Consider the following 57485-nt stretch of genomic DNA (forward strand, 5'->3'; position numbering starts at 1 on the left):
ACGCCCACATCCGCACCGCCAACTGCCGCGCCACCAGCACTCACAGCCTCACTGTCCGGACGGACAACACCGGCGACGCCCACATCCGCACCGCCAACTGCCGCGCCACCAGCACTCACAGCCTCACTGTCCGGACGGACAACACCGGCGACGCCCACATCCGCACCGCCAGCTGCCGTATCTGCGTGAACAGCACCCGAAGTCGCGCTGTCAACGAGGCCACCGTTGATGTCCACACTCGCGCTGTCCACACTCGCGCTGTCCGCGCTGTCCGCCTCGCCATCAGCACCCGCAGCTTCAGCGCTCGGATCGGTCAACGCGGTCTCGGAGCTCGAACCCGGCTCCCACACAGCAGCTTCAACGCTCGGCTCTGCAGAAGTGGGGACGATGGTCGAGTCCGCGGTCGGTGCAGCCTCGAAGGCGGCGTTCTCACCAGCCTCGCTGTTCGGCTCGGCCACGCGAGTGGCAGAAGGATCCGTGGTCGAGTCAGCCGGGACTTGGACCGCATCCGACTCGGACACCACGCCGCTGATCGACTCGGCGTCCACATCCGAGGTGTCAGCGGCGGGCTCGATCACCGCGCTCGGCTCGGCGACCACGTCAGCAGCGGGGCTGAATGTGGCTGCGGCGCTGGACATGTCGGGCACACTCTGGACGACGATTTCGGGCTCACCCGAAGTGCCCGGCTCTGCTGCGGAATCGCCCGGCAGGTCAGCAGTGTCGGACTCGACCGCGCTGAGCGCACCAACGCCGGGCTCGACCGAGGTCGACTCAGCGACAGCATCTGTCAGATCTTCGACCGGCGCGGTATTGGCCTCGCTACCCGCGCCGGGCACCGAGACATCATGCGCAACCAGCGCATCCGGCTCAGCAACGTCACCCGCCACGCCAGCAGTCGACTCCACGGAGCCAGTCGCAACACCAGTCGCCCCAGAGACTGCGCGATCACGCGGCTCGTCCGTGGTCGGCTCGGCGGCAGCCGCATCGCTGGTGTCCGCACCACGCACCGAGATATCATGCGCAACCGGCGCATCCGGCTCAGCAACGTCACCCGCCACGCCAGCAGTCGACTCCATGGAGCCAGTCGCAACAACCCCCGACGCCGCACCAGTCGCCTCAGAGACGCCGCGATCCTCCGGCTCGCCCGTAGTCGGCTCAGCGGCATCGCTAATGTCCGGGGCAGTCTCGGTCACCGCATCGGGTGCGGCTTGCGCGGACTTGCGCGGCTCCATCGAGATCACATCGAAAGCGGCGTCGTCGAATGCCTCGTACAGCGGCGAGCCTCCGCCGGTCGGCACTTCTACGTCCGAATGCGCGCCGCAGCCGTATTCGGCGTGGACTACGTGGCCGTCGGCACCCATGGCGTTTCCGCAGACACCGAAGGCGGCGCGGAGGGCGCCGGCGAGGGGGAGGTAGAAGCCGCAGCTGCCGCAGGTGGCGGGGGCGGCCTTGGCCATATCGGTTTCGGGGCCGTATTCGGAGTACCAGCGTTCGGCGGCTTCTTCGCGGCCCTCGCGGCTGAGCACCTTGGTGCGGCCGAGGCCGATTTCCAGGGCGACCTCGTCGACGGCCGGATCGCCGCTCGCGACGTAGCCGGGCACCAGCCGCGGATCATCAGCGGGCGGGGCGAGCAGGTCACCCGGTGCCAGATCTCCGGGGCGAATGCGCTGCTCCCACGGCACGAAATCGGGTGCGACCAGCGCGTCCGGACCTGGCAGCAGAGCCGATTCACTGACCGTCGCGTACTGCGCGTCCGGCGGGGCCGCCACCACGACCGCCCACTGCCAGCCGCGGTAACCGGCCAGCGTGGCTTCGAATCGGTGGGTCGCCGCGGTCTCGTCCTCGGCGGTGACGCCGAGATGCGCGCCGACGCCAGTCGGTTCCAGCTCCAGGAGCGCACGTCGGGCCACGTCGACGGCATCGGCAAGGATCGGCCGCACGCCGGACTGCGAAACAGATACTGCGCTCACGGCCTACATTTTGCCGTATGGAGCGCAATCGGCGTTCGTTGGCCGTCGTTGTCCTGGTCAGCCTGCTCGGAATCACCGGGTGTGGCGGCTCCGACAACGATGTGCCGCGACTGCACATCGAGGTGGTCGGCACCCGTCCGCACGATCCGCGGGCGTTTACCGAGGGTTTGGAAGTCGACGGCAACGTGCTCTACGAAGGCACCGGCATGCCGGGCGCGTCGGACGTGCGAGCCACCGATCTGACAACCGGCAACGAACTGGCCCGCACCGGACTGCCCGCGGCCTACTTCGGCGAGGGCGTCACCAAATCCGGTACCACCCTCTGGCAGCTCACCTGGCAGAACCACGTGGCGATCGCCCGCGATCCGGCGACGCTGGCCGAACGCACCAGGGCGTCCTACGACGGCGAGGGCTGGGGTCTGTGCACTCGCGGGGACAGATTGGTGATGAGCAACGGCACCGACACCCTTACCTTCCGCGATCCGGTGACCTTCGCCCCGACCGGCACCGTCACCCTTACCAGCCGACATCGCGCCGAACTCAACGAACTCGATTGCGCCGCCGACGGTTCCGTCTATGCCAATTCCTATCCCACCGATGACATCCTGCGCATCGATCCCGAATCCGGCGATGTCCTCGCGGTCATCGACGCGCGCGGCCTGCTGCCCGCGACCGTCCGCGCGGGCACCGATGTGCTCAACGGCATCGCCCAACTACCCGGCACGGACCACTTCCTGATCACCGGCAAATACTGGCCGACCATCTTCGAGGTCAGATTCGTACCGAACTGAGCGAGTCAGGTCACCTTTCTGGACGGCTTGGAGCGGCAATTGAACCCAACTCGCCGATGTACGACAGAATTGAGGTTGTGACTACTCCCCGCGATCCCTCCGGTTCCGACCGTGGTCCGTGGGATGGCGAGGAGTCTCCACCGATTCAGCGTCACCCTGGCTACGACCGCTACCCGCCACCCCACACCCCACACCATCGGTCCTCACTACCTCCGCTACCACCCGAAGCGCCACAACGCCGCGAACCACCGCCGACCCGGCCGCTGCCCGGCGGATCCGCGGAACCGGCAGATCCGCGGCCGGAACCCGAGACTCCGGCCGAGCCCCAGCGCATTCCGCGCAAGCTGACCGTCACCCGCGTCGCCGCCATGCGCGGCCGCGAACTCACCTCCCGCGGCGTCGCCACCTTCCAGCGCGCCGCAAAGGCCGATGGCGCCGACAAATCCGGCCTCACCGCGCTGACCTACGCCACCATGGCGAATTTCGCCCTGGACGCCGCGATCGCGGTGGCACTTGCCAACACACTGTTCTTCGCCAGCGCGACCGCCGAGAGCAAAACCAAAGTCGCGCTGTACCTATTGATCACGATCGCACCGTTCGCGGTGATCGCCCCCCTCATCGGACCGATGCTCGACCGCCTGCAGCGCGGCCGCCGCCTGGCACTGGCCACTTCCTTCGCGCTGCGGGCGGTGGTCGCGGTGGTGCTGATCATCGCCTTCGACAGCTGGGCGCTGTATCCGCTCGCTCTGTGCATGATGATCGGCAGTAAATCCTTCTCGGTGCTCAAGAGCGCGGTGACGCCGCGCGTGCTGCCACCGGAAATCGATTTGGTGCGCACCAACTCTCGGCTCACCGTGTTCGGTCTGGTCGGTGGCACCATCGGCGCGGGCGCGGTCGCCGCACTCGCCGCCGCGATCGCCGGTTCCAATGGCGCACTCGTGCTGGCCGCAGCGATCGCGATCGCGGGCACCTTCCTGAGTCTGCGCATCCCGCGTTGGGTCGAGGTCACCGAGGGCGAGGTCCCGGCGACGCTCAGCTATCACGCGAAAACCGAAGTATTCAGTCCGGCAACCGAGGCCACGGTTCCGCCGCGCAAACGCAGGCAGCCGCTCGGCCGCGCGGTCGTGACCGGGCTGTGGGGCAATAGCGCCATCCGTGTCCTTACCGGCTTCCTGACGTTCTATGTGGCCTTCGTCGCCAAAGCGACCGAGCACGGTGGCTGGCAGCAGGCCGCGATGCTCGGTGTGGTCGGTGTGGCCGCGGCGGTCGGCAATTTCATCGGCAATGCGACCGGCGCCCGGATCCAACTCGGCAAGCCGTCACTGATCGTGTTGGGCTGCACCGCCGCCTGCTGCGCGGTCGCCCTGCTCGCGGTCTTCCTGAATAATCTGCTCGGCGCCGCGTTGGCCACCCTGGTCGCGTCGGGCGCGAGCGCACTGGCGAAGGTATCGCTCGATGCCTCCATCCAGGATGATCTGCCGCCGGAATCGATCGCCTCCGGCTTCGGCAGATCCGAGACCGTACTGCAGCTCAGCTGGGTCCTCGGCGGTGCGGCGGGCGTACTGATGCCGACCACCTACTGGCAGGGTTTCGCGTTCATCTCCGCGGTCCTGCTGTTCGGGCTGCTGCAGACCTTCATCAGCGATCGCGGCCACTCCCTGCTGCCCGGTCTGGGTGGGCACCGCCCGGAACATGCGGAGCAGGCAGTCGCCACCTCTCGACACGCCGACGCCGACCGAGCCGCGCAACGCGGCAAGGAGCGCGGCGGTAGCGACACTAAGCACATGCAACGAGGCACAGGAGACCCGATCTGGTGAGCAAACCAAGTATCCGCACCGTCGTCGCGCTATGCGTGGCGACCCTACTGGTGTTCACCGTCGCCTTCGTCGGCGTGTTGACGGTGTTGGTCCGCAAAGCGGACCACCCCGACCCGACCGTTACCGCATACGCGCACGGCAAGACCGTCACGGTGTCCCCATTCCTGTACTGCACAGTGAAGATGGAGGACTGCAAGTACGGCGAGACCGTCACCATGGACGTCCCCGCCGGATATCCGGTACAGCTGTCCCTGCCGAAGAAGATCGCCGACGCGCCCTGGCTGGCGCAGCTGGTCTACGTCATGCCCAGCGGCGAGAAGGTGGACCGGGTGGTGAGCCGCAACGACTTCCCCGAGGGCGCGCTCGCCGTCACCATCGATTCGAAGCCGGAGCCCGAATTGCGGCTCGTCGGTATCGAATTGCAGCTGCCGATCCTCGCGCGCGACGAGACCGGCCGCGAGTTCTACGTACCGCATGCGGCCTGGTCGATCAGCACCGCGAGCTGAGTAGATCAGCACCCTCCGTAGCGACTGTTCTCAGGTCGCTCGAAAGGGCAAGGCGAAAACGCTTCGCGCGCTACCCGGTAGGCCGGGTGGCGCGCGAAATTCGTTATCCGCGAATGTCAGTGATCGAGTTCGCGCGCGACCGCCCGCACGACTTCCGAAATGCGCTGCGCGGTCTTGCGATCCGGGTACTTACCCTTGCGCAGATCCGGCTGCACCTTGGCCTCGAGCAGGGTGATCATGTCCTCGACCATCCCGTGCAGCTCGTCCGGAGTGTGCTTGCGCGCGGCCGGTTCCTTGTGCGCCCCACGATCGCGGTGCTGGTCCTGACGGACCGAAGGCGGCGACTCGAGCACCTTCAGGCTCAGCGCCTGCGGCCCACGGCGACCGGCGGCCATTCCGAATTCGACGCGCTGACCGGGCTTGAGCCCATCGACGCCAGCGGGCAATGCGGACGAACGGACATAGACATCCTCACCCTCGTCCTGGGAAAGGAAGCCGAAGCCCTTTTCGACGTCGTACCACTTCACCCTGCCGGTCGGCACTGCACTCACCCGTTCGTCATCGAAACTCGAACCCCAGCGGCCCGAGCACATCCGTCTGCCCAGGTGCTGGTCCGGCGTAGCGCCTCGGACAGCTCCTGTCAGTTTGCGAAAAGAACGCGCCCCACAGCTGTGCAGGACGCGATTGACACCGAGTCTACCCCGGTGCGAATAACGCAAGCACATCAGTTTTACGGTCGAGCGGTGACGAATCCATCCGCGCCACCGCCCCCACGCCGCGCCGGCGACCGATTGCTGTACGTGGCACTCGGTCTGTTCGCGATCGGCTTGCTTGCGATCGTCGCCATATTTCTGACGCCGGTGCTCAGTGATTCCGACCCGGGCCTATGGCTGTATGTGCTGGCGATGTTGGCGCCGCTCGGCTTCCTCTGCGCGATCGTTTTCGCACTGTGGTCCGGCCGGCGATCGCGATAAACCGGTTACCCCTGCTAATCGTTACCCAACCTTCGATGTGATCCTCGTCACATAACAGCGCGGTAACGGAGCGGTATCGGCTCACGACCGGCCCGTCGGCACCGTGTCTCAGCTGCGCGGAAGCGACTCCGCCGCAACCGATACCGGTCCGAGACCCGCGGGGACCCGCCGGTTACCAAATAGTGATTTTTCGCGCGGATCGTCGTACGGTCTTACCCAGCCGGGACAACCGGCAACCACCGGCCCGCCGCATCCAACCTCGCCCCGCGGGTACCGGACCCCAACGGAAATCAGGGGTGAGGGCGGGACGGACGACCTCTCAGTCCGGACCACTTGCAGATGCGTACGAGAGGCAGAAGAACCCGATATGAGTGGACGCCATCGCAAGCCAACCTCCACCGGGCGCACCGTAGCCAAGGTCGCCGTCACCGGCGCGATCATCGGCACCGCTGGTGTGGCTCTCGCTGGAAACGCCAGCGCGGCACCCGACCAGGATTGGGATCGCCTCGCACAGTGCGAGGCCGGAGGCAACTGGGGCATCAACACCGGCAACGGTTTCCAGGGCGGACTGCAGTTCTCCCCCTCTACCTGGAAGGCTCACGGCGGCGGCGAATACGCCGCGACCGCCAACCAGGCCACCCGCGAACAGCAGATCGCGGTCGCCGAGAAGGTGCTCGCCAGCCAGGGCTGGGGCGCTTGGCCCTCCTGCTCGTCCTCGCTCGGCCTGAGCAGCGGATCCACCCCGCGCACCGCGCCCTCCTCCACCGAGACCCCGCGCTGGAACCCGGCCCCGGCCGCTCCCGAGCAGGCCGTCGCCGATCAAAGCCAGCAGGTGTTCGACGCGATCGACCGCGCCGTCGCCGTGGTCCAGGGCCAGGGTGTGCAGATTCCGCAGGAAGCCCTCGATTTCTTCAATGCCGCCAAGGGCACTCAGCTCGACCCGGCAGTCGTGAACTTCTACGAGGCGAACAAGAGCCTGCTGCCCTCCTGAGGCGTCACGCCGCAGTCTTGACTTGCGGGCCCTAGCGCGTCCCTCCGCGGTCGCGCTCCGGGCCCGTAGCTATGCCGCCGCGTGCGATTCGCCGGTCTCGTGGGTCCCCTCCGGGGTCGTGCTCCGGGCCCGTCGCCACGCTACAGCGTTCAGTTCGCGGGCCTCGCGCGTGCCCTCCAGGGTTACGCTCCGCTACCACCTCCGGGCCCGTCGCTACGCCGCCGCGTGCGACTCGAGGACCTCTTCGCGGGTCTCGCGGGTCCCTCCGGGCGTACGCTCCGGGCTACCACCTGACGCCCGTCGCTCACGCCACAGCGTTCGAGTCGCGGGCCCACAGGCCCCTCCGGGATTACGCTCCGCTACCACCTGAGCCCTGTCACTCACGCCACAGCGTTCGAGTCGCGGGCCCGCGGGTCTCTCCGGGGCTACCCTCCGCTACCGCCTCGGGCCCGTCGCTCACGCCACAGGTCATACGAAGAAGGTCCCCACATCCAATGCGATGCGGGGACCTTCTTCGTATCCGCGGGTTTTCCGTCCGGTCGCCGAGCGATTCGCCGCTCAGCGGTTGATCACCGTATTCGGGTGCATGTAGGGCAGCTGGTCGGCCGGGACCGGAAACTCGGTGTCCTCACCGAACGGCGAGAGCCCACCGGAACGAGTCGACGACAGTTCGGTGACCGCGTGGCCGCCGTCGTCGAGCGAGGGCCAGCCATTGTCGACATAGGGTTTCTTCGATTTGTTCACCACGACCACATTGTGGCATGCGAGCGACCCGCCAGCACCCCGCCCTCCGCTGCTGGCCACGCCCGGCGGCAGATAAACGACATCCACTAGGCTGGCAGAATCGACAATATTCGGATTGCGACGCAACGACTGATCTCGAGAGCACATGGGTAACTCGTCGGGGACGCCCAAAACCGGACCGGGCACACGACAGCCAGCCCGCGACGGCAGTCACGCGGCACTCACGACCGGCAAAAGGCCCGCAAAGACGCCCGCGACCGAATCCCTGGCCGGGTGGCTCGCGGCCCGCAGCGATGCGCAGCTGGTGGCCCTGCTCGAACTCCGGCCCGATCTGGCCGTGCCACTGCCCTCCTCCATGGCGGTGCTCGCGGCCCGCGCCGAGCAGCGCGCGTCGGTCCTGCGTGCCACCGATGACCTGGACACACTCGAGTTCGCGATCGTGGAAACCCTTGCGGTGCATCGGGCGACGGGCTCCGGCGGCACGCCGATGAGTCGCAAGGCGTTGCGCGTGCAGTTGAAAGATCGGGTGAAGGTCGCGGCCATCGATGCCGCGCTGGCCCGCCTGTCCGATCGGGCGCTGGTCTGGAGCGACGGCGACGACCTCCATCTGATTCCAGCCACCGCCGAGGCGCTGCCCTGGCCGATCGGCAGCACCACCGAAATTCCTGATGCGTTGACCGAGCCCGAGGTGGTCGCGGCCCTCGCGGCCGTATCCCCCGCCGAACGCGCGCTGCTGGACAAGCTGGCCACCACCGGACCGCGCGGACGCACCAGGGACGCCGCACCGGGCACACCGGCCGACCGCCCCATTCAGCAACTGCTCGGCCGACGATTACTGCACTGGATCGACGAGGAGACGGTCGAACTGCCGGTCACCGTCGGTCAGGTGCTGCGCCGGGAGCCGGTGACCCATCCGCACGCGCTGAAACCACCGGAGCCGACGCCGACCGAGCACGCCCCCACCGAAGTGAATGCGGTCGCGGCGGGTGAAGTGGGCGAGCTCCTACGGCACTGTGCCGACATTCTGGAGGCGCTCGGCCAGGCGCCCGCGCCCGCATTGCGCGCGGGTGGGCTCGGGGTGCGGGAGTTGCGCCGCGTCGCCAAGCAGACCGGTATCGACGAACCTCGCGCTGGACTGCTCGTCGAACTGCTCGCCGCGGCCAAACTCATCGAGAAGGGTATGCCGGACCCGCCACCGGAATTCGACTCCACCGACGACTTCTGGGCGCCAACACCGGCCGCCGACGGCTGGCGGGACGCGCCGCCCGCGCGCCGCTGGGTGGCGCTGGCACAGGCCTGGCTCGACCTGGATCGCATGCCATGGATGATCGGCATGCGCGATGCCAATGACAAACCGCTGGCGGCGCTGTCGATCGAACTGCGCACCCCACACGCACCGCGCGACCGGCGCGCCATCTTGAATCTGCTCGCCGAATATCCGACCGGCACCGCCTTGGACCCCACCGATATCGGCCGACTACTCGCCTGGCGGCAACCACGATGGCGCAGACACTTTCGGGTCGATGCGGTCGAGCACACACTGGGCGAGGCCGCGACGCTCGGTTTCATCGGCCGCGGTGCGCTCGCCTCACCGGGGCGAGCACTGCTGCACGATTTACCGACCAGCGCCGCCGATGCCGAGTCCGAGATGGAATCGGCGCTGCCCGAACCGATCGATCATGTGCTGGTCCAGGCGGATCTGACGGTCATCGCACCGGGTCCGCTCACCCCGGAGCTACAGAGCCGGGTGGCACTCATGGCCGATATCGAATCCGCCGGTGCGGCAACGGTTTACCGGATCAGCGACACATCGGTGCGGCGCGCGTTGGATGCCGGGATGACCGCGGCCGAACTGCATACGCTGTTCACCACACATTCCCGCACGCCGATCCCACAGTCGCTCACCTATCTGATCGATGATGTGGCGCGCAGACACGGCCAACTGCGGGCCGGTATGGCGCAGTCGTTCGTCCGCAGTGATGATCCGGCACTGCTCGCACAGGTGCTGAGCTCGCCGGTGGCGAGCGAACTCGCGCTGCGAGCCATCGCACCCACCGTCGCCATCGCCCAGGCTCCGCTCGGCGAATTACTGGAACGGTTGCGCGCGGCCGGATTCGCCCCGGCCGGTGAGGATTCCGCGGGCACTATTGTCGATCTGCGCCCGCGCGGCGCCCGGATCGCGGTGCGCCCGCATGCCAGACAGCCGTACCGCCCGACGCCGCCGAGTACCGAACAGCTGACACTGCTTGTCGCGGAACTGCGCGCGGGTGAGCGGGCCGCCAGCGCCCGCAATGGCCAGGCGGTGCGCCCCGACGGCACCAGAACCAGTACCGCCGCAACCCTGGCGCTGCTGCAATTGGCGGCGCGGGTGCGGCGGTCGGTCAATATCGGTTATGTCGACGCCCAGGGCGTCGCGTCACAGCGCGTGGTCGAGCCGCTCAAGGTCGGCAACGGCCAGCTCGACGCACTGGACCCGGTGACCGGCACGATCCGGCATTTCACCTTGCACCGGATCGCGTCGGTCGCCCTACTCGAGTAATCAGCCCTTGGCCGGGCCGAGGCAGTAGGTGACCTTGGGGTCCGGGACGGTCACGAAGCTGGTCGCATCGGTGCCACACTGCAATTCGTCGGCTTGGCCGTCGATGCGCTGCATCACCTTGAATGTGGCTTCGGAGGAGGAGCAGTCCACGTACTTGTACGGGTTGGTGCCGACATCGGCGTAGCAGCTGCCCTGCTTGAAGTTCGGCGCGAGGCACATGTAGGCCTGGCCGCCACTGACCAGGTCCTCGGTGTAGGTGGTGTATTCGGCCGCGCAGTCGATCTTCTTGTCCGCGGTCTGGAATACCTTGTAAACCGCCTTCGGCGACGAGCAGTCGACCGGCTCGGACTTGGTGGCCGATGACGAACTGTCGGTGACGTTGATGCAATCACCGACCTTCGCCTTGGCGGTGTCGGACTTGCTTGCATTGTCGAGCGCCGAACAACCGGTCACCACGGCCACCAATGCGCCCACCGCCAGGAGGGCGAGCACGATGCGTGCCAGCAGCCTCATTCCTGGGAACTTCAACGTGAAACCCTCTCTCACCGAACGTGTTCACAGCAGTTGTGAACGCGGTGAGAATACCGTTCCGGTCGCCCGAACCGCATCAGCAGTTCGGACGACCGACCAACAGCAGGCGCCGACTCAGTACTGCCCGTACAGCCCGGTCAGCCCCAGCAGCGCGAGGCCGACTAATTTCGGGAGCAGGGTAGTGATGACCGTGAGTCCTAAACTGTTCACTAGCAATGCCTTTCGCATTTCGAACACATGGACTTTTGTCCAGTATGTGCACTCTGTCGCTTCCGGGGACTCGGTCGTTACGCTTGGCAAGTATGAAGCTCGAAGAGGTCGCCGTCGACTTGTACGGACTAGACCCTGGTGAGTTCATCGCCGCCAGGGCGGCACGCGCGGCCGAGGCCAAAGACGCGGGCGACAAAGAACTAGCGGCCGCCATCAGCAAACTGCGCAAGCCGACGGTCGCCGCCTGGACGGTGAACCTGCTGGCCCGCGCGGTGCCCGATGATGTCGATGCGCTACTACAACTCGGCTCCGCGCTCCGGACGGCGCAGCGCGAATTGTCCGGCGAACAGTTGCGCACACTGACTGCCCAGCGGCAGCAGATCGTCAATGCCCTTGCCAAGCGAGCGGGCGCATTGGCCGCCGATCGCGGACATCCGGTCACCGAGGGGGTGCTGCGCGAGGTGGGGCAGACGCTTACGGCGGCCTTGGCCGACGACGCGGTCGCCGAGCAGGTTCGCGGCGGCACACTTGTGACGTCGGCGAGTTATGAAGGCTTCGGTCCGAGCGGTGCCACGCTCACATCGGTAAGCGGAACTGGCACAACCGAATCCGCCGAACCCACCGCGGAGAACAATGCGCGGCAGGAACTCAATGACGCACTCGAGTCCCTCGAATCTGCTCGTGCGGCACGGGATTCAGCACAAACCGAAGCCGAGGACGCGGCAAATCGGTTGGCCGAGAGTGAATCCCGCATCGAGGAACTGCGCGAAAAGCTTGCCCACGCCGAACAGCAGAAGCAGTTCGCCCGCACCGCCGAGCGCGGTGCGCAGGAACAATTACGCGCGGCCCAGAAACAACTGGACCGGGCCGAGCGCCGGGTGGAACGGGCCCGCGAACGCGTCGACTGAACGTCAGCCGCGCAGGGCACCGGGATAGAGGTACTCGTCCGAGGGAATTGTGGTGCGGTTCAACCAGGCGTCGAAGAAGGCGGTCAGATCGGTCAGGGATTTCGACTGCATGAAGGTGCGAAACTCCGGCATCGAGGCGTTGCCGTGGGCGTGTGCCGCATTGAATTCCAGGACGGCCGCGAAGAAGACGTCGTCGCCGAGTTGTTTGCGCAGTGCGTGCAGGAACAGTGGGCCGCGATAGTAGACGGAGGTGAATTCATTTCCGACGCCCGGGTTTTCCAGCGAAATATCCCAGAACTTCGGGTCGGCACGGTATTTCCGAATGGTCTCTCGGTAGGCCGCGTCGACGTCCTTGCCCTCTTTTCGCTCCGGCCACAAATAGTCGGCGGTGTAGCTGGCGAAGCATTCGTTGAGGCAGATATCGGACCATTGCCGCACCGATACCGAATCGCCCCACCATTGGTGCGCGATTTCGTGTACCGCGGTCGGCAGGTCGGTCCACGGTGCGTAGATCGGACGGGTCTGGGTCTCCAGCGAGAACTCCAAATCCGCATCGACGTAGATACCACCCGCGGTGTCGAACGGATAGGGACCGTACAGCGCCTCCTCGAAGTCGATGATTTCGGGCAGACGCTGCTCGGTTTCCCGATTGCGCTCCGCATTCGGGGCGAAGGCGCTGATCAGCGGTGTGCCGTTGGCGCGGCGCTGGTCGAGGTAGCTGTAGTGATCGATCGCGACGGTGGTCAGATAGCCGAGCACCGGTTGGTACGTCTCCCACGTGACATTGCGCTTTGCACCGGTGACGGCATTCTCGGTCCGCACACCGTTGGAAACCACCTCCCATTCCGCGGGAACCGACGCGTGCAGGGTAAAGGTGGCCTTGTCCAGCGGGGTGTCGTTGAGCGGGTACCAGGTGGTGGCCGAATGCGGTTCACCTGCGACGAAGGCACCGCCGCTCGGCGCATAGGTCCAGCCCCCGCCTTCGGTGTTCCTGGCCTGCCCGGCGTAGTCGACGGTCACGGTGAACGGCAGGCCGGGCAGCAGCGGCAGCAGCGGGGTCACGGTCAATTCGTGCTCGCCGTTGCGATCGAAGGCGGCGGGCAGGTGGTTCACCGACACCATGCGTACATCCGGGCCGTCGAAGTCCAGATTGAACATCCGCAGCGGCTGGGTGGCGGTCGCGTCGACCCTGGTCGTACCGGTGAGCTGATGGCTCGGCGGGTCGTAGTCGATGCTGACCTCGTAGTGGCCGACGTCGTAGCCGCCATTGCCGTCCAGCGGGTAGTACGGATCGCCGAGACCCGGCGCGCCGACGAGTGGATCGGCGTTCGCCGGAACCGGTGCGGCGACCAGCGCCGCGACCACCGCCGCGCACAACCAGCCGGACCACCTCATATGACCACCACCCCTTTCGCGGCCCCACCCGACCTCGGTGGATGGTAGTCGCTTCAGTCGGCGCTACCGCTGAGCGCCACCGACGCGCCGAGACCGAAGATCATCGCACCGCCCGCACCGCCGACCGCCTCCAGTCGTTGCGGCGAGCGCGCGAACCAAGCGCGTGCCGATGCCGCGAGCAGGCCCCATGCGCTATCGGAGATCAAGGCGATCCCCAGGAAGATGGTGCCGAGGATCAGGAATTGCAGCTGCAGCGAACCCGCCGACGGTTCGGCGAAATGCGGCAGCACCGCCGAGAAGAAGACGATCGCCTTGGGGTTTGTCAGCCCGACGAAGACGCTCTGCCGAAAAACCTTGGCATCGGCGGGGTCGATCTGCGCGTTCAGCGCCGACCTCAACGCCTTGCGCTCGCGAATCGCCTGGATCCCCAGATACATCAGATACAGCGCACCGGCGAACTTCACCACGGTGAGCGCGAGCGCCGAGGCCGCGAGCAGGGTACCGAGGCCCACCGAGACCAGCAGTAGCGCGATGAAAACACCCGCGGAGTGACCGAATACCGAGACCAGAGCGGCGCGGCGGCCGAGTGCGAGGGCCCGGCCGATGGTGAACAGCACCCCCGGTCCGGGGATGACGATGATGACAATCGATGCGGCGATGAAAGCCAGCAGGTTGGACGCCGGAACCATTTACCGAGTCTATTCGGTGGCGCAAGGGAATTCGGCTGATCAGGTACCCAGGTCACCAGGGAGCTGGTGCGGATCGAGCAGCAGCCGTTTGGCGGAGGTGCGCCGCACCTTGTCGGCGAGGTCCAGATTGTCGGTGAGCAACCGCCATTCGACCTCGCTGATGGCCGCGCGTGCCCGATCGATGACGGTGCCGTCACGGGTGCCCCAGGCGATCGGCATGGCGCTGACCGACTGCCAGCGCTCGCCGACCTGACGCGGCGCCCGATCGGTGCGCACCGCGACCGACGGCACCCGCTCACCCGTGCGCTTCTCATGTCCGGGCAGATCCCTGACCTTCCTGATCACCAGGGCATAGCGCGGATCATGGGTCTCCGGTTTCGAGACATCGACCAGCGCGAGCAGCACCACCCCGCTCGGATGCGTTTCGGAGACCACCGCGGGCACCAGCTCACCGTCGGCATAGAGCTTGTCGATGCTGGAGCGGTGCGGCGTCCAGAATGCCACCCACAGCGCGACCACCGCTCCGAGTGCGAAGGCGATCGCCAGCAGATAAGCCCACGGATGGTTGAGCCAGATCAGATATGCGGTGCCGGTCGCGGCGATGACGGCGGCCGCGATCGCCATGATGCGCAGTCGGCGTAGGTCGGCGAAGACTTCGTTGACCGCATGGGCGTGCTGCCGGTCCACCGCGAATTCGAAGCGTCGCACGTCCTTATTCCTAGCACACGTATCGGAGGAAATTCCTCCGCTTATCCGATGGCCGGTCCCAGCAAGTCATCGGCATCCGTAATGCGATACGCGTAACCCTGTTCGGCCAGGAAACGCTGCCGGTGCGCGGCATATTCGGCGTCCAGGGTGTCACGTGCGACGACCGAATAGAAGTGAGCTTGGCCACCATCGTGTTTCGGCCGCAACAGCCGACCGAGCCGTTGCGCTTCTTCTTGCCGCGAACCGAATGTTCCCGAAACCTGTACAGCGACAGATGCTTCGGGCAAATCGATGGAAAAGTTCGCGACCTTGCTCACCACCAGCACTGGAATCTCACCACGCCGAAAGGCGTCGAAAAGCTCCTCGCGCTCTTTGGTTTTCGTCGAACCTTGAATTACCGGAGCATTGAGATCGGCGCCGAGTTCATCGAGTTGATCCAGATACGCGCCGATCACCAACGTCTGCGCATCCTTGTGCTGAGCCAGAATCGATTCCACCACAGGGATCTTCGTGCGCGCGGTCGAGCAGAGCTTGTAGCGCTCTTCCGGCTCGGCGGTGGCATAGGCCATCCGCTCGGCATCGGTGAGGGTGACCCGGACCTCGATGCACTCGGCCGGGGCGATCCAGCCCTGCGCCTCGATATCCTTCCACGGCGCGTCATAGCGCTTGGGTCCGATCAGTGAGAACACATCGCCCTCGCGGCCGTCTTCGCGCACCAGCGTCGCGGTGAGACCGAGCCTGCGCCGCGATTGCAGATCAGCGGTCATTCGGAAGACCGGTGCGGGCAGCAGGTGCACCTCGTCATAGATGACCAGGCCCCAGTCGCGGCTGTCGAAGAGTTCGAGATGTTTGTACTCGCCCTTGGTGCGGCGGGTGATCACCTGATAGGTGGCGATGGTGACCGGACGGATCTCCTTGCGCTCACCGGAGTACTCACCGATTTCGTCCTCGGTCAACGAGGTTCGCGCGAGCAGCTCACGCCGCCACTGCCGTCCAGCCACCGTATTGGTGACCAGGATCAAGGTCGTGGCCTGCGCCTTGGCCATCGCGGCCGCACCGACCATGGTCTTACCAGCACCACACGGCAGCACCACGACACCCGAACCACCGGCCCAGAACGAATCGGCGGCCATCTCCTGGTAATCGCGCAGATGCCACCGGCCGCCGGTGAAATCCAACTCGATCGCATGCGCTTCGCCGTCGACGTAGCCCGCCAGATCCTCGGCGGGCCAGCCGATCTTCAGCAGCATCTGTTTGATCCGTCCGCGCTCGGACGGATGCACGACGACAGTGTCCTCATCCACCCGGGCGCCGAGCATCGGGGCGATCTTCTTGTGCCGCAGCACTTCCTCGAGCACCGCGCGATCCAGACTCACCAGCGTCAAGCCGTGCGCCGGATTCTTGACCAACTGCAACCGGCCGTAGCGGGCCATGGTGTCCACAATGTCGACCAGCAGCGGTTGCGGCACCGCATACCGCGAGTAGCTGACCAAGGCATCCACCACCTGCTCGGCGTCATGCCCCGCCGCTCGTGCATTCCACAGCGCCAATGGCGTCACCCGATAGGTGTGCACATGCTCCGGTGCCCGCTCCAATTCCGCGAACGGCGCGATGGCCTGCCGCGCCACCCCGGCCAACTCGTGGTCGACCTCCAACAGCAGCGTCTTATCACTCTGAACGATCAGCGGACCTTCGGTCACAGCTTTGCCTCGCTAGCGCTCGACTCCGCTGCGACCGAAGGTGCTGTGCCTATGGTTCCCACGCTGCGCTCGGTCACGATCTCTCCTCGTATACGGCGTCCGGCTGCATCCGATCGCTCGTGCGACTCCGGCCTATTCTCCCCGACACCACCGACAACCCACCGGATGCGGCATCGATCCTCCCCCGCCGACGGACATAACTCCCATCGGCCTCGCACATACAGCGTCCGAGCAGTCTGTTTTGTTCCGGGACGGCACGCGGCGACCGCCCATGTCGTCCGAATCGCGCTCGAGCGAGACCAGCGGTGGCGCCAGTCCACCGGCGCTCAACTGGCCCGAGACGAACGCGCAGCGTATGCCCGAGTATCGAGAGCATGATCGAAACTGCGGCGATTCTGGGAGTGGCGGCGGCCGCGTTGGGGATGGTGCTCACGCCGGGACCGAACATGATGTATCTGGTATCACGCAGCGTTTCGCAGGGGCGGCGAGCCGGATTGGTATCGCTCGGCGGCGTCGCGGCCGGATTCGGAGTCTATTTGGCGGCGGCCACGGCGGGGATTACCGCGGTGTTCGCCATCGTGCCCGGCCTGTATCTGGCGGTGAAGTTGGCGGGTGCCGGATACCTGCTGTGGCTGGCCTGGCAGGCGGTGCGGCCCGGTGGGACCTCGGTATTCGCACCAGCCGAGCTTTCTGCGGATCCGACGCGGCGACTGTTCACTATGGGGTTGGTCACCAATCTGCTGAATCCGAAGATCGCGATCATGTACATGGCGTTGATTCCGCAGTTCGTGGCGCCTGAGCACGGCCGGGTGTGGTTGCAGAGCCTGTGCCTCGGGACGGTGCAGATCGCGGTGGCATTGACGGTGAACGGGCTGATCGTGCTCGGGGCGGGCGGGATCGCCGCCTTCCTGACCGGTCGGCCGCTGTGGTTGCGGATCCAGCGCTATTTCATGGGCACGATACTCGGCGGGATCGCGGTACTGGTCGCGACCGACCGTGCGCGGCCGATGCCTGCCTGAACGCGGGCGCGACGCGGCATATGTGATCGTGTGCGCATGGCGCATTTCGATTCCGCGGTGAATACCGCCCAGCACGTCGGGGAGCTGTTCGGCGTTTTCGCCTTCGCGACCTCGGGTGCGCTGCTCGCGGTGCGGCGCGGATTCGACATCTTCGGGATCGTGGTGCTGGCCTGCAGTACGGCGCTGGGCGGCGGTGTCATTCGGGACCTGGTGATCGGGCGGACGCCACCCGCGTCGTTCGTCGATCTCAGTTACCTGTGGACCGCACTGCTCGCGGCCGCGGTCATCTTCTTCTGGCATCCGACGCCGCGCGTGACCGGCGGTCCGCTCGGCGTGGCCGATGCGTTCGGGCTCGGGCTGTTCTGTGTCACCGGCACGGTGATCGCCTACAACCACGGTCTCGGCGCGCCATCGGCCACACTGCTCGGATTGGTCACCGCGATCGGCGGCGGAGTGATCCGCGATCTGCTCGGCGGGCAGACCCCGAGCGTGCTGATACCCGAGCAGATCTACGCGGTACCAGCACTTTTCGGTGCGGCAACAACCGCAACGCTATTGCATTTCAATGCCTACAACCCGATCACCGGCGCCTGCGCCGCGCTCGGCGCCATCGCATTTCGCCTGCTTGCGATGCGCTACGACTGGCATGCCCCACAGGCGCGACGTCGCCCGCAGGACCGGGCCTAGCCCACGCGGACACCGGCCCGGAGTCGGCGCACGCCCTCGTCGAGGGTTTCGTCGCGTTTGCAGAATGTGAAGCGCACCAGGTGATTCCACTGCGCGACATGGTCGGCGAAGGCGATGAGCGGCACCGCCGCGACACCTAGCCGAGCCGGTAGTTCCCGGCAGAAGGCCAACCCGTCGGTTGCGCCGAGCGGTGTGATATCCGCGCAGATGAAATAGCCACCCGCGCTCTGTTTGACTCCGAAGCCGGTGTCCTTCAGGGCAGCCGCGAGACGAAGCCGCTTGTCCGACAGCGTATCTCGCAGTGCGGCGACCCAGTCGAGTTCATTGTTCAGCGCGTGCGCCACGGCGGGTTGGAACGGCCCGCCCGCGACGAAGGTCAGGAACTGTTTGGCCGCGAGTACGCCATCGATGAGTTCGGCAGGTCCGAGGGCCCAGCCGGTCTTCCAGCCGGTGACGCTGAAAGTCTTTGCCGCGCTGGACACCACGACGGTGCGCTCGGCCATACCCGGCAGGGTGGCGAGGCTGATGTGCTCGTTTCCGTCGTAGACGAGGTGCTCGTATACCTCGTCGGTGAGCACCAATAGATCATGCTCGCAAGCGATTTCGGCGATCGCGGTCAGATCGGCGCGATCGAGTACGGTGCCGGTCGGGTTGTGCGGTGAATTGATGATCAGCATCCTGGTCTCGGATGTGATGGCGGAGCGCAGACTGTCCAGATCGAGTACGAAGCGGTCACCGTCGGCGACGAGGTTGGCGGTGCGCCGTCGCGCTCCGGCCAAGGCCACCGCGGCCGCATAGGAGTCGTAATACGGCTCGATCAGCACGACCTCTCGACCGGGCTCGACCAGACCGAGCACAGCAGCGCTGATCGCCTCGGTCGCGCCTACGGTGACCAGCACCTGGGTGTCCGGGTCGTACTGGGTGCCATAGCGGCGAGCCCGGTCGGCGGCGATGGCCCGCCGCAGGATCGGCATACCGCGGCCGGGCGGGTACTGGTTCAGCCCGTCGGCAATGGCCTGACGCGCGATCTCGAGCATGCCCGCGGGGCCGTCGGTATCCGGAAAGCCCTGGCCCAGGTTGATCGCCTCGTGACGCACGGCCAATTCGGTCATCTCCGCGAAGATGGTGGAGGCGAAGGGACGCAGGCGGGCGACGGTCGCGGGTTGCGAGGACATATCCGGAGAGTAACCCAGCGATCGCCATTGTTGCCATCCGATAGCGAAAGGCTATATTTCACTCTTGAATTGGGCGTTCTACCTGCATATTTGTGCGTTTCCCGAACGGCGGCTAGCCTCGCCGTGTTCTACCTCACAAACCGCCGACCTGCGACGGTATCTCGAAAGGGGTGCTTTATGGCCTCGTATCTGGACCTGGTATTGCAACCGGCCGCGTCGGAGGTCGCCGGAACGGTACTGGGTTTCCTGCGAAATGTCGCACACGATCTGATCGTCGGCTTCGGTTCCTCCACCGGCGATTGGTTCAACGGCTCATCGACCGGCAATAGCGGCACCGGATCGTCGACCGGGGACTGGTTCCTCGGCTCGTCCACGCCGTGATCCGATGGCGGTGTCAGGCCAAGCGATGAGGGCTCGGCCCGACACCGCCTCAACCCAGACGGACGTGGGACAGTTTTTCCGGATTCGCGAGATCGTAGGTACCACAGACCAATCCGTCGCGAACCGCGAATCCGATCACCCTGGGCGGCCCCTCGAGCCGCCCGTAACCCGGGCCGACCCGATAGACGACCAAACCCAATTGCCCATTGACCGTGGCGAATTCGAATTCCAGTGTCGGCTCCGAAGAGCCGTCCATACCGTACTTGCGGATCAGGCCGAGGAAGAAACGAGCGACCTTGTCCGCGCCGGCGATGACATTGATCGCGGTGGATGTGGTGCCGTTCGCATCCCCGATCATCACCGAATCCGGGTGCAGCGCTGCGGTTATCGCGGCGATATCACCGGCGGACAGCGCGTCGACGAACTTGCGCACCGCTGCCGCGTGCTCCACATCCGGGACCGGCGGCGGGGCCTGTGCGACCGATTTCCGAGCGCGCACGGCAAGTTGACGCGCTGCCTCCACCGAAATGCCCAGGATTTCGGCGATCTCGTCGAATGGCACCGAAAGCCCGTCGTGCAGCACGAATGCCACCCGCTGCGGCGGGGTCAGGCTCTCCAACACCACCATGGCCGCAAGACTGCATTCCTGTTTGCGGACCACCGCCTCGAGCGGATCCGGCATGGTCGACGGCGTGATAGCTGTCACGACCGGCTCCGGAAGCCACTGCCCCACATAGGTTTCCCGGCGCACCGCGGCACTACGCAAGCGGTCCAGGCAGATTCGGCTGACCACGGTGGTCAGCCAGCCGCGCATATCCTCGATCTCGGATTGATGCGTACCGGCCAGCCGCAGCCAACTCTCCTGCACCGCGTCCTCGGCGTCGCCCGCACTGCCCGTCAGCCGGTAGGCGACCGAGAGCAGATGCGCCCGATGCGATTCGAACAAGTCGGCGAGAAGAGCGGCAACCATTGAGCTGATTCTACGTTCCGCGCTGATGGGCCCGACGAGCCGGTCATGACACGATGCTCATATGGAGGATCATCCGCTATCGGACACAACCATCTGGTTGTCGCGGCCGACCGAGGCCGATATCGACGATATCGTCGCATGCTGCCAGGAACCCAGCATTGCCGAGTGGGTGACGATTCCGGTGCCGTATCACCGGAAAAATGCCGAATCCTTCCTCGACGATATGGTCGCGCCGGGCTGGGCCACCCGCAGTCCGATCTGGGCGCTGCGCACACGCGCCGACGGTCCGGTCGTCGGCATGATCGATCTCAACGCGCGCGACCAATCGGCATCGGAGATCGGGTTCTGGTTGGCCTCCGCGGCACGCGGACGCGGGCTGATGTCGCGTGCGGTCGCTCTGGTGTGCGAATTCGGTTTCCAGCCAGCAGGATTGGGGCTGAGCCGGATCAGCTGGCGCGCCTTCGTCGGCAATTATTCCTCGGCCGCGGTAGTCCGCCGCAACGGTTTTCGCTACGAGGGCATGGCCCGGCTCGGCTTCATGCAGCGCGGCAGCCGCCGCGATACCTGGCTGGCCGGACGACTGGCGACGGACCCGCCCGGCCCATCCTCGGATTGGCCGCCCGAGATATTCGGCGTCGCGTAGCTGATGCGACGACGGGTGGCGGTCGGGCAGGTGGGCCGAACCGCCGACCGGCGCGGCGAAACAGTCGTAGATTGCGTATATGGCGGCCGATGCCCGATTCGACTGGATCGCCGAAACCATGCGCCTGCGGCCCGACGACCGAATCCTGGAGATCGGTCCCGGCTCCAGCGACTCGATCGCGTACTTGGCCGCACGGCTGAACGGCGGTCGAATCGTCGGCGTGGACCGTTCCCCGACGGCCATCGCCCGCGCGCGGAAACGCCACGCCGCACTGATCAAATGCGGCAAGGTCCAGCTGTTGCAGGCTGGGCTGGAACAGCTCGACCTGGCCCGGGTGCTGGCGGAAATCGGACCGGCCCGCGGCTTCGACAAGGTTGTCGCCGTCAACGTGAATCTGTTCTGGACTAAACGCCCCACGGCCGAACTGGCCCTGATCCGGCAGGTCCTCGCGCCCGACGGCACGCTGTATCTGTTCTACGGATACGGACAACCGGACGGGCCTGCCAGCGCCGGTCCCAAACCCGCACCCGGACATCTCATCGATTATCTGGCCACCGCGGGCTTCGACGGTGCCACCGTCTGCTCCGGCGATATCCTCGGCGTCGTCGCGAAACCGCGCCGAAATCCATAGCCGCGCCCCGGCTTTCACCGGGGCGACAGGCTCGGGTATCAGCGATTACGGCGCCGCCGCACCGCGTCGGCGAGGCGATCGAGTTGGGCGGCGGTGGTCTCCCAATCGATGCAGGCGTCGGTGATGGACTGACCGTAGGTCAGCGCGTCGGCGTGCCCGAGGGTCAGATCCTGGCGGCCCGCGACGAGGAAGCTCTCCAGCATCATCCCGACCACACCCGGCTCACCGGCGGCCAGCCGGTCCGCGATATCGGTGACCACATCGACCTGCTTGTTGTGATCCTTATTGCTGTTGCCGTGGCTGGCGTCCACCACGATCCGCTGCGGCAGCGATGCCTTCTCCAACCGGATGCAGGCCTCGCGGACCGAGGCGGCATCGTAGTTCGGGCCGGTGCTGCCGCCGCGCAGGATCACATGGCAGTCCGGATTTCCGGTAGTGCGGATCAGCGCCGAGCGGCCGTCCAGATCGGTGCCGGGGAATACGTGGCTGGCCGCGGCGGCCCGCACACCGTCGACGGCCACCTGCACATCGCCGTCGGTGCCGTTCTTGATGCCGACCGGCATGGACAGTGCGCTGCTGAGCTGGCGGTGCACCTGGCTGGCCGCGGTGCGGGCGCCAATGGCGCCGTAGGAGACCAGATCCGCGATGTACTGCGGGGTGATCGGGTCGAGGAATTCACAGGCCACCGGCAGACCGAGGGCGGTGATATCCACCAGCACCTTGCGGCCGATGCCGAGGCCGGTGTTGACGTCGAAGGAGCCGTCCAGGTGCGGATCATTGATCAGGCCCTTCCAGCCCAGGGTGGTGCGTGGTTTCTCGAAGTACACCCGCATCACGACATGCAGCCGATCGTCTAGTTCGGCCGCCTTGGCGGCTAGGCGACGGGCGTAATCCAGTGCGGCGACCGGATCGTGGACCGAACACGGCCCGACGATCACCATCAGGCGATCGTCGGCACCATTGAGCACGTCGACGGTGGCTTTACGGCCGGCTCGAACGACGTCGGCCAGTGCGTCGGTGATCTGGTGTACCTGGCGCACCTCGGCCGGTGAGCGCAATGGGCTCACGCTGAGGGTGCGTTGGTCGTCCAGATCGGAATGCCGCGCGTCGATGTCGGCTGCGGTAGTCATCGTTTGTGGGTTCCTTTTCTTCAAGGCCGACCCACGGACGTGAAACCCGTCGAGCCGGTCCATCATCCGGCTCGGGGTGGAAATGAGGTCAGCGCAAAAGGTTGCCGCAGACCGACCCACCCAGGGCCGGCTTGCTAAACCAGAAATAGACGCGCTGCACGACGGTGACTGTACCAGGGACTATCGCGGTCAGCCCAGCTGACCGGGGACATAGCCACCGGCCGGGGTGCGGGCGATCACATTCATCCGATTCCACGCGTTGATTGTGGCGATGGCCGCGATGAGTGCCGCGGTCTGATCGTCGTCGTAGTGCTTGCGCACCTGCTCCCAGGTCTCATCGCTGACGCCGCGGCCGTCACCGATGCGGGTTGCCTCTTCGGTGAGGGCGAGGGCGGCCCGCTCGGCCTCGGTGAAGACGGTGGCCTCGTGCCAAGCGGCGACCAGGTTGATTCGCACGGCGGTCTCGCCCGCGTGCGCGGCGTCTTTGGTGTGCATATCGACGCACATGCCGCAGCCGTTGATCTGGCTGGCGCGGATCTTGACCAGCTCGTAGGTGGCGGCGGGCAGAGAGGATCCGTCCACGACCTTGCCCGCGGTGATGAGGCGCTTGACGTAGCTGCCGGCGACGGGGTTGGCGTAGAGGTTGAAGCGCTGTTCCATGATCTGTGCCTTTCCATTCGGTTGGTTCACAGAGAGGACGACGCGGCCCGCAGCAGTGTGACAATCGCGAATGTGACCTGCATCACGGGCTGGCACACCAGACGGCCTCGACCTTGGTTACTCGACTGGTCGAGCAGAGGCCGAACCGAGTTGACCTGCGGCGCAACGGATTCGGCTACTAGCCGAAGGTGTAGGTGACGCCGGTCAGCTTCTCCGACAGTTCCCACAGGTCGCGCGCGACCTGCTCGTCCCTGGATGCCGCGGTGGAACGGGAGCGGCCCGGATAGCCGCGCATACCGCCCCATCCGACCGGACCGTAGAACGCGCCCGGCTCGACCTGCTCGGTCGCGGCGTAGATCTCCGGCAGCGCACCCATTTCGGCGCTCTGGGCGAGCAGCCGGTTGCCCAGCGCCATGACCGTATCCAGGATGGATTCGGTATGCGACTGCAGTTCCGTTGCGGCATAACCGGGATGCGCGGCCACCGAAATCTTCGACGAACCCGCCGCGGTGAGCCTGCGCTGCAGCTCATAGGCGAACATCAGGTTGGCCAACTTCGCCTGACCGTAGGCGGACCAGCGCTGATACTTACGGTGCTCCCAGTTCAGATCGTCCAGATCGATCTTGCCGAACCGGTGCGCATCGCTCGAGACCGTGACCACCCGGTCCGAAATCTTTTCCAGCAGCAGCCCGGTCAGCGCGAAGTGACCGAGATGATTTGTGCCGATCTGCATTTCGAAGCCATCGGCGGTCCGCCGCTGCGGCACCGCCATCACACCCGCGTTATTGATCAGTACATCGACCCGTTCGACCGCATCGGCGAACGCACGCACCGAGGCCAGGTCGGCGAGATCGAGTTCGCGCACCTCGGCCCGCGCACCGATCTCCCCTGCCACTTTCTCGCCCTTGGCCACATTCCGACAGGCCAGGACCACCTGCGCACCCGCACCCGCCAGCGCACGCGCCGCCGCCGCCCCCAGCCCGCTGTTCGCGCCGGTGACGATGATGGTGCGGCCACTCTGATCGGGAATATTCGAGGTATCCCAATGGCTCATGCTCGCCAAGTCTAGTGCGCGTGGCTCAGGCTTGGGCGAGGATCTCCTCGTCGGTCATGGCCAGCACCTCCAGGTACAACTCGGCGACGGCATCGAGGCGGTCAGGTGTGCCGCGGCCGGTCTCGCGCTCGACCAGCCGCCCCGCCAACCCGGCCACCGTCCGGCCGACGAGCAAATCGGCGACCAGCGCGTGATCGACCTCCAGCCATTCGCGAATCCTGGCGACGGCCGTGGTGGCGAGCACCGAGTCACCGCCCGCGCCGAAGAAGTCGTCGTGCACGCCGATGCGATCGGCACCGAGTACTTCGGCGACGATGGTGGCCAGCGCGCCCTCCAGCGGCGTGCGCGGGCGCGCGTCCACCACTTCGGCCGCATCGGGCTCCAGTAGCGCAACCACCGCGCGGCGATCCAGTTTGCCGTTATCGGTCAACGGCATCTGCTCGAGGATCGCGATGCGAGTGGGAATCATATAGCCGGGCAAAAGATCTCGTACCGCGGCGACAATCTCCTCGACGGAGCCGATCTCGCCCGAGACCGCCGCGACCAGCTTCGGCGCACCCTTGCCGACCACGGCGGCGACCGCGTGCCGCACACCCGGTGCGGTGCGCAGTCCGCTTTCCACCTCGCCCAATTCCACCCGGTAGCCGCGAATCTGGACCTGGTGGTCGGCGCGACCGAGGAATTCGATGGTGCCGTCGGGCCAGTAGCGCGCCATATCACCGGTGCGGTACCAGCGCAGATCCTCGTGGACGACGAACCGTTGCGCAGTGCGCTCCGGATCGTTGCGATAACCGGCCGCCACATTCGCACCGCCCACCCAGAATTCGCCCGGCACCCAGTCCGGGCAGTCGCGGCCCGCCGAATTCACCACGCGGCAGCGCACATTGCGCAGCGGCACGCCGAACGGGACAGTGGCCCAATGCTCGGGCGGGTCGGCGACCTCGCAAATGGTGTTGTGGATGGAGGTTTCGGTGGCACCGCCCAAACCGGAGAATCGGCAGCCGGGCACCTGCCGAGCCAACCGACGCGCCAGGTCGGCATCCACCCAGTCGCCGCCCAAAGTGACCGCGCGCAGTGCATCGCCCAGGTTGTCACCGCCGATCTCCAGGATCATATCGAGCATGCTCGGCACGCAGTTCAGGATCGAAACCCGGTAGTGGGTCAGCAATTCCACCCAGCTGGTGGCCTCCTCGCGCTGCGCTGCCGACAGCGCGACCACCGAGCCGCCGACGGCGAACATGCCGAACATGTCGTAGACGGAAGCGTCGAATTCCAGCGCGGATAGTCCGAGCACGCGGTCGGCCGGACCGACCTCGAACCACTCGTTCACCGCGTCGATGGTGTTCATCGCACCACGGTGCGGCACGTCGACACCCTTGGGCACACCGGTGGAACCGGAGGTGAACAGCACATAGGCGATCGACTCCGGATCCGGAATCACCGGCGCGGCCAACGGATTCGGATGCGAACGCGCCGCTGACAGCGGTAGACAGGCGATATCCGGACGGCCCATATCGGCGCCGTCGACGGTCAGCGCGGCGACCACGTCACCGGTGCGCAGGATCTCCGCGCGTCGCCCGACCGGCTGATCGAAACCGATGGGCACATAGGTCGCACCCGCCGCGAGCACACCGAGTACGGCGAGGATCTGATCCGGTCCCTTCGGCAGTTGCACAGCGACGGTTTCGCCAGCCCGCACCCCGGTCGCGCGCAGCGCGCCCGCGACCGAAAGCGCTTGTGCGGCGAGTTCGCCATAGCTCCAGCCGCCATCCGCGCCGTCGCGACGCCACAGCACCGCGGGTGCGTCGGGTGCACTGCGGGCATGGTCGAAAAAGCCCTGATGCAGCGCCCGTCCGGAGACGGGGCCGTCGGTCGCGTTCACGGCGGCGCGCACGGCGGCCTGGGCGACCGGCAGTTGTAGGGCGGCCTCCGCGCTCCAGCCGGCCTCGCCGGCACCGAGCCTGCCGATGGCCTCGGTGTAGCTGGTGAACATCGCGTCGATCATGCCCGCGGGGAACGCGGATTCGCGCACGTCCCAGTTGAGCAGCAGCCCGCCGCGCACCTCGGTGACCTGTGCGTCCAATAGCACCTGCGGGCCCTGCGAGATGATCCAGACCGGTTCGCCGAAGGTCTCGGTGACCGAGGTGGCGAACAGCTCGCCCAGATTGAGCGCGCTGGTGTAGACAATCGGTGCGAGCACCGGTTCGCCCCGGTGTCTCCCCAGATCGCGCAGCACCTCGAGCCCGGAATACGCGGTGTGCGCCCCGCTTTCGTGCATCGCACGTTGCAGTGCCTTGGCCCGCTCGGTGACCGTCACGTTCTCGGTGACATCCACCTCCAGCATGATCGAGGAGGTGAAATCGCCGATCACCCGGTCGATATCCGGATGCACCGGTTCCCGCTGGAACAGTGGCACATTCAGCAGGAACCGGCTCTGCGCCGACCAGCCGCCGATGGTCTCGGCGAATACCGCGGCCAGTGCCATGGCCGGCGTTATGCCGCGGGCATGCGCGGCCGCGAGCAGCCGCTGCTTGGCTTGCGGCTCCAACCAGTAGTTGTAGCGGACGGTGCGATGCGGCTCGGCGCGTTCGCTGACCGGAATGGTCGGCAGTTCCGGTGCACCGGGCAGCTCCGGCAGCCGATCGCGCCACCACTGCTTATCACGTTCCCTGGCAACGAAATCCACTGCGCGCTCGGTGCGATAGCGGCGATAGCTGTAACCCTGTGGCGGCACCGCGGCGCCGAGGTAGAGCTCAGCGAGGTCGGCGACGAGAACGCGGTAGCTCATCGCGTCACCCGCGATCATGTCGACATCGAGATGCAGCCGGGTGCGACCGTCAGCGAGCAGGCTCAGCGTCACATCGAGCACCTGGCCTTCCTCGATGGCCAGCCGCTGATGAGTCTTGCTTTCGCGCAACCGCGCCAGCTCGGCGTCGGCCTCGGCATGCGTGCGTAGATCGACGACCGAGAACACCGGCCGGCCGGGGGTGCGGATGGTCTGCTGAGTGCCGTCGGGGAGGAACTCGGTACGCAGCATCGGATGCACCGCGACCAGATCCGTCACCGCCCGCGCCAAGCGTTCGGGATCAACCTCGGCACCGTCGAATTCGACATACAGGTGCGCGGCGACACCACCGAGATCCTGCTCTTCGGAGCGACCGATCCAATAGGCGTGCTGCATCGAACCCAACGGGAACGGCGCGAATTCGTCCTCGGTATCACTGCTTTCGGCAGGTTCGGGTGCAACCGCCACGACGGATTCCTCGATACCGAGCAACCGCGCCCACTGCGCGATCGATGGCGCCGCCGCCAGCTGCGCGAAGTTGATCTCCAACCCGCGCTTGCGCCAGCCACCCGCCAATTTCATGGTGCGAATGGAGTCCAGCCCGAGCTGGATCAGGTCATCGCCATCGCCGATCGTCTCGGCCGCTACGTCGAGCTGTTTCGCGATGGCAGCGCGAATTTCGTCCCGGCTGATTCCCGCCCCGTCCCCCGGTCGCTGTGCTGGCTCCATCTGGCGCTGTCACTCCTTGGTCGCCGCCGCATCCGGCGGATCGAGACTGCTCGGCGGTAGCCTATCGCATTGAGATAGGGTTGCCTAACCTATGTTATGAGACGCTGATGCAGCAGACCCTCCAGTGAGGCAGCCCGTGACTTCGACATCCACCTCGCCCACCCATCGCGACGGCTACGTCCCCTTCCCGACCGCCGACGCCGCGACCTATCGCGCCGCGGGTTACTGGACCGGCCGCCCACTCGGCGACCTGCTGCGCGCGACCGCGACCCGGCACCCGCACCGCACCGCCCTGCTCGATGCCGACAACACGCGCACCTACGCGTGGGTAGATGCCGAGGCCGACCGAATGGCGCACGGATTGCTCGCACTCGGCATCGCGCCGGGCGATCGGGTGGTCGTACAACTGCCGAATGTGCCGGAGTTCCTGACGGTCCTGTTCGGACTGCTGCGCGCCGGAATCATTCCGGTGCTGACCCTGCCCGCGCATCGCCGCGCCGAAATCGAGCATCTGGCTGGACTTTCCGAAGCGGTCGCCTACATCGTGGCGGACCGGCTCGGCGACTTCGACTATCGCGAACTGGCCGAAACCGTGCGTTCGGCAGTACCCACGCTGCGTCACGTTCTCGTACTCGGCGATCCGGGAACTTTCACCGCTCTGAATTCGATTCCCCGCGACGGGAGTTCACTGCCCGACATCGATTCGAGCGATATCGCGCTGATGCTGGTCTCCGGCGGTACCACCGGGCTGCCGAAGCTCATCGCGCGCACCCACGACGACTACGTCTACAACGCCACCGCAAGCGCCGAGATCTGCGGCCTGACCGAGGACGACGTCTACCTCACGACGCTGCCCGCCGCACACAACTTCCCCCTCGCGTGCCCCGGCATCCTCGGCGCCGTCTCAGTCGGCGCAGCCGTCACCTTCATTACCGATCCGAGCCCGGAAGGCGCCTTCGCCGCCATCGAACGGCATGGCGTCACCGTCACGGCGGTCGTGCCGCCGCTGGCCCAACTCTGGTGCGCGGCCACCGAATGGGAGGATGCCGATCTCGGCTCATTGCGCCTACTCCAGGTCGGCGGTGCACGACTGGCCGAGGTGAACGCCCGCGAGGTTACGCCCGCGCTGGGCGTGCAACTGCAACAGGTCTTCGGTATGGCCGAAGGCCTGCTCAACTACACCCGACTCGACGACAGCGCCGACATTGTTTGTACCACCCAGGGCCGTCCGCTCTCGCCTGCCGATGAGGTGCGGGTCGTGGATGGTGACGGCAATGATGTCGCCCCCGGCGAAGAGGGCGAACTGCTCACCAAAGGGCCCTACACAATCCGCGGCTACTACCGCGCGCCCGAACACAACGCCCGCGCCTTCACCTCCGACGGTTACTACCGCTCCGGCGATCTCGTACGCCGACTGCCGAGCGGACATCTGATCGTCTCCGGCCGCATCAAGGACGTCATCAACCGCGGCGGCGAAAACATCTCCTGCGATGAACTCGAGGAGCATCTGCTCGCCCACCCGTCGGTCCGGCATGCCGCCGCAGTCGGCCTCGCTGATGCCGCATTAGGGGAAAAGGTCTGCGCCGTCCTGGTTGTCGACGGGGAGATGCCGACCCTGGCGCAGCTGAAGTCCTTCCTCACCGAGCGCGGCCTGGCGACCTACAAACTCCCGGACCTGCTCCGTCGGGCCGATGAACTCCCGATCACGGCTGTCGGCAAAATCGATAAGAAGGCCCTGCGCGCCAGTCACGGCTGACCGGAACGATCGGGGGTGGCGCGAGTCCGATCTCGCCACCCCCGATCAGAACCCCGGATAACCGGGTGCCCCAGCAGATGATTCGGAACGAGGGCCCGCCTTGATGGGTATGACTTCGAATTGCTATGCCTTGACGACATAGGGCGCGACACTGCCCAGTTTTTCGCAGGTCTCCTCGAATTCGCGCTCTGGTCGCGACTGCCCGACAATGCCCGCGCCCGCGCGCAGCCACGCGCCATCGGTGGTCTGGTAGACCGCCCGCAGCACCAGCGTCGCCTCCATCGCACCGCTCGGCGAAATCGTCACCACTGCGCCGGAATACAGACCACGCGGCGCGCCGTCGAGACGGAATACCGAATCGACACCCTCGCGCTTCGGAATACCGGACGCCGTGACCGACGGAAACAACACCTCCAGCGCATCCCAGCTGGAACGGTCCGCCGCCAGCCGCCCGCGCACCGTGGAGGCCAGATGCTGCACACTCCCGCGTTCTCGAACCGCCATGAAATCGGAGACCGCTGGTGTACCGGGATCGGCCACCTCGGTGATCTCGGCGAAGGAGGTCTGCACCGAAATCGCGTGCTCCACGATCTCTTTGGGATCGGTGATCAGGTCGGCCCGAGCGGCCCTATCAATGGCCTCGCCGAGTCCGAAGGCGCGCGTGCCGGCGAGCGGCTCGGTGGTGACCACCCGATCCTCGTCGACGGAGGCGACCAACTCAGGACTGAATCCGGCCGCCTCGAGTCCACCGAGGCGAAGCAGGAACGAGCGTGCCGGAGTGTTGTTGGCACGGCCGAGCCGGTAGCTGGCCGGGATGTCCACCGCGAACGGCAGATCGACCTTCCTGGACAGGATGACCTTCTGATAACGGCCGGAATGGATTTCCGCGACCGCCTCGGCGACCCGATCGCGATATCCGGTGGGATCGAGACGCACGTCGACCGGATGCGCCTGCGGCAGTTCGGTTTCCTGGGATGCGGCGATGAGATCGTGAATGTCATTGGCCTCGGCCGGTGTGGCGCCGGAAATCCGGACACCGAACTCACCGACACGCACCTCGATGCGCGGAATCATCAGATGGGCCAGTGCGGTACGCGGGTGCAAATGCCGCGTCGCATCCAATGCCCATGCGCAGAATTCGAATCCGATCCAGCCGTAGGCCTGGCGCCCGCCGAGCGGCAAAGTGGCCAGCGCGTTGTCGATGACCCGCGCCGGGCTGCCGTCCCAGGCACTAGTCGTGCCGCGCCCGTCCCAGGACACGCGCAGTTCGTTCGCGTCGACTTCGACGCTGCCGAGTGGATCTGCGGCGAATACCCATTCGCCGGGCCGTTCGTACATCAGGTATTCGCCGAAGCGCTCGGCCGCCGCCAGCCGGGACATCGCTGCCGCCGGATCGGTCACGTACTCGATGCGCAAGCGCTCCGTGGTCGACAACGATCCTCCAAGGTAAAGCTGAACTCAGAAAAGTAAGGTTAGCATTACCTGCCTAACACGCGGCTGTGCTGCAGACCACAGCCAACGGCTACTCCGCGGGCACCGCCAGCGCCGACCGCTCAACGCTCAGTAAACTCTCCGTGCTGTGCTCCGCGTGGTATGCGGCACCGCCGCCGCGCACTCCGAATAATCGCTTGCTGTAGACCAGCCAGACCACCGCGGCGATATTGATCAGCAGTGCGCCGATGCGCAGCACGGTGATCTTCTCCGTCAACTCGTAGATCTCCAACGGCAGGAAGATGCTGGTCGCGACCACCGCGAAGTACTCACCCCAGCGCTTCACCAACCACAGCCCCACTGCCTCGATCGCCTGTAGCGTCGCATAGGCGAGGATGCCGATGGCCACCCACAGCAGGGTGGTATTCGACAGCGAGAACGCGTTATCGATCAGATGCACGATCTTGGATCGGTCGATATCCCAGCCGATCTGATCGGCCAGCGGCCGCAGCAGCGGCAGTTCCTCGTCGAAGGCCGCCCGCATATCCTCGCGCGAGGACCGGAATTTGAAGACGGCGACCCCGGCGACCACCAATAGCAAGCCGCGCACCAACCGCTCGATCGCCAACGCCCGCATCAGCCAGCGGTCCCGCAGCAGTCGTCCGCGCGGCACCTCCGGCGCGTGGTCGGCAGGTCCGGAGCCCACAGGTTCACCGGGCACGAAGGTGCCGCAGCGCAGACACCGCCATGCGACACCGGCCACCGTCTGAACATGCAGCCGCTCCGCCAGTTCCCGCTCATCCGGCGCATAGGTGTAATGGCCGTGCCAGCCGCACGCGCGTAACGCCCAATCCATGCGCGCAGCCTAGTTCGCGATCACGACCGGCCGCGATCGCAAACGCCGTGTCGAGGCCCGATGCCAACTCGCCCGCCGGAGTTCCTGCGCGGAATCCACTGGCGGGCTTCAATAGGAGTCATGATCGATCATCGCGGGGATTCGCCCGCTCCGGCTCGAGCGGCAGCACCCGACTCCGTGGTGGCACTGATCGATGCGGGCTCCGGCGTGGAACGCGAACTCGTCGGCGCCTGGCTGGCCGAGGGCGGCATCAAACACGAACTCGGCGTCGACGCACCCGTCACCCAGTTGGATCTCGACGCGGATGCGATCGGCGATCGCCTGGTGGGAAGGCGCGACGATCCGCTGGTCGTGCCGATCCGGGTGCTATGGCTGCCGCCGGAACGCGACGGGGTCCGCCGCATTACCTTCGCCGACCTGGCCCTGCTGACCAATCCGCGCAAGCCGAACCGGTTCGCGCAACGTCGGTTGATCGGCAAATCACCGGACCGTCACGTGGTGCTCACGGGTCAGCCCGCCCTGCTCAGCGAACTGCGCGCCAATAACCCGGAGGCGGCAGCGCTGCTCATGAAGGGGGCCGGCGAGCCATTCGCCCGCGCCATCGTGCGCGCCGCGGTCGTCGCTCTGGAACGTGCCGAACGTTCCATCATCGGTGACCGGTACAAGGTGCCGCGGCTGGTGGCCGAGGAGATCCTCGACTCCCCCGAGTTCCTGCGCAGGCTCGAACTCATCGCCGATCAGCTCGGCACAAGTCCGCACGAGGTGTATCGGCGGGCGGAGAAGGCGCTGAACGAACTCGTCGCCGCCCAGAGCCAGTTGGTCTCGGATCTGTTCACCCAGGCGATGCGCCCGATCCACGCCTCGACCTGGAAGGTCGACTCCGACGACTCCGGCCTGGACGGACTGCGTGCGTTGAACCGGAGCCATCCGCTGGTCTTCCTGCCCTCGCACCGGTCCTATGTGGATGCCTTTGTCCTCGGTGATGTGCTGGCCCGCAACGACTTTCCACCGAATCACGTGATCGGCGGCGCGAATCTGAGCTTCTGGCCGATGGGGCCGATCGCCCGGCGCACGGGCACGGTGTTCATCCGGCGCAGCTTCGGTGACGACGACGTCTACAAGGCGGTGGTCGAGGAGTACTTCGCCTATCTGCTGGCCAAGCGATTCAATATGGAGTGGTACTTCGAGGGCGGCCGCACCCGCACCGGCAAGCTGCGCCCGCCGCGCTACGGCTTGCTGAATTACCTTGCCGCCGCGGTCCGTTCGAATCGGATCGACGATGTCATGCTCGTCCCGGTCTCGATCACCTACGAGCGACTGAATGAACTCGGCGCCATCGCCACCGAACAGGCGGGCGGGAAGAAGAAACCGGAGGGGCTGGCCTGGCTGGCGCGTTATGTACGCAGCCAACAGCATTCGGCCGGACATGTCTATGTGCGATTCGGCGAACCGCTCTCGGCGCGCGATCGCCTTGCTGCATACGGGGATCCGCTCACCCCGCCGCCGACGATCATTCCGCTGCACCGCACCGAAGCTGCGGGTACCGAGCCGAACAATCTCGCCGAGTCGGCGCAGCTCGCCGAGCTGGAACGAAAGGCCGTGCAGCGGTTGGCCTTCGAGGTCGCCGTCGGCATCAACGCGGTCACCCCGATCACGGTCAACGCGCTGGTCACATTGACGCTACTCGGTGTGCACGAGCGGGCGCTCACGCTCAGCGAGGTGCGTTCCGTGCTGGCCCCGGTACTGCGGTACATCGAACAGCGGGGTTTGCCCAGCGGCGAGCTGGCGGCACTGCGCGACGAGCAGAGTCTCGCGGTGGTACTCGAGCAATTATCGCTGGCCAGGGTCGTTACGGTGTATCGCGGCGGGCTGGAACCGGTGTACTCGATCGAATCGGGTGCGCATCTGGAGGCCGCGTTCTATCGCAATAGCGCGGTGCACTGGTTCATCAACCGCGCCATCCTCGAATTGTCCATCCTGTCCGCCTTGGAGATGCGGGCGCCGGATCAGCTGCGGGCGGGCTGGGACGAGGCCTTCCGACTGCGCGATCTGCTGAAGTTCGAATTCTTCTTCCCGGAGCGGGCGGAGTTCTCGGCGCAGATGACCGCGGAAATGCTGCTGGTGGACCCGGATTGGCACCAACACACCGCGGCGGACACCCTCGGCGAAGATATTCTGCACAAACTCACCGCATCCGGATTCATGATGGCGCACCGCGCGCTGCGCGCCTTCGTCGACGCGCAACTTGTCGTGGCCGAGCGGCTCGAGGCCCGCGACAGCGCCGAGGAGATCGACCGCAAGGAGTTCATCGACGAATGCGTCGCCGTCGGTAGGCAGATGCTGCTGCAGCAGCGACTGCACAGTCCAGAATCGGTGTCCACCGAATTGTTCTCCAGCGCACTCAAGCTCGCCGACAATCACGGGTTGTTGGCCCACGTGAGTCACGACTCGGCCAAGCCGAGGGCCGAATTGTCTCGGCGCAGGAAAGAGTTCGCCGACCAGCTGCGCATCATCGCGACTCGGATCTCGCAGGCCGCCGCACTCGACCCGTCCAATATTCCTGTTCGGGGTGCCTGATGACCGAAAATCGCTCCGCGGTCCCAACGGATCTCGCGGCAGCCATCGCCGCGATCCGATCCGGACCACAGGGCCCTACGGTGGCCGCGGTCTTCGACCTCACCGCCGTTGTGGATGGTTTCGGGCGGCCGTCGCTGTGGCGGCGGACATTTCGGAGCAATAAGGGCGCAACCGCCGCGGACACCCTGCTCGACGGCATTCGCAACCAACTCACCGATGGCGAATACAGCCGGTTCCTACACCAGGCGATGCGGACACTGGCCGACCAACCGGAAGCCGAGCTGGACGAGCTGGGCACGCGGCTGTTCCGGAAAACGATCTACGGGCAGCTATATCCCGAGGCATGGCAACTGATCCGCACGCATGAGGCCGCCGGACACACAGTTGTGCTCGTCACGGCACTGACCCGCTTCCAGGTCGAACCCATGGCGGCCGAACTCGGTATCGAGCACGTGCTGTACACCCGGATGGCGACCAGCGACGGTGTGCTCACCGGTTATGCGGACGGAAAAACCCTGTGGCGCAACGGCAAGGCCGATGCGGTTCGCGAATTCGCCGCAGCGCATGTGCTGGATATCACTGCCAGCTATGCCTACGCCGACAGCATCGCCGATCTACCGCTGCTCTCGGTGGTCGGACATCCCGTAGCGGTGAATCCCGATCATCAGCTCGCTACCGCTGCCGTCGAACAGAATTGGCCGGTACTGACGTTGCGTCCGCGCCGACCACCGAGCCTGATCGACTATCTGCGCACCGTCGCCGGATTCGCCGGACTGCTGGCCGGTGCGTTGTTCGGTGTGCTGAGCAAGTCGTATACGCGCCAGCGCCGAAAGATGGCCGATGCGCTGATGGCCTACGGAACCGGTGTGACGCTCCGCACGACCGGTATTCGGCTGCGCGTCAGCGGTGCGGAAAACGCCCGCGCTCCACGACCCGCCGTCTTCCTGTTCAACCATCAGAGTCAGTTCGACGTGATCATCGTGCCCAAGGTGCTCCAAGGCGGGGTCACCGGAATCGGCAAGAAGGAGCTGACGAGGAATCCGATCTTCGGTCCGCTCATGCGGTTCGTCGGGGTGACCTTCATCGATCGTGCGAACACCACGCAGGCCAAGGCCGCGCTGGCACCGGTGGTGCATACGCTGCGCGGCGGGCTGTCGATCGCGATCTCGCCCGAAGGCACCCGGTCGTATACGCCGGGTATCGGCCCATTCAAGAAGGGGGCCTTCCATATCGCGATTCAGGCCGGTGTACCGGTGATCCCGGTAGTGATCCGCAATGCCGGTGAAGTCAACCGGCGCAACTCGATGGTCGCCCGCAAAGGCACCGTCGACGTAGCCATCCTCCCCCCGATCGACGTCTCCAACTGGACCCCCGCCACCATGGACGAAAACGTCGAAGCCGTTCGCCAGCTGTACACCGACACCCTCCTGAACTGGCCGCCGCCGGACCACTGACACCCCTGCGCACCCGTCCGGCATTCTCCAGCGGCCGCGCGGCACTGACCGATTGCGGTACCCGACTCCGATGCGCCGAAGGTCGAACGCGCGCATGACGACGACCTTGCGCCCGCCGGGAATTGAGCGACGGGGTGCCAGGTCGTCGGTGTGGTTAAACCGAACGGCCGAACAGCAGCTTCCACGGCATCAGCGCGGATTCCAGCTGCACCTTGAGGCTCATCTTGGAGGCGCCGAGGGTGCGCTCCTCGAACCGTATGGGCACCTCCGCGATCGTGATGCCCTTCTTCACGGTCCGATAGTTCATCTCGACCTGGAACGAGTATCCGTTGCTGCGAATCGAGGCGACGTCGATGGCACGCAGCGTATCGGCCTTCCACGCCTTGAACCCGGCGGTCGCGTCCTTCACGGCGAGGCGCAGGATCAGATTCACGTAGAAGTTGGCCCAAGCGGACAGCGCCTTGCGGTACCACTTCCACTCCTCGGCGGTCGACCCGCCGGGCACGTAGCGGGACCCGAGCACGACACCGGCATCGGTGGTGTTCAGCTTCTCCAGCATGGCCGGAATGACCTCGGCCGGATGTGACAGGTCGGCGTCCATCTGGATCACCACATCGGCACCCTCGTCCAGCGCCCGGGTGATCCCGGCCACGTACGCACGGCCCAATCCGTCCTTTTCGGTGCGGTGCAGTACACCGACGACATTCGGCAACTCGACGGCCAGCTTGTCGGCGATCTCACCGGTCCCGTCCGGCGAATTGTCATCCACCACGAGCACATGCAGATCGGGCACCGGCAGCGCCGTCAGCCGCTCCACCGCAACCGGCAGATTCTCCCGCTCGTTGTAGGTCGGCACAACAACGGTAACCCTCAAGGGTTGCCCTCCCTGCTCACCTGTTCCAGCCCGCAGACCCACGACAGGACCCGGAGCACTCGTCTGATTGCCAAGAACCGTACTTGATCGAACTGAAGGCCACCTGAGCGCCCGCACGCTCACGCCGCCCCCCGAATACCCGCGACCTGCCGACTACCTCGCAAATCACCGGGCCCACCCCACCGACCGCCTCTGGATCCGCACCGAAATCAGTTGCCGCACACCACCCCTGACGCGCCCTCACTTATCCCCATCGCGCCAATTCCGATCTCGGGCATCCTCGCGCGCATTGCGCGCATGCACGATCTCCAATGCCCGCTCAGCCGTGGCCTGATCCGGATACGGCCCCATCCGATCCCGAAACCAACACTGCTTCCCACTCTCGGCCCGCTGGTGCTTCAAGCAGTAGTACCACTTCTCCGCCATCCCCCCAGCATCCCACCACCATGATCAACAGATCCCCCTTTTCCACCCAACCCCCAACCCCTTGGCGCGCTCCGCACCACCTGTGGGCACGGGTGCGGCACAGCCGAAATGCCGGTCGTCCTGGCTTGCGACGGCCAGGACGACCGGCGCGACGGTTAGATGCAGCCCTTTGCCCTGAGCTGGGCCGCAACCTCGTCGGAGACAGTGATAGAGCGGCCGATATTGGCCTCTGTCAGGTCGGATGCGCTGATCCCGGCCTGCATCGCACAGCCGAGCAACTTGGCGTCGACGGTGATGGTTTCGTCGGCCTGCGCGATGCCGGCCCCGGTCATGAGGGCACCGGCCAGCGCTATAGCAAGAACACCGGTCTTGACGAATCGCACGAGATTTCCTCCTTCGAATCGCAGTCCTACGGTTCTGCTTGCACCTGATTCACTTGCGTGGATGTTTCGGAGTACGCCCGCCCGCCGTAGCCGACGCAGCCCACCCCTGACTTGCAGGCTCAAACATACGCACGGACATCGATACGCGCCGGGCATTCGTCACATCGTCGAGGTAAATGGCAGATCCGCAGCCCGCCGAGCGGGTGGGGTCGCACCCCACAAAGACAAAAGACAAGAAGCTCCTGTCCGCGCTCTTTGCGGACAGGAGCTCCTGCGACGAGTGGCCAGGGCCGGGATCGAACCGGCGACCTTCCGCTTTTCAGGCGGACGCTCGTACCAACTGAGCTACCTGGCCGCAGGCACCCGTGGTGAATGCCATACGCGAAACGCCGGATTGCTCCGGCGCTTACTTTGCGACCCTGACGGGACTCGAACCCGCGACCTCCGCCGTGACAGGGCGGCGCGCTAACCAACTGCGCCACAGGGCCTTGCGTTGCTTCCAACGATCCGAAGACCGTACCCCCTACGGGATTCGAACCCGCGCTACCGCCTTGAAAGGGCGGCGTCCTAGGCCGCTAGACGAAGGGGGCTCGCCCCGGATTTCTCCGGACCGGCTTCAACGGCTGTCCGTTGGGAGCTGGGATAGCTTATGACAGACCAGCCGCGTTTCCCAAATCGGCTGTTCAGGCTCCCAAACCGAGCTCTTCGAGGCGGGCCTGTGCGCGCCAGCCGTCGTTGCGGAACTTCTCGGCCCATTCCGGGGTGGCCATTGCCTCGACCACAACTTCGAGCGCCTCCTGGAACCGAGCGCGCAGATCGACACCGTTGCCGAGGATGTCTATCAGATAACGCTGGCCGGCCAGCGCGGCGGAGATCGTGCGGGTGAAACGGTCCGGATCGGCGTCGGCGCGCAGCTGCCCCTGATCGATGGCACGGACCGCGAGCGCCCTGGTGGCCCGGCCGAGTATGCGACCGCCGCCGGTCTGTACGTCGCGATAGAAGTCCGGTTCGATGATCAATCGGAATTCGGCCTGCACGATGATGTCGTGTTCGAGTCGCAATGCCACCTCGTCGACCATGCCGTGCAGGACGTCCAGTGGTCCGAGATCCGTTCTGGCAAGCCAACGCTCGGCAGAGGTGCGGTATCGGTCGACCGCGGTCTCGAGTACCGCGCGCGCGAGATCTTCCTTGGAATCGAAATGAAAGTACATGGCGCCCTTGGTGGCGCGTGAACCTTCCAAAATGCGGTTGAGCGATGCAGCGGCATAGCCGCTCTTCCCGAACTCAACGGCGGCGGACCTGATTATCGCCGCGCGTGTCCGGCGGGCCCGCTCTTGCTGCCGTGCCATGCTCGAAACGCCTCCGAAGCCTACTCGTCGCCAATCGGTGCCCCCAAAGGAACGGACCCTTGGCGCGAAGTCATGAGTTTTATCAATACTTCAAACCGGGATTTCGCCCCGTTTCAAACTTTCGGTACGAAAACTTGCGAAAATCCTGAAACACACCAGCTGGTATAGTTTTCTTGCCCAGGTGCGCCGCAGGGGGTGCGCACCTGGGCATTACTTCGTCTCGGATCTGCCTCCCCCGGCGTCGACTCGTAGGAAGTCGCGATCGGTCGTACCGGCCGCGACACGTTCGGGCACACCAACGATAAGCGGAATTCCGGATCGCCGGGTAAGTCGGCGATTCTCCCGTAATTCACCAAGTCGTCACGGTACCCGGAAACACCATCCGACACGCGGCAAACCGAAGACTCCAGCGGCCGAAACATCCGGATATCTGTTACGGCAAACTTCGCGCAATCGAGCAAAGTGCTACGTCGGATTTCCGAATTGGACAGCGACACAGGGCTATTCACCCGAGCCGACCAGCAGCCCGGTCACCGCGGCACCGACCGCGCGACAACGGCCAGCCGCCTCGCTGCGCCCCCCGCACACTGACCCTACACCCCCCGCAAATCCAAAGACATTGGTACGCAACATGATTGGATGGTAGCCTGGCTCGGCAGGAATGAACAAAGCTGGGTACCAAATGTTTACCGGCAGCATCGTTATCCACGTGCACCGTGTTACCCGGTGTGCCAGCGCGACTCGACACCGGCACCCGACAACCCCCGAGCGAACCGAATCGAGCCGCCGACCGCCGCGCCCTGCCCCCGTTTACCCGATCCGCACCCGGCCCACTACACTGTCCATCCGCGCCCCTATAGCTCAGTTGGTAGAGCTACGGACTTTTAATCCGCAGGTCGTAGGTTCGAGCCCTACTGGGGGCACCTTCTCAGGCGTCCGGTTTCCATACCGGACGCCTGAGTCATTTCCGGTCCGTTCGAACTCGCGACGCGCCTCGGCTGCGGCCAGGAAACACCACATTCCGCCGTGGGCTTTCTCATAACCCGATGCGACCCGACACCTGGGGCATACCAGACAACAGGTGGCTTCACTCGATGATTTTCCCTTCCGGGTTTCATCGCACCGACAACTCGACAGGCCACCGCTACGAATGCGCTGAAGGCGGCATTGCCGACATCGCCCGGCGAATGCAAGCTGAGCGTTGGTCTGGTGCGCAGCATCAACGCTCAGCCCGACGGAAGCCACCAGCGGCAACGATCTGGTCGCCGACGCCACCTCCATCGCGGCGACCTGTCCGGCCGAGCAGCTGAACAGTGGCATACACCACAGGCGAAGTTCGGCTGCGCCAACTGGCTCGTACTCGGCCATCGAGTCGGCGGCAGCGGCAAGATCGCGCGGCACCAGCGGCACGATCGGAGAAGCGTTGACCGAGAAGGCAGGTGGTCCACTCAGGATTCTCCCCGCCGCACTTTTCGGCGGCGAACACTGAACGGTCGCGGGGGCGGCACCTGCGGCTTTGTGCGTTACAGCACGCTGAGCTAACGACTCTCGGCCCCTGACGATAGACCCCTTGCTACGGTCCGAGCCCCTACACTCGGTGTGGTTGTCGAACGCCGACATCGGCGTATGAGCTCGATCACGAGGTCTCATTTGTCAGCCAGATGCGTTTCGCATCACACCTACGGTGCCGTAAGGTATGGCCGCATCGGCACACGGTCTACCCCGGGGAACTGACCAGCAAGAGCACACACATGAAGGGCTTGTATATGGCAAGGGATCTGACTCAACTCGAGCTGCTCACGGAGTTGGAGCCGGTTGCCGAAGAAAACGTCAACCGGCACCTCTCCCTGGCAAAGGAATGGCATCCGCACGACTATGTCCCGTGGGATGAGGGCCGCAACTTCGCGGCACTCGGCGGGGTCGACTGGGACCCTGAGCAGTCCCGACTGAACGAGGTCGCGAAGGCGGCCATGATCACGAATCTGCTCACCGAAGACAATCTGCCCTCTTATCACCGCGAGATCGCCGAGAACTTCTCGCAGGACGGCGCCTGGGGCACCTGGGTGGGCCGCTGGACCGCCGAGGAGAACCGCCACGGCATCGTGATGCGCGATTACCTCGTGGTCACCCGTGGCGTTGATCCCGTCGCGCTCGAAGAGGCGCGCATGATCCACATGACCAATGGATTCGCTTCGCCGACCGAGGCCGATGCGGGCTTCCTGCACTCGGTGGCGTACGTGACCTTCCAGGAACTGGCCACCCGGGTCAGCCACCGCAATACCGGCCGGGTCTGTGACGACCCGATCGCCGACCGCATGCTGCAACGCGTCGCCGCCGACGAGAACCTGCACATGATCTTCTACCGCAACATGTGTGGCGCGGCCCTGGATCTGTCCCCCGACCAGGCGATCGAGGCCATCACGCTGATCCTGGAGAACTTCCAGATGCCCGGCGCCGGTATGCCCAACTTCCGCCGCAACGGCGTGCTCATGGCCAAGCACGGCATCTACGACCTGCGCCAGCACCTCGAAGAGGTGGTGCAGCCCGTGCTCAAGAAGTGGAACATCTTCGAGCGCACCGATTTCACCGCACGCGGCGAGGCAGTGCGCGAGCGGCTCGGGCTGTTCCTGGAGAAGTTGAGCCAGGACGTCGTCAAGTTCGAAGAGCAGCGCGACCGCATGCTCGCCCGGGAGGCCAAGAAGCGCGAGCTCGCCGGTATCGCCGGCTGAGCTCGACCTCCGCGAACATAAACGCGCCGCCGCCGGATTTCTCCGGCGGCGGCGCGTTTATGTTCGGCAACGCCGATCTCGGTGGCGAACTTATAGATTCAACCGTCGAAACTCCTTGCGGCGCTACTTCACCGGCAGTGCGCCGTCGACACCGCCCACATCGGTGATCTTCCATTCCGAGTTCTTATCCAGCGTGACGTTGTAGGTCACCGTTGTCTGCGCGCCCTCCGGGCTCTGCGCATTCGTCGAACTCACATTCACGAACACATCGACTTTGTAGATACCGCCTTGCTCCGACATCACCTTCGCGGTAATCGGCGCGGCGGTGGAGGTCCACTTCAGCGGAACCAGAATCTGTTCGAGCTTGGGCGCGGTCGCATCGAACTTGTTAGCCAGTTGCGGAACGGTATTCGCCTTCAGCTTGGCCACCCATGACGGTATGTCCTGATAATTGACGGTGGCCGCGCCGACCGCGTATTCGGTGGCCACCTGCTCGGCCTTCTTATCCGCGGCTTCCCGATCGTTTCGGTTGGCGAGATCACCGCGGGCCGAGACTAGAAGACCGCTCAGCACGGCGACCGCGATCACCAATGCGCCGATTACCGTGCCGAGGACCACGCTGGATACGCGAATCGACACGGTTCCCGGCCGGTGTCCGGACTTGTGGGCCTGCGTATCGGACGCCGTTGCTTCGGCAGTCTTGCCCAACTCCACGCCGGAGTCGTCATCGTCTGGTGCGGTGCCCTCGGTCCGTTCCGTCATTCGCCCTCTCCGATAACTCTGGTCTCACGGGCGCTATCCGTGAGTAACAGGCTACTGAGGCCGTCTGAGAAGGCCGGAGCGCCCTCGGCGCAGGGGGCTCCCTGGCCGGGCGAACCATCTCGGGGCCCGATTCCGAATCCGCCGATGATCCGGCCGCGAACCTCGACACTGGTGGTATTGCCGCCGACGGCGCGCCGCGCTGACCGGCCATGACTCACACCGACCGCAGGAGGCTGAGGATATGTCCAGCACATCGAAGGGCGACGGGGCGCTCACCGGCAAGGTTGTCGCGATCACCGGAGGGGCGCGCGGTATCGGACGCGCGAGCGCCGAGGCATTTCTCGCGGCGGGCGCCGCGGTCGCGATCGGGGATATCGACGTCGAACTCGTGGCCAAGACGGCGGCGGAGTTGGGTGCGGATCCGGACGCCAAGATCGTCGGCCTGCCGCTGAACGTCACGGATAAGGCCTCGTTCGCCGCCTTCCTCGACCGGGTGGACGACGAACTCGGCCCGCTGGACGTGCTGGTCAACAATGCCGGCATCATGCCGACCGGTCTGTTTGCTGACGAGGACGAGGCGATGACCGATCGAATCATCGCCATCAACCTCAACGGGGTGATCCACGGTTCGCGGCTCGCCGTACAGCGGTTCAAGAACCGCGGCAGCGGACACCTCATCAATATCGCGTCTTTGGCGGGGACACAGGGGTTTCCGGGCCTAGCCACCTACTGCGCGACCAAACACGCGGTGGTCGGGTTCACCTCGGCGCTGCATCTGGAGATGAGGGAGCACGGCATACATGTCGGCGCGGTGCTGCCTGGCATCGTGCGCACCGAACTGTCCGCCGGTGCCAATATGCCGGCTTGGATCACGCCGCTGACCACGGTGGATCCGGAAGACGTCGCGCAGGCGATCGTGAAATCGGTGCAGCAGAACAAACCACTGGTGACCGTGCCACGCCGACTCGCGGCCATCATCAAATCAGCACAGCTGCTACCCTACCGCGCACAACTCCGCGTCGCCGAATTCACCGGCGCGACAACGGCTTACGCCCAACCCGACCCGGCCGTACGCGAGATCTACCACCGCAGACTCCGCAGCGAATAAGGGTGAATCAGCGCACGTCAGCGTAGATGGCTTGGGGACAGCCCGGCCGCGGATGAGAGACTGGTGGGCGTGACGATTACTGCCGAAGCCAAGAGCACGCTGCGGATCGGGCCGTATCCGGTCGATCCGGCGGTGGTGCTCGCGCCGATGGCGGGCATCACCAACCTGGCGTTTCGGAAGTTGTGCCGGGAGTTCGGCAGCTCCACTTCGATCTATGTGTGCGAGATGATCACCGCGCGGGCGGTCGTCGAGCGCAATGAGAAGACGCTGCACATGATGTCCTTCGACGCGGACGAGCACCCCCGCTCGATGCAGCTCTACGGTGTGGATCCGGCCACACTCGGCGAGGCCGTGCGGATCATTGTCGGCGAGGGCTGGGCCGATCACATCGACCTCAATCTCGGCTGCCCGGTGCCGAAGGTCACTCGACTGGGCGGCGGCGCGGCGCTGCCGTACAAGCGCGCGCTGTTCAGCAAGATCGTCAAGGCGATGGTTTCCGGCGCCGAACCGGCCGGTGTTCCGGTGACGGTGAAGTTCCGCATCGGCATCGACGACGACCACCTCACCTACTTGGACGCCGGCCGTATTGCCGAGGCCGAGGGCGCCAAGGCCGTCGCATTGCACGCCCGCACCGCCGCGCAGCGGTACTCCGGCCAAGCCGACTGGACGGCGATCGCCCGGCTCAAACAGGCCGTCACGACGATCCCGGTGCTCGGCAACGGCGATATCTTCTCGGCTGCCGACGCGGTGCGCATGATGGACGAAACCGGGTGCGACGGAGTCGTTGTCGGCCGCGGCTGCCTCGGCCGCCCATGGCTGTTCGCCGAATTGCAGGCGGCACTGCGCGGCGAGAAGCTGCCAGAGGCGCCGAATCTCGGCCGCGTCGGCGAGGTGCTGTACCGGCACGGCGCCCTGCTCGCCGAACACCTCGGCGAGGACAAGGCCATGCGCGATCTGCGCAAGCATATGGCCTGGTATCTGATGGGCTTCCCGGTCGGCGCGGACCTACGCCGCTCCTTCGCCACGGTGTCGAGCCTCACTCAATTGCAGGACCTCATCGGCGAACTCGACCCGACCGCGCCATTCCCCCGTGACGCCGAGGGCCCGCGCGGGCGCCAGGGCTCGCCGGGCAAGGTCGCGCTGCCGCACGGCTGGCTCGACGATCCCGACGATCCGGCCGTTCCCGCTGGCGCGGATCTGATGCACAGCGGCGGCTGACCGTAAGTGCAATCGCACTCTCACCCCATTGTCGGAAACCCTCCGACCAGCACACATCCAGATGCGCAAGACAAGCTCGGCACGTCGATTTCGCACTGGGCTGGCTCGCCGTGGCGGAATCGTTATCATTGGCGGAATCGGTCATGCGGGTCGAAAGCGGCCGAAGCGGCAGCGGAGACGAAAAGCGAGGTTCGTTGGTGGGTGACGATCGGCACGGGCAGTCGCCACGGCCCGGAGGTCGCGCCCCGTGGGAGCGCTATCCCACGGCGGATTACACCGAACGCGACGGTGCACGGTCCTCACGCAGAGCCCGACATAACGATCCCGATTCCAGCTCGGCACCGCTGACGGTTCAGGACCTCGTCCAGAAGGTCGACAACGAACGCAGCGGGCGCAGACGTCGGTCCACGACACCGGATGCGCCGCCCACGCACGCGAACCGGGCTGCCCCTCCGCCGCCCGAAGCCCCTGCACGCCAAGCGGACGCACCGCCCCGGACATCGGCCATGCCCGCCGGACGCAAAGGCGACGCGCCACGCACCTCGGGCACACCAGCCGCACGCAAGCCAGATGCGCCACGCACCTCGGCCACCCCAGCCGCACGCAAACCAGACGCGCCACGCACCTCGGCGATGCCCAGCGGACGCAACGACGCGGCACCTCGCACCTCGAGCACCCCAGCCGGTCGCAAGGCCGAAGCACCCCGTACGACGGCCACTCCGGCCGCCAAAGCCGACGCTGCCCGCCGTTCCGCGCCCTCCCCGGTCGTCGACGACATCGCGGGCACCCCGGCGACCGCGCGCACCGGGAAACGCCGCGCATCGACGGTATCCGGGAAAGAACCGCCCGAGGTCGTCACCGACGTAATTCCGCCGGTCGAGGAAACCCCGCGTCCCAAGAAGCGCGCCATCGGTTGGCCGACCACCGATCCGGACGCCCCGAAAACGGCAGCAGCATCCACCCGCGTCGGCCTGACTCGGCTAGCCGCGAGTCGCCAGCGCCGCAATAAGCGGCTGCAGGTCGCGGGACGGGCCAGCCTCACCATTTGCGCGGTCGTCGCCTTGCTGGTCACCGGTGGCGGTTGGAGCTATCTGCGCTCGACGGCCAATGGCTTCACTCAGGTTTCCGCCCTCGACGACCATCCGGAAGACGTCGTCGACTCCGGTGCCCAACTCGGCGACGAGAACTTTCTGCTGGTCGGTACCGACACCCGTGTCGGTGCCAATAGCCAAGTAGGCGCTGGCTCTACAGACGATGCCGAAGGCTCTCGAGCCGACACCGTTATGTTGGTGAACATCCCCAAGAATCGGTCGCGGGTCGTAGTTGTTTCGTTCCCCCGAGATCTCGACGTCAGCCGGCCTCAGTGCAACGGTTGGGACAACGACAAGGTCGAGTACACAAACGAGACTTACCCTGCGGCTATGGGCGACAAGCTCAACGCGGTTTACGCATTGGGCGGGCCGAAGTGCTTGGTCAACGTGATCCGGAAGTTGACCGGGCTCACTATCGGCCACTTCATCAGCATCGACTTCGCTGGGTTCGAGGCGATGGTCGACCAAGTCGGCGGCGTGGACGTATGTGCCACCAAACCGATCGTCGACGGGATTCTGGGCACGGTCCTGGAGAACCCGGGCAGACAGCGGATCGACGGCGCGACGGCACTCAATTATGTGCGTGCCCGCCACGTGTACGGCGAGGAGCGCAGCGACTACGACCGAATCAATCGCCAACAGCGCTTCCTCGCCTCGTTGCTGCGCGGCGCGCTGTCCAGCAAGGTTCTGTTCGATCCCGGCAAGCTGCGTGGATTTATCGATGCATTCACCAAGCACACTTGGGTCGATCGGATAGACACGAGCGACCTGCTGACGCTTGGCCGGTCACTCCAGAAGGTCGACGCGGGCGCGGTTACGTTCCTGACCATCCCAACCGCGGGCACCACCTCCTATGGCAACGAGATTCCCCGCGAATCCGATATCAAGGCGATCTTTCGCGCGGTCATCGACGACCAGCCGCTGCCCGGCGAGAAGAAGTCGACCCCGGCCCCCGGTTCGATCCCGTCGTCCCAGCCGGCGCCACCGAAGCTGACCGCAGTCGATCCGAGCACGGTATCGCTGTTGGTTTCCAACGGCTCGGAGACGGCGGGTGCGGCCAATAAGGCGGCGACCAAGCTCGGCAACCAGGGCTTCCAGATCTACAACACCGGCAATTACTCCGGTGGGAATTCCGAGGTCGCCACCAAGGTGCGCTTCGGGCCCGGCCACGAGGCCGAGGCGGCCACGGTGGCCAGTTCCCTGCCCGGAGCAACGATGGAGCAGTCGAATAGCCTTGGTGGCATCGTCGAGGTCGTGATCGGTGCTGACTATGCGGGTACGGTGCGTGCGCCGACGCCGGTCGGGGATCCGATCTCGAATGTGTCCATCACCGCGTCAAGTGCGGAACCAGTGACGCTGCCCTCGGACCTGGAGCACGTCAACGCCGCCGACGAGACGTGCAAGTAGCTCACTGAGGTCCTCGGTACGTCGAGTCATCCTTGGCCACATACTCCTGCATTTTCTGGATCACTCACTGCCGCAACAATATTCATTTCGATGGTGATCAATGTGAGCTACCGTAGGAGACGGTTGAGATCATTAACAGGGAGGGGTTTCAGTGTTACGCAATCTAACCTTCGCCGCTATCACATCGGCGGCCGCTATGACCTTGCTCGCAGGACCAGCGCTAGCCGACAAACCGGACTGGGCCAACAACTGGCACAAGTCCCCGACTTACCAACAGTGCGAGCAAGACCGGCGGGAAACCGCGAAGCTAGGAATCCGCGTCAGCGACAATTGCGAGTACGACGGCGGTGAAAGCTACCAGTACTGGACGTAGGCTGTTATCGGCTCAATGCACGTTGAACTCCTGTGTAAGTGGGACATTCACCTCACACTTACACGGGAGTTTCGTTGTGAGTGTGAAGCCATGGACGCGCTGGCCTGCCCCTCGGACATGAGCAGGGTCACTTTGCCGCCGGATCCAGAGGAAATCGCGCTGCCAACGGTATCTGCGAGCGAGCCAGCCCCGAGCTGCGGTAACACTGCTGCTACGGACTGGCACCGCCCATTAACCCTGCGTTGGTGACTAGGTCAGCAACGGGCATTAATGTCTCTATTCATGCGTGTCATCTACAACGAGCAAATGGCCGATCTTGCCCACCTGCTGGGCGAGATGGCCGGTCTGGCGGGTTCGGCGATGGAACGGGCCACCCAGTCTCTGCTCCAGGCCGATCTCACTCTGGCTGAGTCGGTGATCACCGAGGGCGACCGGATCGCCGAGATGATCAGCGATGCCGAGGAGAAGTCGTTTGCCCTGCTTGCGCTGCAGGCGCCGGTGGCCGGTGATCTGCGGCAGGTAGTGAGCGCGATCCAGATCGTCCAGGACGTCAACCGGATGGGCGCGCTGGCGCTGCACGTCGCCAAGGTGACCCGGCGGCGGCACCCCAACCACGCGCTGCCCGAGGCGGTGAACGGCTACTTCGCGGAAATGGGCCGAATCGCGGTGAATATGGGTGCCGGAGCCAGGGAGGTGCTCGAGACCCGGGATCCCGAGCGCGCCGCGCAGCTCAACGAGGACGACGAGGCGATGGACGATCTGCACCGCCATCTGTTCACGTTGCTGATGGATCGCGACTGGAAGTACGGCGTGGCTTCGGCCGTCGATGTGACGCTGCTCGGCCGCTACTACGAGCGCTTCGCCGACCATGCGGTCGAGATCGGCCGCCGGGTGATCTTCCTGGTCACCGGTGAGCTACCGCCGGATTCCGACGTCGAGGTGTGAATATCGAACCGGCTGAACGCAAAGGGCCCGCACCACGGTGCGGGCCCTTTGCTTGTGCTATTTATCCGAAGCGGCCGGAGATGTAATCCTCCGTCGCCTTCTGCCCCGGGTTGGAGAAGATCTTCTCGGTATCGTCGATCTCGATCAGCTTGCCCGGCTTGCCCTGCGCCTCCAGGTTGAAAAAGCCGGTCTGGTCACTCACGCGCGCGGCCTGCTGCATATTGTGCGTGACAATGACGATGGTGAATTCCTTCTTCAGCTCGGTGATCAGGTCCTCGATCGCCAAGGTGGAGATCGGGTCCAGTGCCGAACACGGCTCGTCCATCAGCAGCACATCCGGCGATACCGCGATGGCGCGCGCGATGCACAGACGCTGCTGCTGACCGCCGGAGAGGCCGCCGCCCGGCTTGTCCAGCCGGTCTTTGACCTCGTTCCACAGGTTGGCGCCGCGCAACGAACGCTCGGCGACCTCGTCGAGCTCCTTCTTGTTGCGCACACCCTGCAACTTCAGTCCGGCCACCACATTGTCGCGAATCGACATGGTGGGGAACGGATTCGGACGCTGGAACACCATGCCGATGGTGCGGCGCACACCGACCGGGTCGACGGTGGAGCCGTAGATGTCCTCGCCGTCCAGCAGCACCGCGCCATCGACGCGGGCACTCGGGGTCACCTCGTGCATCCGGTTGAGCGAACGCAGCACGGTGGACTTACCGCAACCCGACGGGCCGATGAAGGCGGTCACGCTGCGCGGCAGTACCGACAGCTTGACATCGGCAACCGCATGGAATTTGCCGTAGTAGATATTCAGGTCTTTGACGTCGATCCGCTTGGCCATTTTTCCGTTCGCTTCTATCGGTTCCGCGTGAGCAGCTTGTTGACGACCGCGGCCGCCGCGTACAACAGGGCGATCAGCAGGATCAGCGTCAACGCCGCGCCCCAAACCCGCGCGCGCCCAGCCGGTTCCGGGTTCGCCAACTCTTGGTAGATCAGCAGCGGCAACGACGCCATATTGCCGTCGAACAGGTTGGTGTTGATCGATTTGCTGTAGCCGACCAACACCAGCACCGGCGCCGTCTCACCCATGACGCGGGCCAGCGAGAGCAGGATGCCGCTGATCATGCCGGGCGCCGCGGTCGGCACCACGATCCGAACAATGGTCTTCCACTTGGGAATTCCGAGCGCGTAGGACGCCTCGCGCAGTTCGTCGGGAACCAGCTTCAGCATTTCCTCGGTGCTGCGAATCACCACCGGGAGCATAAGCAGAACCAGCGCCAGCGATACCGCAAGCGAACTCTGTGGGAAGCCCATGGTCGCGATCCACAGCGCGAAGATGAACAGCGCCGCGACGATCGACGGAACACCCGCGAGGATATCGACCATGAAGGTGGTGACCTTGGCCAGCACGCCACGCCCGTATTCGACCAGGTACACCGCGGCCATGATGCCGAGCGGCACCGCGAGGACCGCGGCGACAAGAGTCTGCACGATGGTGCCGTAGATCGCGTGGTACACACCGCCACCGGATTGGTCCGGCAGGATGCCCTTCTGCGATTTCTGCCACCAGTCCGGCGAGACGACGGACTCTAGCCCCTTCGACACCACCATGAACAGCACCCAGACCAGTGGCACGAGCGCAATGGCGAAGCAGGCCCAGACCACCGCGGTCGCGATGTTGTTCTTGACCCGGCGGGCCGGGCTCACGTGCCGGAAGGTGGGCGCCTTGACCGGCTTGTCGAGAGTCGTCGTGGTGGTCATTACCCGTTCACCCTTCCACCGGACACGAGCCGCGCCAGCGCGTTGACGATGAAGGTCAGCGCGAACAGCACGAAGCCGGCCGCGATGTAGGCGCCGGTCGGCAGTGGCTGACTGAATTCCGAAGCGGCGGCGGCGATCTTGGAGGCGAAGGTGTAGCCGCCGTCGAACAGCGACCAGTGACCGGCCTGTGCCGAGGTACGCAGGATGACCAATACCGCGATCGTCTCACCGAGCGCGCGGCCGAGGCCGAGCATGGAACCGGCGATCACACCGCTGCGGCCATAGGGCAGCACCGTCATCCGGACCATCTCCCATTTGGTCGCGCCGAGCGCCTGCGCGGCCTCGATATGCGAGACGGGCGTCAGGTTGAAGACCTCGCGGGAAACCGAGGTGATGATCGGCAGAATCATCACCGCAAGCACCACGCCCGCGGTGAAGATGGTGCCGCCACCGGAGATCGACACATTGCCGTCGGAGAACAGGAAGAACCAGCCGAGCTTGTCGTTCAGGAAGGTCTCGACGGGTTCGAGCTTCGGCGCGAGCACCAGGAAGCCCCACAGCCCGAAGACGATCGACGGCACCGCCGCGAGCAGATCGACGAGCATCGCGAACGGACGCGCCATCGGCTTCGGCGAATAGTGGGTCAGGAATAGCGCGATGCCAACACCGATGGGCACCGCGATAATCAGCGCCAGCACCGAGCTCAGCACCGTGACCATGAGCAGGTCTCGGATGCCGAAGCGCAGGTGGTCGGCATTGGTGGTGTTGAACTCACTGCTGGTGAAGAAGTTCGCCTCGTTCGCGACGATCGAGGGCCAAGCCCGGACCAAGAGGAATAGGGCGATCAGTGCGATGGCCGCCACGACCGTGGCACCCGCTGCGGTGGCAAGCGACCGGAAGATGACCTCGGCCCCTTGGTTGTGGCCTTTCCTGGCCGGTGTTGCGGCCGGATCTTTCGGTGAGTCCGGTTCGGTGCTCGGTTCACTCGGCATAGGGGCAGTATCTCCAGCCGCCAGCGGACCAGTCGAGTCCGACTGGTCCGCGGCGGACACCTCAGGATGCACGGTCATGGCGTGGCGGCTATCAGTTGATGGCGTTGATCGCGGTGGTCAGCTTGGTCTTGAACTTGTCCGGGATCGCGACGTAGCCCGCGGTGTCCAGACCCTTCTGACCGTTGTTGACGGCCGAGGTCAGGAATGCCTTGACCGCCTTGGAAGTTTCGGCGTCGGCGTACTTCGAGCAGACGATCTCGTAGGTCGGCAGGATGATCGGGTACGCGCCGGCAGCGGTCGGCTTGTAGAACGACGAGGTGTCGAGCACCAGATCGTTGCCCTCGCCCTTGATCTTCACGCTGTCTACGGCCTTGGCCGCGGACTCCGGAGTCAGCTTGACCGGATCCTTGGCGGCCGAGGTGACGACCTGCGCGATGGACAGGTTCTGCGCCTTGGCGAAGGACCACTCGTTGTAGGTGATCGAGTTCTTGGTGCTCTTGATGGCGGCCGAGGTGCCCTCGTTGCCCTTGGCGCCCTCACCGACACCGCCGGTGAAGGTCTTGCCCGCACCCTTGCCCCACGCGCCGTCGGAGGCGGCGTCCAGGTAGAGCTGGAAGTTGTCGGTGGTGCCCGACTCATCGCTGCGGAAGATCACCGAGATCTTGTCCGAGGGCAGCTTGGCGGTCGGGTTCAGCGCCTTGATCTCCGGGGCATCCCAGGTGGCGATGGCGCCGTTGAACACCTTGGCGGCGGTCGGGCCGTCGAGCACCAGATCGGTCACGCCGTCGATGTTGTAAGTGATGGCGATCGGGCCGAAGACGGTCGGCAGGTTCCATGCCGGGGCGCCACAGCGCTCCTGCGCCTTGGCCGGCTCACCCTTCTTATCGCTCAGCGGCGAGTCGGAACCGGCGAAATCGGTTTGGCCGCCGAGGAATTCGTTGACACCGGCGCCGGAGCCACTGGAGGTGTAGTTCAGTGTGAAGCCGCTGCAGTTGGCCTCGTAGGCGGCGACGAAGCGGTCCATGGCGTTCTTCTGGGCCGAGGAACCGCTGGCCTTGAGGGCCTTCTTACCGCCACATGTGACATCGACCTTGGCGGCGGAATCGCCGGTGGCAGAGGTGTTGTCGTCACTGCCACAGGCGGCCAGGGGCATGGCGACGGCGGCCAGCACACCGATCAGGGCGCTGCTGCGCTTGAAGTTCACTTATTCCTCCGGGAATCGCGCTCGACACGCCCGGTCCCTCACCGGCCCGGGCGGGTTTCGTGGTGCCGTTCGCGGGGAACTTGCGCACCAGGCGGCAACGGTGCCGCCCTTATGTAACGTAAGGTCGCTCGGTTGACATTTGGACCAGGCTGGGTGAACGGAGGGTGAACAGCCCGGCGCGATTACTCCCGGCATGTGTGACATTTGCCCCAGTGTTACTCGAGTAACCCCGGCGGTTATTCAGTCAGCGGGCGAATACGCGACATCGATATGCGCTGGTGCGAAGCCGAGTCGGGTGTAGGTGTGCACGGCCGCGGTGTTGTCGGCCTCGGTATAGAGCAGAACCTCCGGCAATCCGCGTTCGCGCAGGTAGTGCAGGCCCGCGAGGGTGAGCAGGCGGCCGAGTCCCCGACCCTGCGCGGCCGGGTCGATGCCGACCACATAAACCTCGCCGACCGACGGATTCTCCTCGTAATGCACCTTGGTCCAATGGAACCCGAGGATGCGGTCCGGATCGGCCGGGTCCACCGCGATGAACAGGCCCTTCGGATCGAACCAGGACTCCTCGCGCCGGACCGCGATATCGCGCTCGGTCCAGCCGCCCTGTTCCGGGTGCCAGGCGAAGGCGGCGTTGTTCACACGCAACAGTTCGGCATCGTCGGTGGGCCCTTCGTAGGTCCGCAGCGCGATGCCGTCCGGGACCACCAACTGCGGTAGCTCCGGCATTGCCAGCGACCGTCGCATCTGCCACAACTCCCGTGCGACGCGCAATCCGAGTCGGGTCGCGAGCGCTTGGGCGGCAGGCTTATTTCCGTGTGCCCAGACCCGAGCACCCGATCCGCCCTTCGCCAGCGCGGCCGAGACCAATTCCGCACCGATGCCGTGGCCGCGAGCAGCGGGATCGACGGCGGCCTCGGCCATTGCGGGGTGTTCGCCATGTGCTGGAACGAGATTCGCGTAACCGACGACGACACCATCGCGCAGCGCCACCAGATGTTCGGTCCCGGAATCGGTCACGGCCAGCGAGAGTACGGCCTGTTCGGAAACCGGCGCGACATCGTCCGCCGCACCGGTCCGCTCGAGCAGTTCCCGCACCGCCCGCGCCACGTCGGCATCGACCTGCGCGCTCCAACCCAATGCCGTCGCACCCATAACGTCTCCTTCGTCGATCCGGTCACCGCGACGAACGCGCGAATCCCGCGCGCCATTCCTTTGGCTCGAGATCAGGTGGACTTGCTCGAGCCCACGTCGACGAATGCCACCATGGATTCCACTTGATCTCGAGCTGTTAGGGGGCCGAGCCGTTGACGGGGAGGGGCGGGGAGTCGTCGGTGCCCGCGGCGGATTCGTCGTCGTGGAAGGTGACGTGATCGCCCTTGGTGGTACGCGCGGGGCGGACGGCTTTGTAGCCGACATTGCGAACGGTGCCGATCAGCGATTCGTATTCGCTGCCGAGTTTGGCGCGCAGGCGTCGCACGTGCACGTCGACGGTTCGGGTGCCACCGAAGAAGTCGTACCCCCAGACCTCCTGCAGCAGCTGGGCGCGGGTGAAGACCCGACCCGCGTGCTGTGCGAGGTATTTGAGGAGTTCGAATTCCTTGTAGGTGAGATCCAGCGGGCGACCACGCAGCCGGGCGGTATAGGTGCCCTCATCGATCACCAATTCGCCGAGGGTGATCTTGCCGGTGTTCTCCGGACTCGCGACACCGCCGTTGCGGCCGACCAGCAGGCGCAGCCGGGCGTCCAGTTCCGCCGGTCCGGTACCGGGCAGCAGAATGTCGTCCAAGCCCCAGTCCGCATTGACCGCGACCAGTCCGCCCTCGGTGAGTACGGCGACCACCGGCACCGACGAGCCGGTGCTGCCGAGCAGTCGGCACAGGCCGCGGGCCGCGGCCAGGTCGGTGCGCGCGTCGACCAGCGCGACATCCGCGGTTCCCGCCTCGAGCAGGGACGCCACCTCGGTCGGCGCCGGGCGCACATTGTGCGCCAGCAGCGACAGTGCGGGCAGAACCGACTCAGGGTTCGGGTCGGAGGTCAGCAGGAGCAGCTCCACAAGCCCTCCTCCCATCTAGTAGCTCCGGACAACAGCCACACCGCCGGGGCCACGTCGCTAATCACAGGTAATCGGATGCAAGATTAGCGCGTGAGCACTGATGACCTCGCCATCCGGGGTCAGTGTGGCATCTCGACACAGACGTGCGATACCCGAAACGCACCGCCAAGTAGTGTTGCCCCATGCGCAAGCTGATCATCGGGCTGCTGTGCCTCGCGGTATTGGCGGTAGTCATCGATTTCGGCGCCGCCGCCTACTCCGAGTATCGCGTGTCGCGTGCCCTGCGTGTCGGCGCCGACCTCACCGCGGATCCCGACGTGGTCATCTTCGGGTTCCCTTTTCTCACCCAGGCGCTCGACGGCCGCTACCAGACGGTCGATATCCGCGCGCGCGTCATGCGTCCCGATATTCCGGGTGAAATTTCGGTCGGCGCAACGCTGACCGGCGCTCACCTTTCCCTCGGCGATCTCACCGACGGAAATGTGCGTGCGGTGCCGGTGGATCGGGTCGAGGGACAGATGCGGCTCGAGCCGACCGAGCTCGGCAAGCTGTTCAAGATCCCTGATCTGCAAGTACATTCGGCACCGGGGAATAAATCCGACGGGACGGGCGGATCGGGCGGATCCGGCATGACCACCGGCGGGCAACTGCTGCTCACCGGCACCATGCCCGGCAAGACGCCGAGCAAGCCGGGTGCACCGCTCGGCGGTGACAATGTGAGTGTGACCGCAGACCTCGTGGTCGACGGTGATCAGGTGAAGATAGTCGCGACCAGCATCTACCGTGGTACGGGTGATGCCACGACGACCGCGGTGGTCACCGATACCGAGCGCCCCAAGGTGCTCGAGCAGTTCACCCGGACAATAGATACGAACGAACTGCCGTTCGGGCTGCGGCCGACGAAGGTCTCGGCGCAGGGCGGCCAGATCGTCATCGAGGCCAAGGCCGAGAACGTGACCATCGACCTGGACAGATTGCGGCGACCATGATTGAAATCACAATCCTGCTATTGGTGGTGCTCGCCGCAGTGGCGGTCGGGGTGCTGCTGAAGCGCCGCGACGGCAAGCTGCGCACGAGCGACACCGAGGCACAGGACGAATCGGCGCGTACCGATCTGCTTGCGTCGATCGGCGCCGACAACTCGGGCCCTGCGGTGCTGCACTTCTCCGCCGACTGGTGCGGACCGTGCGCCGCGGTGCGCCGGGTGGTCGCCGGGGTGACCGAGGAATTGTCCGGATCGCCGCGCCCGCCGCTGGATATCGAGGTCGATATCGATGCCGAACCCGCGCTTGCCAAGGAACTGAACGTGCTCTCACTGCCGACCACCTTCGTCTTCGATATCGAAGGGCGGGAACGATTCCGGATCTCTGGCGTTCCCAAGTCCGCGGACCTGCGCACCGCACTCGAACCGCTGACGGTGGGATAACTCTTCCGGTGGATCGCCGCTGACGGTGGAAAAACAGGGCGTGACAAGGGTTCATAGCAACTGTGACGAACCCCGGGTCCAATTCTCCGGCAGAACCAGGTAAACTCCTCTGCGTGCAAGCCAACCACGAGCTGATGCTCACCCGACGCCGCACAGTTGATCTGTGTCGCCTCGGTGGTTGTTGCTGCCTGTGTGGCTGAGCGGTCGGCTCCGTCAGATTCCGATGCCGACCTGCGTCCGTCGTGCGAGTGATCTCTTGATCCCCCGGCGAACTGGCATTTTTCCCGCCAACAGCGAAATTCAGCGCAGGAGTACGCACAATGTCCACAAATTCCCGAACCGCATCCGTTGAGACCGGAATTCCCGCAGTCGTCGACGTGCGCGGCCCACGCTTCGCCGCGTGGGTCACCACCGGCGCGCTCGTTCTGGTCCTACTCGCCGCAGCCGTTTCGACACCCGTCGCCGCAGTGCTCATCGCCGCCCAAGCGGTGGTGTTCGCAATCGGCGCGGCCTACGGACCACGTCGGCATCCCTATGGCCGGATCTTCGCCGCGTTCGTCGCGCCGCGCTTAGGTCCGACCATCGAAACCGAACCTGTGGCACCGCTGCGGTTCGCCCAATTGCTCGGCCTGGTCTTCAGTGCCGTCAGCCTGCTGGGTTTCCTGGTCGGCTCCACCGTCGTCGGCGCGGTGTTCGCCGGCTTCGCCCTGTTCGCGGCGTTCTTGAATGCGGCGTTCGGGATATGCCTGGGTTGCCAGATCTATCCGCTGGTCGCCCGACTCCGCCGGAACCCGTCCCCGGCGAACTGACACTGCAAGTCACCACCCCGAAAGGAACAACATGGCTCGCTCCGATGTCCTGGTCTCCGTTGACTGGGCCGAAGAGAACCTCAACGCCCCCGGCGTCGTCTTCGTCGAGGTCGATGAGGACACCTCCGCCTACGACGGCGGCCACATCGAGGGTGCCGTTCGGCTCG

50 protein-coding genes, 4 tRNA genes and 1 pseudogene (1 of these 55 only partly in view) are annotated in these 57485 nt (G+C 65.5%); 25 read left to right on the top strand and 30 right to left on the bottom strand.

Annotated features, from left to right (window positions below; all coding sequences use genetic code 11):
• Positions 1-1061: 1061 nt before the first annotated feature.
• Positions 1062-1940, bottom strand: a pseudogene (locus ACIBG0_RS07505) (DUF3027 domain-containing protein); the annotation flags it as partial.
• Between the two features lie 47 nt (positions 1941-1987).
• Between ACIBG0_RS07505 and ACIBG0_RS07510 the strand changes: the two are divergent.
• The 3 genes from ACIBG0_RS07510 to ACIBG0_RS07520 all read left to right on the top strand — a co-directional run bounded on the left by ACIBG0_RS07510 (position 1988) and on the right by ACIBG0_RS07520 (position 5084).
• The gene (locus ACIBG0_RS07510) at positions 1988-2761 is read left to right on the top strand and encodes a glutaminyl-peptide cyclotransferase (protein ID WP_397030303.1); all 774 of its coding nucleotides are present in this window, start codon (positions 1988-1990) and stop codon (positions 2759-2761) included.
• A 77-nt stretch (positions 2762-2838) separates the two neighbouring features.
• Positions 2839-4578, top strand: a complete 1740-nt coding sequence (locus ACIBG0_RS07515; protein ID WP_397030305.1) for an MFS transporter — start codon at positions 2839-2841, stop codon at positions 4576-4578.
• The gene (locus ACIBG0_RS07520) at positions 4575-5084 is read left to right on the top strand and encodes a DUF2771 domain-containing protein (RefSeq protein ID WP_397030307.1); all 510 of its coding nucleotides are present in this window, start codon (positions 4575-4577) and stop codon (positions 5082-5084) included. Before ACIBG0_RS07515 ends, ACIBG0_RS07520 begins: the two co-directional genes overlap by 4 nt.
• 116 nt (positions 5085-5200) lie before the next feature.
• Here the strand turns inward: ACIBG0_RS07520 and ACIBG0_RS07525 are convergent, their stop codons facing one another.
• On the bottom strand, positions 5201-5626 hold the full coding sequence (locus ACIBG0_RS07525) for a cold-shock protein (protein WP_397031156.1): 426 nt from the start codon (positions 5624-5626) through the stop codon (positions 5201-5203).
• A 201-nt stretch (positions 5627-5827) separates the two neighbouring features.
• Between ACIBG0_RS07525 and ACIBG0_RS07530 the strand changes: the two genes are divergently transcribed.
• Together ACIBG0_RS07530 and ACIBG0_RS07535 are read left to right on the top strand one after the other, a co-directional pair.
• Positions 5828-6058 carry a hypothetical protein gene (locus ACIBG0_RS07530; protein WP_397030309.1) on the top strand — a complete coding sequence of 77 codons (231 nt, stop codon included), beginning with the start codon at positions 5828-5830 and terminating at the stop codon, positions 6056-6058.
• Positions 6059-6425: 367 nt separating this feature from the next.
• A complete protein-coding gene (locus ACIBG0_RS07535; protein ID WP_397030310.1) occupies positions 6426-7049 on the top strand; it encodes a resuscitation-promoting factor Rpf1 domain-containing protein in 624 nt (207 codons plus the stop codon).
• 558 nt (positions 7050-7607) lie between these two features.
• On the opposite strand, the gene ACIBG0_RS07540 is transcribed toward ACIBG0_RS07535, so the two are convergent.
• On the bottom strand, positions 7608-7796 hold the full coding sequence (locus ACIBG0_RS07540; protein ID WP_397030311.1) for a hypothetical protein: 189 nt from the start codon (positions 7794-7796) through the stop codon (positions 7608-7610).
• A gap of 142 nt (positions 7797-7938) precedes the next feature.
• Here ACIBG0_RS07540 and ACIBG0_RS07545 point away from each other — a divergent pair, with 142 nt between their 5' ends.
• Entirely contained in the window at positions 7939-10332 is a 2394-nt protein-coding gene (locus tag ACIBG0_RS07545; protein WP_397030313.1) for a helicase-associated domain-containing protein, read from the top strand.
• Here the strand turns inward: ACIBG0_RS07545 and ACIBG0_RS07550 are convergent, their stop codons facing one another.
• Positions 10333-10845 (bottom strand): hypothetical protein, encoded by a 513-nt coding sequence (locus ACIBG0_RS07550; protein ID WP_397030315.1) that lies wholly within the window; start codon positions 10843-10845, stop codon positions 10333-10335.
• A 320-nt stretch (positions 10846-11165) separates the two neighbouring features.
• On the opposite strand from ACIBG0_RS07550, the gene ACIBG0_RS07555 reads away from it, so the two are divergent.
• Positions 11166-11981 (top strand): hypothetical protein, encoded by an 816-nt coding sequence (locus ACIBG0_RS07555; RefSeq protein WP_397030317.1) that lies wholly within the window; start codon positions 11166-11168, stop codon positions 11979-11981.
• A 3-nt stretch (positions 11982-11984) separates the two neighbouring features.
• On the opposite strand, the gene ACIBG0_RS07560 is transcribed toward ACIBG0_RS07555, so the two are convergent.
• From ACIBG0_RS07560 to ACIBG0_RS07575, 4 genes are read right to left on the bottom strand one after another with little or no spacing between them, the layout of a single operon-like run.
• Positions 11985-13376, bottom strand: a complete 1392-nt coding sequence (locus ACIBG0_RS07560) for a M1 family metallopeptidase (protein ID WP_397030319.1) — start codon at positions 13374-13376, stop codon at positions 11985-11987.
• A gap of 53 nt (positions 13377-13429) precedes the next feature.
• The gene (locus ACIBG0_RS07565) at positions 13430-14065 is read right to left on the bottom strand and encodes a LysE family translocator (protein WP_397030321.1); all 636 of its coding nucleotides are present in this window, start codon (positions 14063-14065) and stop codon (positions 13430-13432) included.
• Between the two features lie 39 nt (positions 14066-14104).
• On the bottom strand, positions 14105-14773 hold the full coding sequence (locus tag ACIBG0_RS07570) for a DUF3239 domain-containing protein (RefSeq protein ID WP_397030323.1): 669 nt from the start codon (positions 14771-14773) through the stop codon (positions 14105-14107).
• A 41-nt stretch (positions 14774-14814) separates the two neighbouring features.
• Positions 14815-16473: a DNA repair helicase XPB gene (locus ACIBG0_RS07575; protein ID WP_397030325.1), complete on the bottom strand. Its 1659-nt coding sequence runs from the start codon at positions 16471-16473 to the stop codon at positions 14815-14817.
• 374 nt (positions 16474-16847) lie between these two features.
• Between ACIBG0_RS07575 and ACIBG0_RS07580 the strand changes: the two genes are divergently transcribed.
• Positions 16848-17492, top strand: a complete 645-nt coding sequence (locus ACIBG0_RS07580; protein ID WP_397030327.1) for a LysE family translocator — start codon at positions 16848-16850, stop codon at positions 17490-17492.
• A gap of 36 nt (positions 17493-17528) precedes the next feature.
• On the top strand, positions 17529-18179 hold the full coding sequence (locus tag ACIBG0_RS07585) for a trimeric intracellular cation channel family protein (protein WP_397030329.1): 651 nt from the start codon (positions 17529-17531) through the stop codon (positions 18177-18179).
• On the opposite strand, the gene ACIBG0_RS07590 is transcribed toward ACIBG0_RS07585, so the two are convergent.
• On the bottom strand, positions 18176-19354 hold the full coding sequence (locus ACIBG0_RS07590) for a pyridoxal phosphate-dependent aminotransferase (protein ID WP_397030331.1): 1179 nt from the start codon (positions 19352-19354) through the stop codon (positions 18176-18178). The genes ACIBG0_RS07585 and ACIBG0_RS07590 overlap by 4 nt on opposite strands.
• 177 nt (positions 19355-19531) lie before the next feature.
• Here ACIBG0_RS07590 and ACIBG0_RS07595 point away from each other — a divergent pair, with 177 nt between their 5' ends.
• Complete coding sequence (locus tag ACIBG0_RS07595) at positions 19532-19735, top strand: hypothetical protein (RefSeq protein WP_357476388.1); 204 nt, start codon at positions 19532-19534, stop codon at positions 19733-19735.
• A gap of 49 nt (positions 19736-19784) precedes the next feature.
• On the opposite strand, the gene ACIBG0_RS07600 is transcribed toward ACIBG0_RS07595, so the two are convergent.
• On the bottom strand, positions 19785-20705 hold the full coding sequence (locus ACIBG0_RS07600; protein WP_397030333.1) for a sigma-70 family RNA polymerase sigma factor: 921 nt from the start codon (positions 20703-20705) through the stop codon (positions 19785-19787).
• Between the two features lie 61 nt (positions 20706-20766).
• Between ACIBG0_RS07600 and ACIBG0_RS07605 the strand changes: the two genes are divergently transcribed.
• Together ACIBG0_RS07605 and ACIBG0_RS07610 are read left to right on the top strand one after the other, a co-directional pair.
• Positions 20767-21348 carry a GNAT family N-acetyltransferase gene (locus tag ACIBG0_RS07605; RefSeq protein WP_397030336.1) on the top strand — a complete coding sequence of 194 codons (582 nt, stop codon included), beginning with the start codon at positions 20767-20769 and terminating at the stop codon, positions 21346-21348.
• Positions 21349-21427: 79 nt separating this feature from the next.
• Complete coding sequence (locus ACIBG0_RS07610) at positions 21428-21979, top strand: class I SAM-dependent methyltransferase (RefSeq protein WP_397030338.1); 552 nt, start codon at positions 21428-21430, stop codon at positions 21977-21979.
• Between the two features lie 38 nt (positions 21980-22017).
• Here ACIBG0_RS07610 and ACIBG0_RS07615 read toward each other — a convergent pair whose 3' ends face one another.
• The 4 genes from ACIBG0_RS07615 to ACIBG0_RS07630 form a co-directional block, all read right to left on the bottom strand.
• A complete protein-coding gene (locus ACIBG0_RS07615) occupies positions 22018-23109 on the bottom strand; it encodes a 3-deoxy-7-phosphoheptulonate synthase (protein ID WP_397030340.1) in 1092 nt (363 codons plus the stop codon).
• A 189-nt stretch (positions 23110-23298) separates the two neighbouring features.
• Positions 23299-23769: a carboxymuconolactone decarboxylase family protein gene (locus tag ACIBG0_RS07620; RefSeq protein ID WP_397030342.1), complete on the bottom strand. Its 471-nt coding sequence runs from the start codon at positions 23767-23769 to the stop codon at positions 23299-23301.
• A 178-nt stretch (positions 23770-23947) separates the two neighbouring features.
• Positions 23948-24823: an oxidoreductase gene (locus tag ACIBG0_RS07625; RefSeq protein WP_397030344.1), complete on the bottom strand. Its 876-nt coding sequence runs from the start codon at positions 24821-24823 to the stop codon at positions 23948-23950.
• Positions 24824-24848: 25 nt separating this feature from the next.
• Positions 24849-28337 (bottom strand): amino acid adenylation domain-containing protein, encoded by a 3489-nt coding sequence (locus tag ACIBG0_RS07630; RefSeq protein ID WP_397030346.1) that lies wholly within the window; start codon positions 28335-28337, stop codon positions 24849-24851.
• Between the two features lie 136 nt (positions 28338-28473).
• Here ACIBG0_RS07630 and ACIBG0_RS07635 point away from each other — a divergent pair, with 136 nt between their 5' ends.
• A complete protein-coding gene (locus ACIBG0_RS07635) occupies positions 28474-30093 on the top strand; it encodes a (2,3-dihydroxybenzoyl)adenylate synthase (protein ID WP_397030348.1) in 1620 nt (539 codons plus the stop codon).
• A 123-nt stretch (positions 30094-30216) separates the two neighbouring features.
• On the opposite strand, the gene ACIBG0_RS07640 is transcribed toward ACIBG0_RS07635, so the two are convergent.
• Complete coding sequence (locus ACIBG0_RS07640; protein ID WP_397030350.1) at positions 30217-31527, bottom strand: salicylate synthase; 1311 nt, start codon at positions 31525-31527, stop codon at positions 30217-30219.
• An 88-nt stretch (positions 31528-31615) separates the two neighbouring features.
• The gene (locus ACIBG0_RS07645) at positions 31616-32380 is read right to left on the bottom strand and encodes a DUF2127 domain-containing protein (protein WP_397030352.1); all 765 of its coding nucleotides are present in this window, start codon (positions 32378-32380) and stop codon (positions 31616-31618) included.
• A 120-nt stretch (positions 32381-32500) separates the two neighbouring features.
• Between ACIBG0_RS07645 and ACIBG0_RS07650 the strand changes: the two genes are divergently transcribed.
• Both ACIBG0_RS07650 and ACIBG0_RS07655 read left to right on the top strand, forming a co-directional pair.
• Positions 32501-34957 (top strand): glycerol-3-phosphate 1-O-acyltransferase, encoded by a 2457-nt coding sequence (locus ACIBG0_RS07650; RefSeq protein WP_397030354.1) that lies wholly within the window; start codon positions 32501-32503, stop codon positions 34955-34957.
• Positions 34957-36411 (top strand): HAD-IB family hydrolase, encoded by a 1455-nt coding sequence (locus ACIBG0_RS07655; protein ID WP_397030356.1) that lies wholly within the window; start codon positions 34957-34959, stop codon positions 36409-36411. Before ACIBG0_RS07650 ends, ACIBG0_RS07655 begins: the two co-directional genes overlap by 1 nt.
• A gap of 154 nt (positions 36412-36565) precedes the next feature.
• Here the strand turns inward: ACIBG0_RS07655 and ACIBG0_RS07660 are convergent, their stop codons facing one another.
• From ACIBG0_RS07660 to ACIBG0_RS07690, 7 genes are all read right to left on the bottom strand, one after another.
• Positions 36566-37285 carry a polyprenol monophosphomannose synthase gene (locus tag ACIBG0_RS07660; protein WP_397030358.1) on the bottom strand — a complete coding sequence of 240 codons (720 nt, stop codon included), beginning with the start codon at positions 37283-37285 and terminating at the stop codon, positions 36566-36568.
• A gap of 240 nt (positions 37286-37525) precedes the next feature.
• Positions 37526-37711: a hypothetical protein gene (locus ACIBG0_RS07665; RefSeq protein WP_397030360.1), complete on the bottom strand. Its 186-nt coding sequence runs from the start codon at positions 37709-37711 to the stop codon at positions 37526-37528.
• Between the two features lie 155 nt (positions 37712-37866).
• Positions 37867-38094: a hypothetical protein gene (locus ACIBG0_RS07670; protein WP_397030362.1), complete on the bottom strand. Its 228-nt coding sequence runs from the start codon at positions 38092-38094 to the stop codon at positions 37867-37869.
• A gap of 281 nt (positions 38095-38375) precedes the next feature.
• A tRNA-Phe gene (locus tag ACIBG0_RS07675) sits at positions 38376-38449 on the bottom strand.
• A gap of 59 nt (positions 38450-38508) precedes the next feature.
• Positions 38509-38582: transfer RNA gene (locus ACIBG0_RS07680), tRNA-Asp, on the bottom strand.
• Between the two features lie 29 nt (positions 38583-38611).
• Positions 38612-38684 (bottom strand) — tRNA-Glu (locus ACIBG0_RS07685).
• Positions 38685-38777: 93 nt separating this feature from the next.
• Positions 38778-39443, bottom strand: a complete 666-nt coding sequence (locus tag ACIBG0_RS07690) for a TetR/AcrR family transcriptional regulator (protein WP_040686407.1) — start codon at positions 39441-39443, stop codon at positions 38778-38780.
• An 850-nt stretch (positions 39444-40293) separates the two neighbouring features.
• Here ACIBG0_RS07690 and ACIBG0_RS07695 point away from each other — a divergent pair.
• Together ACIBG0_RS07695 and ACIBG0_RS07700 are read left to right on the top strand one after the other, a co-directional pair.
• A tRNA-Lys gene (locus ACIBG0_RS07695) sits at positions 40294-40366 on the top strand.
• Positions 40367-41209: 843 nt separating this feature from the next.
• Positions 41210-42172, top strand: coding sequence for an acyl-ACP desaturase (locus ACIBG0_RS07700; RefSeq protein WP_397031158.1), 963 nt, complete (start codon positions 41210-41212; stop codon positions 42170-42172).
• A gap of 123 nt (positions 42173-42295) precedes the next feature.
• Here the strand turns inward: ACIBG0_RS07700 and ACIBG0_RS07705 are convergent, their stop codons facing one another.
• Positions 42296-42934, bottom strand: coding sequence for a hypothetical protein (locus ACIBG0_RS07705; protein ID WP_397030365.1), 639 nt, complete (start codon positions 42932-42934; stop codon positions 42296-42298).
• A 241-nt stretch (positions 42935-43175) separates the two neighbouring features.
• On the opposite strand from ACIBG0_RS07705, the gene ACIBG0_RS07710 reads away from it, so the two are divergent.
• From ACIBG0_RS07710 to phoU, 4 genes are all read left to right on the top strand, one after another.
• A complete protein-coding gene (locus ACIBG0_RS07710; RefSeq protein WP_397030367.1) occupies positions 43176-44042 on the top strand; it encodes an SDR family oxidoreductase in 867 nt (288 codons plus the stop codon).
• Positions 44043-44111: 69 nt separating this feature from the next.
• Positions 44112-45260, top strand: a complete 1149-nt coding sequence (dusB, locus tag ACIBG0_RS07715; protein WP_397030369.1) for a tRNA dihydrouridine synthase DusB — start codon at positions 44112-44114, stop codon at positions 45258-45260.
• A gap of 506 nt (positions 45261-45766) precedes the next feature.
• Entirely contained in the window at positions 45767-47758 is a 1992-nt protein-coding gene (locus ACIBG0_RS07720) for an LCP family protein (protein WP_397030371.1), read from the top strand.
• Positions 47759-48413: 655 nt separating this feature from the next.
• Positions 48414-49076, top strand: coding sequence for a phosphate signaling complex protein PhoU (gene phoU / locus ACIBG0_RS07725; RefSeq protein WP_397030373.1), 663 nt, complete (start codon positions 48414-48416; stop codon positions 49074-49076).
• A gap of 61 nt (positions 49077-49137) precedes the next feature.
• On the opposite strand, the gene pstB is transcribed toward phoU, so the two are convergent.
• From pstB to ACIBG0_RS07755, 6 genes are all read right to left on the bottom strand, one after another.
• Complete coding sequence (pstB, locus tag ACIBG0_RS07730; RefSeq protein ID WP_364347028.1) at positions 49138-49914, bottom strand: phosphate ABC transporter ATP-binding protein PstB; 777 nt, start codon at positions 49912-49914, stop codon at positions 49138-49140.
• A 14-nt stretch (positions 49915-49928) separates the two neighbouring features.
• The gene (gene pstA / locus ACIBG0_RS07735) at positions 49929-50834 is read right to left on the bottom strand and encodes a phosphate ABC transporter permease PstA (protein ID WP_397030375.1); all 906 of its coding nucleotides are present in this window, start codon (positions 50832-50834) and stop codon (positions 49929-49931) included.
• A complete protein-coding gene (gene pstC / locus ACIBG0_RS07740) occupies positions 50834-51826 on the bottom strand; it encodes a phosphate ABC transporter permease subunit PstC (RefSeq protein ID WP_397030377.1) in 993 nt (330 codons plus the stop codon). The genes pstA and pstC overlap by 1 nt, the downstream gene beginning before the upstream one ends.
• A gap of 91 nt (positions 51827-51917) precedes the next feature.
• Positions 51918-53030, bottom strand: a complete 1113-nt coding sequence (gene pstS, locus ACIBG0_RS07745; RefSeq protein ID WP_397030379.1) for a phosphate ABC transporter substrate-binding protein PstS — start codon at positions 53028-53030, stop codon at positions 51918-51920.
• A 240-nt stretch (positions 53031-53270) separates the two neighbouring features.
• A complete protein-coding gene (gene mshD / locus ACIBG0_RS07750; protein WP_397030381.1) occupies positions 53271-54182 on the bottom strand; it encodes a mycothiol synthase in 912 nt (303 codons plus the stop codon).
• A gap of 136 nt (positions 54183-54318) precedes the next feature.
• Positions 54319-55083: a winged-helix domain-containing protein gene (locus ACIBG0_RS07755; protein ID WP_397030383.1), complete on the bottom strand. Its 765-nt coding sequence runs from the start codon at positions 55081-55083 to the stop codon at positions 54319-54321.
• A gap of 182 nt (positions 55084-55265) precedes the next feature.
• On the opposite strand from ACIBG0_RS07755, the gene ACIBG0_RS07760 reads away from it, so the two are divergent.
• The 4 genes from ACIBG0_RS07760 to ACIBG0_RS07775 form a co-directional block, all read left to right on the top strand.
• Positions 55266-56072, top strand: coding sequence for an LmeA family phospholipid-binding protein (locus tag ACIBG0_RS07760; RefSeq protein ID WP_397030385.1), 807 nt, complete (start codon positions 55266-55268; stop codon positions 56070-56072).
• Positions 56069-56509 carry a thioredoxin family protein gene (locus ACIBG0_RS07765; RefSeq protein WP_397030387.1) on the top strand — a complete coding sequence of 147 codons (441 nt, stop codon included), beginning with the start codon at positions 56069-56071 and terminating at the stop codon, positions 56507-56509. Before ACIBG0_RS07760 ends, ACIBG0_RS07765 begins: the two co-directional genes overlap by 4 nt.
• A gap of 320 nt (positions 56510-56829) precedes the next feature.
• A complete protein-coding gene (locus tag ACIBG0_RS07770) occupies positions 56830-57318 on the top strand; it encodes a DUF4395 domain-containing protein (RefSeq protein WP_397030389.1) in 489 nt (162 codons plus the stop codon).
• A gap of 31 nt (positions 57319-57349) precedes the next feature.
• Positions 57350-57485 carry the beginning of a sulfurtransferase gene (locus ACIBG0_RS07775; protein ID WP_397030391.1) on the top strand. 698 nt of this gene lie beyond the right edge of the window, so the window shows 136 of its 834 coding nt (coding positions 1-136); its start codon is at positions 57350-57352; its stop codon lies off the right edge, out of view.

Source organism: Nocardia sp. NPDC050630, from assembly GCF_044457245.1.
GTDB lineage: Bacteria > Actinomycetota > Actinomycetes > Mycobacteriales > Mycobacteriaceae > Nocardia.

Bases quoted from the DNA above. Each gene is read 5' to 3' on its own strand.
- ACIBG0_RS07510 (WP_397030303.1), top strand. From the start codon at position 1,988: ATGGAGCGCAATCGGCGTTCGTTGGCCGTCGTTGTCCTGGTCAGCCTG.
- ACIBG0_RS07535 (WP_397030310.1), top strand. From the start codon at position 6,426: ATGAGTGGACGCCATCGCAAGCCAACCTCCACCGGGCGCACCGTAGCC.
- ACIBG0_RS07545 (WP_397030313.1), top strand. From the start codon at position 7,939: ATGGGTAACTCGTCGGGGACGCCCAAAACCGGACCGGGCACACGACAG.
- ACIBG0_RS07550 (WP_397030315.1), bottom strand. From the start codon at position 10,845: ATGAGGCTGCTGGCACGCATCGTGCTCGCCCTCCTGGCGGTGGGCGCA.
- ACIBG0_RS07555 (WP_397030317.1), top strand. From the start codon at position 11,166: ATGAAGCTCGAAGAGGTCGCCGTCGACTTGTACGGACTAGACCCTGGT.
- ACIBG0_RS07560 (WP_397030319.1), bottom strand. From the start codon at position 13,376: ATGAGGTGGTCCGGCTGGTTGTGCGCGGCGGTGGTCGCGGCGCTGGTC.
- ACIBG0_RS07565 (WP_397030321.1), bottom strand. From the start codon at position 14,065: ATGGTTCCGGCGTCCAACCTGCTGGCTTTCATCGCCGCATCGATTGTC.
- ACIBG0_RS07580 (WP_397030327.1), top strand. From the start codon at position 16,848: ATGATCGAAACTGCGGCGATTCTGGGAGTGGCGGCGGCCGCGTTGGGG.
- ACIBG0_RS07585 (WP_397030329.1), top strand. From the start codon at position 17,529: ATGGCGCATTTCGATTCCGCGGTGAATACCGCCCAGCACGTCGGGGAG.
- ACIBG0_RS07590 (WP_397030331.1), bottom strand. From the start codon at position 19,354: ATGTCCTCGCAACCCGCGACCGTCGCCCGCCTGCGTCCCTTCGCCTCC.
- ACIBG0_RS07595 (WP_357476388.1), top strand. From the start codon at position 19,532: ATGGCCTCGTATCTGGACCTGGTATTGCAACCGGCCGCGTCGGAGGTC.
- ACIBG0_RS07600 (WP_397030333.1), bottom strand. From the start codon at position 20,705: ATGGTTGCCGCTCTTCTCGCCGACTTGTTCGAATCGCATCGGGCGCAT.
- ACIBG0_RS07605 (WP_397030336.1), top strand. From the start codon at position 20,767: ATGGAGGATCATCCGCTATCGGACACAACCATCTGGTTGTCGCGGCCG.
- ACIBG0_RS07610 (WP_397030338.1), top strand. From the start codon at position 21,428: ATGGCGGCCGATGCCCGATTCGACTGGATCGCCGAAACCATGCGCCTG.
- ACIBG0_RS07615 (WP_397030340.1), bottom strand. From the start codon at position 23,109: ATGACTACCGCAGCCGACATCGACGCGCGGCATTCCGATCTGGACGAC.
- ACIBG0_RS07620 (WP_397030342.1), bottom strand. From the start codon at position 23,769: ATGGAACAGCGCTTCAACCTCTACGCCAACCCCGTCGCCGGCAGCTAC.
- ACIBG0_RS07625 (WP_397030344.1), bottom strand. From the start codon at position 24,823: ATGAGCCATTGGGATACCTCGAATATTCCCGATCAGAGTGGCCGCACC.
- ACIBG0_RS07630 (WP_397030346.1), bottom strand. From the start codon at position 28,337: ATGGAGCCAGCACAGCGACCGGGGGACGGGGCGGGAATCAGCCGGGAC.
- ACIBG0_RS07645 (WP_397030352.1), bottom strand. From the start codon at position 32,380: ATGGATTGGGCGTTACGCGCGTGCGGCTGGCACGGCCATTACACCTAT.
- ACIBG0_RS07650 (WP_397030354.1), top strand. From the start codon at position 32,501: ATGATCGATCATCGCGGGGATTCGCCCGCTCCGGCTCGAGCGGCAGCA.
- ACIBG0_RS07655 (WP_397030356.1), top strand. From the start codon at position 34,957: ATGACCGAAAATCGCTCCGCGGTCCCAACGGATCTCGCGGCAGCCATC.
- ACIBG0_RS07665 (WP_397030360.1), bottom strand. From the start codon at position 37,711: ATGGCGGAGAAGTGGTACTACTGCTTGAAGCACCAGCGGGCCGAGAGT.
- ACIBG0_RS07690 (WP_040686407.1), bottom strand. From the start codon at position 39,443: ATGGCACGGCAGCAAGAGCGGGCCCGCCGGACACGCGCGGCGATAATC.
- ACIBG0_RS07700 (WP_397031158.1), top strand. From the start codon at position 41,210: ATGGCAAGGGATCTGACTCAACTCGAGCTGCTCACGGAGTTGGAGCCG.
- ACIBG0_RS07705 (WP_397030365.1), bottom strand. From the start codon at position 42,934: ATGACGGAACGGACCGAGGGCACCGCACCAGACGATGACGACTCCGGC.
- ACIBG0_RS07710 (WP_397030367.1), top strand. From the start codon at position 43,176: ATGTCCAGCACATCGAAGGGCGACGGGGCGCTCACCGGCAAGGTTGTC.
- ACIBG0_RS07720 (WP_397030371.1), top strand. From the start codon at position 45,767: ATGCCCGCCGGACGCAAAGGCGACGCGCCACGCACCTCGGGCACACCA.
- phoU (WP_397030373.1), top strand. From the start codon at position 48,414: ATGCGTGTCATCTACAACGAGCAAATGGCCGATCTTGCCCACCTGCTG.
- pstB (WP_364347028.1), bottom strand. From the start codon at position 49,914: ATGGCCAAGCGGATCGACGTCAAAGACCTGAATATCTACTACGGCAAA.
- pstA (WP_397030375.1), bottom strand. From the start codon at position 50,834: ATGACCACCACGACGACTCTCGACAAGCCGGTCAAGGCGCCCACCTTC.
- pstC (WP_397030377.1), bottom strand. From the start codon at position 51,826: ATGCCGAGTGAACCGAGCACCGAACCGGACTCACCGAAAGATCCGGCC.
- mshD (WP_397030381.1), bottom strand. From the start codon at position 54,182: ATGGGTGCGACGGCATTGGGTTGGAGCGCGCAGGTCGATGCCGACGTG.
- ACIBG0_RS07760 (WP_397030385.1), top strand. From the start codon at position 55,266: ATGCGCAAGCTGATCATCGGGCTGCTGTGCCTCGCGGTATTGGCGGTA.
- ACIBG0_RS07765 (WP_397030387.1), top strand. From the start codon at position 56,069: ATGATTGAAATCACAATCCTGCTATTGGTGGTGCTCGCCGCAGTGGCG.
- ACIBG0_RS07770 (WP_397030389.1), top strand. From the start codon at position 56,830: ATGTCCACAAATTCCCGAACCGCATCCGTTGAGACCGGAATTCCCGCA.